Origin of the sequence: Pseudomonas sp. CFBP 8772, assembly GCF_014841665.1 — a bacterium.
Taxonomy (GTDB): domain Bacteria; phylum Pseudomonadota; class Gammaproteobacteria; order Pseudomonadales; family Pseudomonadaceae; genus Aquipseudomonas; species Aquipseudomonas graminis_B.
Genome location: NZ_JACYUI010000019.1, coordinates 1 through 57,549, shown reverse-complemented (window position 1 = coordinate 57,549; position 57,549 = coordinate 1). Strand labels below are relative to the sequence as shown.

At 60.1% G+C, this 57,549-nt stretch carries 45 protein-coding genes, 1 tRNA gene, 2 rRNA genes and 2 pseudogenes; 22 read left to right on the top strand and 28 right to left on the bottom strand.

Annotation, left to right across the window (positions count from 1 at the left end; genetic code table 11):
- Positions 1 to 1,032 precede the first annotated feature (1,032 nt).
- Together IFT99_RS25005 and IFT99_RS25000 are read left to right on the top strand one after the other, a co-directional pair.
- Positions 1,033 to 1,659 (top strand): class I SAM-dependent methyltransferase, encoded by a 627-nt coding sequence (locus IFT99_RS25005; protein ID WP_192135886.1) that lies wholly within the window; start codon positions 1,033 to 1,035, stop codon positions 1,657 to 1,659.
- A 166-nt stretch (positions 1,660 to 1,825) separates the two neighbouring features.
- Positions 1,826 to 2,272, top strand: coding sequence for a hypothetical protein (locus IFT99_RS25000; RefSeq protein WP_065991007.1), 447 nt, complete (start codon positions 1,826 to 1,828; stop codon positions 2,270 to 2,272).
- 143 nt (positions 2,273 to 2,415) lie between these two features.
- Here the strand turns inward: IFT99_RS25000 and IFT99_RS24995 are convergent, their stop codons facing one another.
- The 11 genes and pseudogenes from IFT99_RS24995 to IFT99_RS24945 all read right to left on the bottom strand — a co-directional run bounded on the left by IFT99_RS24995 (position 2,416) and on the right by IFT99_RS24945 (position 16,497).
- A complete protein-coding gene (locus tag IFT99_RS24995) occupies positions 2,416 to 5,556 on the bottom strand; it encodes an efflux RND transporter permease subunit (protein WP_065991004.1) in 3,141 nt (1,046 codons plus the stop codon).
- Positions 5,553 to 6,623, bottom strand: coding sequence for an efflux RND transporter periplasmic adaptor subunit (locus IFT99_RS24990; RefSeq protein ID WP_192135884.1), 1,071 nt, complete (start codon positions 6,621 to 6,623; stop codon positions 5,553 to 5,555). Before IFT99_RS24990 ends, IFT99_RS24995 begins: the two co-directional genes overlap by 4 nt.
- Positions 6,620 to 7,759: an efflux RND transporter periplasmic adaptor subunit gene (locus IFT99_RS24985; protein WP_192135882.1), complete on the bottom strand. Its 1,140-nt coding sequence runs from the start codon at positions 7,757 to 7,759 to the stop codon at positions 6,620 to 6,622. Before IFT99_RS24985 ends, IFT99_RS24990 begins: the two co-directional genes overlap by 4 nt.
- Positions 7,760 to 8,473: 714 nt before the next feature.
- On the bottom strand, positions 8,474 to 9,508 hold the full coding sequence (locus tag IFT99_RS24980) for an ABC transporter substrate-binding protein (RefSeq protein ID WP_192135880.1): 1,035 nt from the start codon (positions 9,506 to 9,508) through the stop codon (positions 8,474 to 8,476).
- 87 nt (positions 9,509 to 9,595) lie between these two features.
- Complete coding sequence (locus IFT99_RS24975) at positions 9,596 to 10,462, bottom strand: ABC transporter permease (RefSeq protein ID WP_192135878.1); 867 nt, start codon at positions 10,460 to 10,462, stop codon at positions 9,596 to 9,598.
- Positions 10,463 to 10,501: 39 nt separating this feature from the next.
- Positions 10,502 to 11,383 carry an ABC transporter ATP-binding protein gene (locus IFT99_RS24970; protein WP_446731155.1) on the bottom strand — a complete coding sequence of 294 codons (882 nt, stop codon included), beginning with the start codon at positions 11,381 to 11,383 and terminating at the stop codon, positions 10,502 to 10,504.
- A 14-nt stretch (positions 11,384 to 11,397) separates the two neighbouring features.
- Positions 11,398 to 12,291 (bottom strand): TauD/TfdA dioxygenase family protein, encoded by an 894-nt coding sequence (locus IFT99_RS24965; protein ID WP_192135876.1) that lies wholly within the window; start codon positions 12,289 to 12,291, stop codon positions 11,398 to 11,400.
- Between the two features lie 306 nt (positions 12,292 to 12,597).
- Positions 12,598 to 13,386, bottom strand: a complete 789-nt coding sequence (locus IFT99_RS24960) for a MetQ/NlpA family ABC transporter substrate-binding protein (RefSeq protein ID WP_192135874.1) — start codon at positions 13,384 to 13,386, stop codon at positions 12,598 to 12,600.
- Positions 13,387 to 13,603: 217 nt separating this feature from the next.
- Positions 13,604 to 14,419 (bottom strand): annotated as a pseudogene (locus tag IFT99_RS24955) (sigma 54-interacting transcriptional regulator); the annotation flags it as partial.
- Between the two features lie 132 nt (positions 14,420 to 14,551).
- Positions 14,552 to 15,133 carry an alpha/beta hydrolase gene (locus tag IFT99_RS24950; RefSeq protein WP_192135872.1) on the bottom strand — a complete coding sequence of 194 codons (582 nt, stop codon included), beginning with the start codon at positions 15,131 to 15,133 and terminating at the stop codon, positions 14,552 to 14,554.
- 293 nt (positions 15,134 to 15,426) lie between these two features.
- Positions 15,427 to 16,497 carry a fatty acid desaturase gene (locus IFT99_RS24945; protein ID WP_192135870.1) on the bottom strand — a complete coding sequence of 357 codons (1,071 nt, stop codon included), beginning with the start codon at positions 16,495 to 16,497 and terminating at the stop codon, positions 15,427 to 15,429.
- Positions 16,498 to 16,607: 110 nt separating this feature from the next.
- Between IFT99_RS24945 and IFT99_RS24940 the strand changes: the two genes are divergently transcribed.
- On the top strand, positions 16,608 to 17,615 hold the full coding sequence (locus IFT99_RS24940; RefSeq protein ID WP_192135868.1) for an AraC family transcriptional regulator: 1,008 nt from the start codon (positions 16,608 to 16,610) through the stop codon (positions 17,613 to 17,615).
- A 12-nt stretch (positions 17,616 to 17,627) separates the two neighbouring features.
- Here IFT99_RS24940 and IFT99_RS24935 read toward each other — a convergent pair whose 3' ends face one another.
- Positions 17,628 to 18,338: a Crp/Fnr family transcriptional regulator gene (locus IFT99_RS24935; RefSeq protein WP_192135866.1), complete on the bottom strand. Its 711-nt coding sequence runs from the start codon at positions 18,336 to 18,338 to the stop codon at positions 17,628 to 17,630.
- A 106-nt stretch (positions 18,339 to 18,444) separates the two neighbouring features.
- On the opposite strand from IFT99_RS24935, the gene IFT99_RS24930 reads away from it, so the two are divergent.
- Positions 18,445 to 18,981, top strand: a complete 537-nt coding sequence (locus tag IFT99_RS24930; protein ID WP_065990986.1) for an Mpo1 family 2-hydroxy fatty acid dioxygenase — start codon at positions 18,445 to 18,447, stop codon at positions 18,979 to 18,981.
- A gap of 236 nt (positions 18,982 to 19,217) precedes the next feature.
- On the opposite strand, the gene IFT99_RS24925 is transcribed toward IFT99_RS24930, so the two are convergent.
- The 6 genes from IFT99_RS24925 to dibA all read right to left on the bottom strand — a co-directional run bounded on the left by IFT99_RS24925 (position 19,218) and on the right by dibA (position 25,382).
- Positions 19,218 to 20,207, bottom strand: a complete 990-nt coding sequence (locus IFT99_RS24925; protein WP_065990983.1) for a sulfate/molybdate ABC transporter ATP-binding protein — start codon at positions 20,205 to 20,207, stop codon at positions 19,218 to 19,220.
- Between the two features lie 3 nt (positions 20,208 to 20,210).
- Positions 20,211 to 21,083, bottom strand: coding sequence for a sulfate ABC transporter permease subunit CysW (cysW, locus tag IFT99_RS24920; protein ID WP_065990981.1), 873 nt, complete (start codon positions 21,081 to 21,083; stop codon positions 20,211 to 20,213).
- Between the two features lie 12 nt (positions 21,084 to 21,095).
- Positions 21,096 to 21,917, bottom strand: coding sequence for a sulfate ABC transporter permease subunit CysT (gene cysT, locus IFT99_RS24915; RefSeq protein WP_192135864.1), 822 nt, complete (start codon positions 21,915 to 21,917; stop codon positions 21,096 to 21,098).
- Positions 21,918 to 21,985: 68 nt separating this feature from the next.
- Positions 21,986 to 22,996: a sulfate ABC transporter substrate-binding protein gene (locus tag IFT99_RS24910; RefSeq protein WP_065990978.1), complete on the bottom strand. Its 1,011-nt coding sequence runs from the start codon at positions 22,994 to 22,996 to the stop codon at positions 21,986 to 21,988.
- An 81-nt stretch (positions 22,997 to 23,077) separates the two neighbouring features.
- On the bottom strand, positions 23,078 to 23,260 hold the full coding sequence (gene oscA, locus IFT99_RS24905) for a sulfur starvation response protein OscA (RefSeq protein ID WP_065990977.1): 183 nt from the start codon (positions 23,258 to 23,260) through the stop codon (positions 23,078 to 23,080).
- Positions 23,261 to 23,459: 199 nt separating this feature from the next.
- On the bottom strand, positions 23,460 to 25,382 hold the full coding sequence (gene dibA, locus IFT99_RS24900; RefSeq protein ID WP_065990976.1) for a phosphodiesterase DibA: 1,923 nt from the start codon (positions 25,380 to 25,382) through the stop codon (positions 23,460 to 23,462).
- 177 nt (positions 25,383 to 25,559) lie between these two features.
- Between dibA and desA the strand changes: the two genes are divergently transcribed.
- Together desA and IFT99_RS24890 are read left to right on the top strand one after the other, a co-directional pair.
- Entirely contained in the window at positions 25,560 to 26,744 is a 1,185-nt protein-coding gene (gene desA / locus IFT99_RS24895) for a delta-9 fatty acid desaturase DesA (RefSeq protein ID WP_192135862.1), read from the top strand.
- A gap of 139 nt (positions 26,745 to 26,883) precedes the next feature.
- Entirely contained in the window at positions 26,884 to 27,861 is a 978-nt protein-coding gene (locus tag IFT99_RS24890) for a GGDEF domain-containing protein (RefSeq protein ID WP_065990974.1), read from the top strand.
- A 27-nt stretch (positions 27,862 to 27,888) separates the two neighbouring features.
- Here the strand turns inward: IFT99_RS24890 and IFT99_RS24885 are convergent, their stop codons facing one another.
- From IFT99_RS24885 to gabD, 3 genes are all read right to left on the bottom strand, one after another.
- Positions 27,889 to 29,112 (bottom strand): HDOD domain-containing protein, encoded by a 1,224-nt coding sequence (locus tag IFT99_RS24885; protein WP_083233181.1) that lies wholly within the window; start codon positions 29,110 to 29,112, stop codon positions 27,889 to 27,891.
- Positions 29,113 to 29,276: 164 nt separating this feature from the next.
- Positions 29,277 to 30,557 carry a 4-aminobutyrate--2-oxoglutarate transaminase gene (gene gabT / locus IFT99_RS24880; protein ID WP_192135860.1) on the bottom strand — a complete coding sequence of 427 codons (1,281 nt, stop codon included), beginning with the start codon at positions 30,555 to 30,557 and terminating at the stop codon, positions 29,277 to 29,279.
- Positions 30,558 to 30,751: 194 nt separating this feature from the next.
- Positions 30,752 to 32,194 (bottom strand): NADP-dependent succinate-semialdehyde dehydrogenase, encoded by a 1,443-nt coding sequence (gabD, locus tag IFT99_RS24875; protein WP_192135857.1) that lies wholly within the window; start codon positions 32,192 to 32,194, stop codon positions 30,752 to 30,754.
- Positions 32,195 to 32,559: 365 nt separating this feature from the next.
- On the opposite strand from gabD, the gene IFT99_RS24870 reads away from it, so the two are divergent.
- Positions 32,560 to 32,636, top strand: a tRNA-Arg gene (locus tag IFT99_RS24870).
- 373 nt (positions 32,637 to 33,009) lie between these two features.
- On the opposite strand, the gene IFT99_RS27000 is transcribed toward IFT99_RS24870, so the two are convergent.
- From IFT99_RS27000 to IFT99_RS24860, 3 genes and pseudogenes are all read right to left on the bottom strand, one after another.
- Complete coding sequence (locus tag IFT99_RS27000; protein WP_410930507.1) at positions 33,010 to 33,723, bottom strand: methyl-accepting chemotaxis protein; 714 nt, start codon at positions 33,721 to 33,723, stop codon at positions 33,010 to 33,012.
- 141 nt (positions 33,724 to 33,864) lie between these two features.
- Positions 33,865 to 34,890, bottom strand: a pseudogene (locus IFT99_RS26995) (methyl-accepting chemotaxis protein); the annotation flags it as partial.
- 565 nt (positions 34,891 to 35,455) lie between these two features.
- Positions 35,456 to 36,082 carry a TetR/AcrR family transcriptional regulator gene (locus tag IFT99_RS24860; protein ID WP_192135846.1) on the bottom strand — a complete coding sequence of 209 codons (627 nt, stop codon included), beginning with the start codon at positions 36,080 to 36,082 and terminating at the stop codon, positions 35,456 to 35,458.
- A 115-nt stretch (positions 36,083 to 36,197) separates the two neighbouring features.
- Between IFT99_RS24860 and IFT99_RS24855 the strand changes: the two genes are divergently transcribed.
- From IFT99_RS24855 to IFT99_RS24845, 3 genes are all read left to right on the top strand, one after another.
- The gene (locus IFT99_RS24855; RefSeq protein ID WP_192135844.1) at positions 36,198 to 37,118 is read left to right on the top strand and encodes an NmrA family NAD(P)-binding protein; all 921 of its coding nucleotides are present in this window, start codon (positions 36,198 to 36,200) and stop codon (positions 37,116 to 37,118) included.
- Positions 37,115 to 38,269, top strand: coding sequence for an epoxide hydrolase family protein (locus IFT99_RS24850; RefSeq protein ID WP_192135842.1), 1,155 nt, complete (start codon positions 37,115 to 37,117; stop codon positions 38,267 to 38,269). Before IFT99_RS24855 ends, IFT99_RS24850 begins: the two co-directional genes overlap by 4 nt.
- A gap of 315 nt (positions 38,270 to 38,584) precedes the next feature.
- Positions 38,585 to 39,715 (top strand): mechanosensitive ion channel family protein, encoded by a 1,131-nt coding sequence (locus IFT99_RS24845; protein ID WP_065990932.1) that lies wholly within the window; start codon positions 38,585 to 38,587, stop codon positions 39,713 to 39,715.
- 51 nt (positions 39,716 to 39,766) lie between these two features.
- On the opposite strand, the gene IFT99_RS24840 is transcribed toward IFT99_RS24845, so the two are convergent.
- Complete coding sequence (locus IFT99_RS24840) at positions 39,767 to 41,254, bottom strand: YdgA family protein (protein ID WP_065990930.1); 1,488 nt, start codon at positions 41,252 to 41,254, stop codon at positions 39,767 to 39,769.
- 215 nt (positions 41,255 to 41,469) lie between these two features.
- On the opposite strand from IFT99_RS24840, the gene IFT99_RS24835 reads away from it, so the two are divergent.
- The gene (locus tag IFT99_RS24835; RefSeq protein WP_192135840.1) at positions 41,470 to 42,162 is read left to right on the top strand and encodes an HAD-IA family hydrolase; all 693 of its coding nucleotides are present in this window, start codon (positions 41,470 to 41,472) and stop codon (positions 42,160 to 42,162) included.
- Between the two features lie 164 nt (positions 42,163 to 42,326).
- On the opposite strand, the gene IFT99_RS24830 is transcribed toward IFT99_RS24835, so the two are convergent.
- The gene (locus IFT99_RS24830) at positions 42,327 to 43,292 is read right to left on the bottom strand and encodes a LysR family transcriptional regulator (RefSeq protein WP_192135838.1); all 966 of its coding nucleotides are present in this window, start codon (positions 43,290 to 43,292) and stop codon (positions 42,327 to 42,329) included.
- Positions 43,293 to 43,596: 304 nt separating this feature from the next.
- On the opposite strand from IFT99_RS24830, the gene IFT99_RS24825 reads away from it, so the two are divergent.
- The 11 genes from IFT99_RS24825 (at position 43,597) to IFT99_RS24775 (ending at position 56,993) form a co-directional block, all read left to right on the top strand.
- The gene (locus IFT99_RS24825; protein WP_192135836.1) at positions 43,597 to 44,475 is read left to right on the top strand and encodes an amino acid ABC transporter permease; all 879 of its coding nucleotides are present in this window, start codon (positions 43,597 to 43,599) and stop codon (positions 44,473 to 44,475) included.
- Between the two features lie 21 nt (positions 44,476 to 44,496).
- Entirely contained in the window at positions 44,497 to 45,261 is a 765-nt protein-coding gene (locus IFT99_RS24820) for an amino acid ABC transporter ATP-binding protein (RefSeq protein WP_065990920.1), read from the top strand.
- A 22-nt stretch (positions 45,262 to 45,283) separates the two neighbouring features.
- Positions 45,284 to 46,105 (top strand): ABC transporter substrate-binding protein, encoded by an 822-nt coding sequence (locus tag IFT99_RS24815; protein WP_192135834.1) that lies wholly within the window; start codon positions 45,284 to 45,286, stop codon positions 46,103 to 46,105.
- Between the two features lie 139 nt (positions 46,106 to 46,244).
- Positions 46,245 to 47,429: an MFS transporter gene (locus IFT99_RS24810; protein ID WP_192135832.1), complete on the top strand. Its 1,185-nt coding sequence runs from the start codon at positions 46,245 to 46,247 to the stop codon at positions 47,427 to 47,429.
- 172 nt (positions 47,430 to 47,601) lie between these two features.
- Complete coding sequence (locus IFT99_RS24805; RefSeq protein ID WP_192135830.1) at positions 47,602 to 48,606, top strand: aldo/keto reductase; 1,005 nt, start codon at positions 47,602 to 47,604, stop codon at positions 48,604 to 48,606.
- Between the two features lie 226 nt (positions 48,607 to 48,832).
- Positions 48,833 to 49,576 carry a GntR family transcriptional regulator gene (locus IFT99_RS24800; protein ID WP_065990912.1) on the top strand — a complete coding sequence of 248 codons (744 nt, stop codon included), beginning with the start codon at positions 48,833 to 48,835 and terminating at the stop codon, positions 49,574 to 49,576.
- A gap of 178 nt (positions 49,577 to 49,754) precedes the next feature.
- Positions 49,755 to 50,483: a thioesterase II family protein gene (locus tag IFT99_RS24795; RefSeq protein ID WP_197986119.1), complete on the top strand. Its 729-nt coding sequence runs from the start codon at positions 49,755 to 49,757 to the stop codon at positions 50,481 to 50,483.
- Positions 50,484 to 51,225: 742 nt separating this feature from the next.
- Positions 51,226 to 52,005, top strand: coding sequence for a DUF3050 domain-containing protein (locus IFT99_RS24790; protein ID WP_065990908.1), 780 nt, complete (start codon positions 51,226 to 51,228; stop codon positions 52,003 to 52,005).
- Positions 52,006 to 52,054: 49 nt separating this feature from the next.
- On the top strand, positions 52,055 to 52,999 hold the full coding sequence (locus IFT99_RS24785; protein ID WP_065990907.1) for a diiron oxygenase: 945 nt from the start codon (positions 52,055 to 52,057) through the stop codon (positions 52,997 to 52,999).
- On the top strand, positions 52,996 to 56,448 hold the full coding sequence (locus IFT99_RS24780; protein WP_192135826.1) for a non-ribosomal peptide synthetase: 3,453 nt from the start codon (positions 52,996 to 52,998) through the stop codon (positions 56,446 to 56,448). Before IFT99_RS24785 ends, IFT99_RS24780 begins: the two co-directional genes overlap by 4 nt.
- Before the next feature lie 41 nt (positions 56,449 to 56,489).
- Positions 56,490 to 56,993, top strand: a complete 504-nt coding sequence (locus IFT99_RS24775) for an SRPBCC family protein (RefSeq protein ID WP_065990900.1) — start codon at positions 56,490 to 56,492, stop codon at positions 56,991 to 56,993.
- An 83-nt stretch (positions 56,994 to 57,076) separates the two neighbouring features.
- Here IFT99_RS24775 and rrf (IFT99_RS24770) read toward each other — a convergent pair.
- A 5S ribosomal RNA gene (rrf, locus tag IFT99_RS24770) occupies positions 57,077 to 57,192 on the bottom strand.
- A gap of 107 nt (positions 57,193 to 57,299) precedes the next feature.
- Positions 57,300 to 57,415 (bottom strand): 5S ribosomal RNA (rrf, locus tag IFT99_RS24765).
- Positions 57,416 to 57,549: the final 134 nt, after the last annotated feature.

Here is a 57,549-nt window from a genome sequence, read left to right as displayed (position 1 = left end):
TCTGCCACCGACCGTTTACGAACGGACGGTGGCCTTGAAACAACCTATCGAGGTGTCCGGAATTAGTTGACCACTACACAGGCGTCACACTGCAAAATGGATGGCGCTGCCATCGGCCTCTTCCCGGCTGAAGCCGGTCCCACTAACAGCATGCGTTCATTCAGTGGGACTGGATTTGGCCGATCCCACTATTGGCATGGGTTCATTCAGTAGGACCGGCTTTAGCCGGGAATGCGTCGGGCGTCACACTGCAAAATGGATGGTGCTGCCACGGGCCTTTTCCCGACTGAAGCCGGTCCCACTAACAGCATGCGCTCATTCAGTGGGACTGGATTTGGCCGATCCCACTATTGGCATGGGTTCATTCAGTAGGACCGGCTTTAGCCGGGAATGCGTCGGGTGCGACACTGCAAAATTGATGGCGCTGCCACGGGCCTCTTCCCGGCTGAAGCCGGTCCCACTAACAGCATGGGTTCATTCAGTAGGACCGGCTTTAGCCGGGAAAGCGTCAGGCGTCACACTGCAAAATGGATGGCGCTGCCACCGGCCTCTTCCCGGCTGAAGCCGGTCCTACTATTGGCACGGGTTCATTCAGTAGGACCGGCTTTAGCCGGGAATGCGTCGGGCGTCACACTGCAAAATGGATGGCGCTGCCACGGGCCTCTTCCCGGCTAAAGCCGGTCCTACTATTGGCATGGGTTCATTCAGTAGGACCGGCTTTAGCCGGGAAAGCGTCAGGCGTCACACTGCAAAATGGATGGCGCTGCCACCGGCCTCTTCCCGGCTGAAGCCGGTCCTACTATTGGGATGCAGTGGGACTGGATTTAGCCGTTCCCGCTATTGGCACGGGTTCATTCAGTAGGACCGGCTTTAGCCGGGAATGCGTCGGGCGTCACACTGCAAAATGGATGGCGCTGCCACCGGCCTCTTCCCGGCTGAAGCCGGTCCTACTAAAGGCATGCAGTCCCGCCAGGAGATTGCAATTCGCGAGCGGGGTATATTGGCGGCCTTATTTGCCCAGACACCCGCCCCATGAAACTCGACTCAGAAGACCTCGCTCAAATCACCGCCACTACCCTCGGCAATTACAACGAGGTCGCCGAGGGCTTTCGCGAAGGGACCCGCGACCATGATGTGAGCCAGAACATCGACGCGCTGCTGCGCAATATCACTGGCTCGGCGCCGTTTCAGATTCTCGATTTTGGCTGCGGGCCAGGCCGTGACCTGCAAACCTTCACCGCCATGGGCCACATCGCCACCGGCCTGGACGGCTCCGAACGTTTCGCCGACATGGCCCGCGCCGACAGCGGCTGCGACGTGCTCCATCAGAACTTCCTTGAGCTGAACCTCCCGAATGAACGCTTCGACGGCATCTTCGCCAACGCGTCGCTGTTCCACGTCCCTCGTCAGGAGTTGCCTCGGGTGCTGCGTGAGTTGCGCGCCGCACTCAAGCCCGGCGGCGTGCTGTTCAGCTCCAATCCCCGGGGCGACAATCAGGAAGGCTGGAAAGGCGAGCGCTATGGCGCGTTTCATGACCTGGCGTCATGGACCGGACTGCTGACCGAAGCCGGATTCACCGAGGTCGAGCACTACTATCGACCTGCTGGATTACCCAGGGATCAGCAACCCTGGCTGGCGAGTGTCTGGCGCAGAATCTGACGACTCGCCATCGTCCACGTTTTCGAAGGGGTGACTGGACTGTCACTTCTGACAGTAGCCCGCCCCGTTCCTCAAGCACACACTGAGCTCGCGCCACTGGCGTCCGCTGCGGTCAGGGTGCTGGATGAGCACAGGCTGCCAATCACAGATCAGCAAGGGAATGACGATGGACAATCTTTTGATAAATGGCGACTTCAGCACCGGTGAACTGGCGCCTTGGACCGGTACGTCCGGCGAGGGGACATGGACTATCAAAAAAGACCCCGCGGGTCACTACATCCAGTTAACAAAGGCAGCCGGCCTGTCCCAGTCCATTACGGGGGAAAGCTATAAACCCACAGCTCTGACATTCGAAGTGCGGGCCGGCGAAATCGTAAAACCTGGCGACTTGGTGGTGTTTAGTTATGGGGTGTTGGTGGATGTGGCTGGAGGTGCGGAATCGTTCGGAGATATTTCCGGAGCCACTGAAGAGTGGAAGCCCGTCGTGCTCAAGATTGACCGCAAAGCAACGCCCGGGACAAAGGTGACCGTACAGGTCCATACCGCCTCTGATCCGCAGACGTTGAAAGCGCAGGCCGGACAGGTGCACTTCAGAAACTTCCGACTGATCTGATAGCACGCGTCCTGGCATAGACCGTCAATAAAAGGCTGACGTCTTGCGGTGTGCCGCATGATGCCATCCCGGCTAAAGCCAGCCCCAGTGGGTGCGTGCATCGCTCCAGTGGGACTGGCTGGCTTGCGCCTTAACCAAACCTGTCAATGCGCGGGAGAGGAGGCGCCGTCGTCCGCACCGTCTTCACGGCGGTGTTGCTCTTCCTGCTGGCGTTCCTGATGCTTGCGCCGCTCCTCGTCACTCGGCTCCTTGATCTTGTACCAGGCCACGTACAGCGCTGGCAGGAACAGCAACGTCAACAGAGTCGCGATGATGATCCCGCCGATCATTGCGTAGGCCATCGGCCCCCAGAACACTTCGCGGGCGATGGGAATCATGCCCAGGCTTGCCGCCGCAGCGGTCAGGAGGATCGGACGACGACGGTGTTCAGTCGCCTCCGCCACCGCATCCCACGGCAGATAGCCGGCCACTTCATACTCATGAATCTGCGTCACCAGAATGACCGAGTTACGGATGATGATGCCGATCAGCGCCAGAATCCCGAGGATTGCCACAAACCCCATCGGCGTCCCGGTCGGCACCAGCGCGAGCACAACGCCGATCAATCCCAACGGCGCAACGCTGGCGACGATGAACATCTTCTGCACGCTGTGCAGCTGAATCATCAGGAACGTGGCCATCAGGAAGATCATCAACGGCACGACCTTGGCGATCGGCCCCTGCGCCTTGCCGCTCTCCTCCACCGTGCCCCCCGTGGCGACCTTGTAGCCCACCGGCAACCCGGCGGCGAATTTGTCGATCTCGGGCTTGAGTTCCTTGACCAGGTCAGTCGGCTGCATGTCGTCGCTCACGGCGGCCTTGAGCGTGATCGTCGGTTTGCGATCGCGACGCCACACCAGCGGCTGTTCCAGTTCGTAGCGCACATTGGCGAAGGCCAGCAGCGGAATCGACGTGCCTTGGGGCGTGACGATCTGCAGGTTTTGCAGGGTTTCCGGTGACCCGCGCTCGGCATCCACCGCACGACCAACGACGTTGATCAGGTAGATGTCATCGCGCACCTGGGTCACCGCCGAGCCGGTTACGACGCTGTTCATCAACTGCGCAACGTCCTCGGACGACAAGCCCAGCTGCCGCGCCTTGTCCTGGTTGATGTCGATGCGCAGGACTTTGCCGGGCTCGTTCCAGTCGTAGATCATCTCGCCGATGTGCTGGTTTTTGTCCAACAGCGTGGCGAGTTCGATGGCGTGCTGGCGCACTTCATCAATGTTCTCGCCGCTGACCCGGTACTGAATCGGACGACCCACCGGCGGCCCCATTTCCAGCGCCTGCACATAAGTGCCGATGCCGACGAAGTCATCACGCAAGCGTTTTTGCAAGCGCTCGGTCAACGCGCCGCGCTCTTCCAGCCCTTTGCTGACGATCACCAACTGCGCGTAGTACGGGTTCTCCAGCTGCTGATCCAGTGGCAGGTAGAAACGCACCGCGCCTTCGCCAATGTAAGTGCTCCAGCTGACGATGTCCGGATCGTCCTTGAGGGTCGCCTCAAGCTTGTCCACTGCGCGGCGGGTCTCGTTGATCGACGCGTTCTGCGGCAGGTTGAGGTCGACCAGAATCTCCGGCCGGTCCGATGACGGGAAGAACTGGTTTTGCACGAAGCGCATGCAGAACAGCGACGTGGCAAATAGCAAAATCGTGATGATGATGGTCAACCAGCGGTGACGCATGGCCCAGAACATCGAGCCGTTGAAGGCCCGTGCGATGCGTCCGGGCTTGGCGTTCTCGTCGTGCTTTTTCACGTTCTCGCTGAGGATGTGCACGCCGATCACCGGCGCGAACAGCACGGCAACGACCCACGACACCAGCATGGCGACGGCAATCACTGCGAACAGCGTAAAGGTGTATTCACCTGCCGAACTGGCGTTCAGGCCGATCGGCACGAAGCCCGCGACCGTCACCAGCGTACCGGTGAGCATCGGGAAGGCCGTCGAGGTGTAGGCATAGGTCGCGGCCTGGGCTTTGGTCTCACCTTTTTCAAGGCGTGACACCATCATCTCCACGGTAATCATCGCGTCATCGACCAACAGGCCGAGGGCAATGATCAGCGCGCCCAACGAAATACGCTGCATGGTGATGCCGCTGTATTCCATGAACACGAAGACCATCGCCAGCACCAGCGGGATCGAGCAGGCAACCACAAGCCCCGCACGCATGCCGAGGCTAATGAAGCTCACGATCAGTACGATCACCACCGCCTCGAACAGCGCGCTGGTGAAACCACCGACGGCTTTCTCTACCACTTGCGCCTGATCGGACACCACGTGCACGCCCACGCCAATCGGCAGGTCGGCGGTTGCGGCGCTCATGCGTTCGTGCAACTGCTTGCCGAACTCCTGAACGTTGCCGCCCTTCTTCATGGCGATAGCCAGGCCGATGGCGGTCTTGCCGTCGAAGCGGAACAGCGGCTTGGGTGGATCCACGTAGCCGCGGGTGATTTCGGCGATGTCGCTCAAGCGATAGAAGCGATCGTTGAGGCGCAGGTTGACGTTTTCCAGGTCTTTTTCCGACGCGAACTGGCCGGAGGTGCGCACTGATATGCGCTCAGGACCCGCCTCGATGACCCCGGCAGGCGTCACGGTGTTTTGCGATTGCAGGCTTTGCACGACCTGACGTTGATCCAGCCCCAGGGCGGCCAGCTTGCGGGTGGAGAAGTTCAGGTAGAGCACTTCGTCCTGCTCGCCGATCATCTCGACTTTGCCCAGACCCGGCACGTCGCGGATCTGGACGCGCACTTGCTCCACGTAGTCGCGCAGCTGGCGCAGGGTCAGGCCGTCGGAGGTAAAGGCGTAAATCGAACCGTAGACGTCGCCGAATTCATCGTTGAACGCCGGGCCTTGAATCCCCTGGGGAAATTGCCCGCGAATATCGTCGATCTTCTTGCGCACCTGGTACCAGATGTCAGGAATGGCCTCCGCGCTGGTGGTGTCGCGCAGGTAAACCATAACAGTGGACTCGCCCGGCCGGGTGTAGCTCTTCACGTAGTCGAGGGAGTCGAGTTCTTCGAGCTTTTTCTCGATGCGGTCGGTCACCTGCTCAAGGGTTTCATCCACGGTCGCGCCCGGCCAGCGGGTTTGTATGACCATGGTCTTGATGGTGAACGAAGGGTCTTCTTCGCGTCCCAGGTTCATGTAGGAAAACACGCCCATCAGCAGGCCGACGAACATCAGGTACCAGACAAAAGACTGATGCTTGATCGCCCAATCGGAGAGGTTGAACGTCCCTTTCATCGTGGGCTTTCCTTATCGACTTTGATTTTCTGCCCCGGCTTGAGGCTGTTGACGCCGGCGGTCACAATGCGATCGCCATCGTTGACGCCACCGGCCAGTACCACGGAATCATCACTGCGGCTGACGACCGTGACGACGCGTGGGGAAACCGTTTGATTCTGCGTGTCGATGACCCAGATCTGCGTTTTGCCATCCACTTCCTGCACGGAGGTGGCGGGCAGCTCGATGCGCGGTTTGATCGCCGAGCTCAGGGTCACGCTGATCGCTGTGCCCAAGCGGAAGGCCGACGGCGTTTCTGCCAGGGTCAAACGTGCGCGACGGGTGCGCGTGGTGCTTTCGGCCTGGGGTTCGAGTTCTCGCACGGTCGCGGTGGTGTTGATCTCTGGCTCCAACTGGCTGGCGACTGTGAAGACGACGTCGCTGGGCAGTTGATCACTCAATTGCGCCGGCAGGTCAATGACTGCCTCCTTGATGTCCGGGCGCGCCAGTGTCACCACCTGCTCACCTGCGCTGACCACCTGGCCGGCCTCGACTTTCCATTCGGTGACGACGGCATCGTGATCGGCGCGCAGCTCGCTGTAGCTCAACTGGTCCTTGGCCTGTTGCGTCGCGGCCTTGGCCTGGTCGTAGGAAGACTGGGTGGTTTTCAGGTCGGTGACGGCGACATCCAGCGCAGCCTGGGCGCCGACGCCGCGATCAAACAGCTCGTGCTGCCGACGGGCGTTGGCTTGGGCGTTGATTAACTGGGCTTCGACCCGGGCCAGATCGCCCTGGGTCGAGCGCACCTGGTTCTGTTGGTCCGTCGGGTCGAGCACCGCGAGCATGTCGCCCTTCTTGACCTGTGCGCCGACATCGACACTGCGCTGGGCGATGCGGCCCGAGACGCGAAAACCCAAGGTACTTTCATAGCGCGCGGCAATGTTGCCGGCGAAGCGACCGAGGCTTTCTTGCGCCTGGGGCTTCACTTCGATGAACAGCACCGGCCGAACCGGCTCCGGCGGCGGCTCTTCCTTGCTGCAGGCGCTTAACAGCAGACCGGTCAATATGATTCCCGACAGGCGCTTCATGGCTTGTCTCCTGTCGGTTGTTTGGAGGGATCGGGGTACACGTCGGCGAGTTCGACCTGCATGTCGGGGTGCAATAACTGGTTGCCGGCAACGACCACTTTTTCACCGTTCTTCAAACCGTCGACGATGATCACTTTGCCCGTCAGGTAGCGCCCGACCGTGACGCCGCGCAGGCTCACCTTGTTGTCACCATCGACCACCCAAACGGCAGGCTGGCCGAGCTGATCGCCCAGGCCCTTGGTGAGGGCCGACCACGGCAGTTCGACGCTGGTCCTGGCCGGCACGCTCAGGGCGGCACTGACCACCGAACCCAAGTCCATGCCCGGCGGCAGCGAGCTGAGTGCGATCTTCACTTGCAGCGTGCCCGTCTGCGCTGACACGGCTGGCGTGACTTCACGGACTTTACCGACGGCCTTGACCTTGGAGTTGTCCAGCAACGTGACTTCAACCGGCTGGTCGGTGGGCGGGTTAACGAACAGCGATTCGTAAACGTTGAACACGGCATCGCGCTCACCGTCACGGGCCAGACTGAAGATCGGTGCCGTCGGTTGCACGACCTGGCCGACTTCGGCCTGCCGCGCGGTGATGATCCCCGGCGCGTCGGCGATCAAGGCGGTGTAACTCAGTTGCTCGCGGGCGTTGGCCAGTTGCGCCTGGGCGGCTTTGAGCGCGCTCTGACTGCCGCGCAATTGCGCCTGGGCCGAATCGTATTCACTGCGACTGGTGTAGCCCTTGGGCAGCAGTTTTTCCTGACGCACGAAGGCGGCGGAGGTCTGTTTCACGCGCGCCTGCTCGGCGGCAACGGCAGCGATGGCGGAGTCGACGTTGGTTTGCAGGTCTTTAGGGTCGAGTTTGGCCAGCACTTGCTTGGCCGACACCCGATCGCCGACATCGACCGAACGCTGAATGATCTTGCCGCCCACCCGGAACGAAAGCTGCGTCTGCACCCGCGCCTGCACGTCCCCGGTCAGTGCCACGTCCGCAGCGAAATCGACCGTTTTGACCTCCTGCGCCTGCACGCGTGCGCGCACGGGCTCCTGGGGCTTTTCCTTGCCACAGCCGGCGAGAACGGCCAGGCACAGACCGATGGAAATAACGGTCAGACGACCACGAAAAAGAGGGAGTTGGGCGGGCATGCAAGCTCCTTGTGCCAAGCCATTACGACACCGCGCCGCCGAACGCCGTTGCGATGTGGTCATGCGACTGTGAGCGTAGATCAGGGTTCCTTGGGGTAAGGAACTCTGCCGGGCTCTAGGTCGCACGCCAATTTACGCTAGAGCGCGCCTGTTCGCGATGGGGGCGGATCTATGACATCGATGTTGGCAGACACACCGCCTTCGCGAGCAAGCTCGCTCTCATGAACATGACAACGCCGCAGCTCTGCCTGCGGACACTGCTTAAAGGGGACTGATTTATTTACAACTCCACCGTAAATTAATCTGTCCCCGCGCTAGCAGTCTGCCGCAGGCATTTTGAGTTACTGAGTCTTGCCAACGCTTCGCGTCACATCCCCCCAAGCCCAAGGCGCCCCGGCAAGAGCAGATGCCGGCTTTTGGATTACCGCACTCGGGGACAGATTAATTTACGGAGAAGCGCTGTAAATAAATCAGTCCCCGTTTAACCCACCGCCTTCGCGAGCAAGCCCACTCCCACAGGGGTTGTGTTTGACGCGAAACAGCGCCTCGTCTGGACGACGGGATATCTCACAAGTTCGCTGCGTCCCAAACATCTGGCTCGCACGCAAATCCCCTGTAGGAGCAATCGGAGGTTACGACGGTCGCGAAGGCGGTGTAACTGGCACACCGCCTTCCTATCTGACGTGCCTAAACAGCCCGATCAAACATCAAGGATCAACTCCCCGCGCCACCGTGGGCTTCTTCGAAGAAGTAATCCTTCCAGCTGTCGGCCTTGTTTTTCAGCACACCCAGCTCGTGCAGTTTTTCGGCGTAGATGAACGTGCGCTGGGGCACGACGGTGAAGTCGATTTCCGGGTCAGAGACGATCTTCTCCACCAGCGGCAACGGCAGTTTCGATTTCTCGACCTCGATGTAGGACTTCGCCGCCGCAGGCTTGTCCGCCTTGATGATTTTCTCGGCCTCGGCCAGCGCGTCGTAGAACGCTTTGTAGGTCTTCGGGTTTTCGTCGTGGAATTTCTGGGTGGTGTAGAGCACGTTGAACGTCGCCTGGCCGCCCAGCACGTCGTACGAACTCAGCACCTTATGCACCTTGGGGTTTTCCAGCTCCTGATACTGAAAGGGCGGGCTGGAAAAGTGCGCGCTGATCTCCGAACCGCCGGCGATCAGCGCCGAGGTCGCATCCGGGTGCGGCAGGCTGACCGAGATGTTGTCGAATTTCTTGAAATTGTCGTTCCCGAACAGCTTGGCGGTTTCGATCTGCAAGGTACGCGACTGGAACCCCACGCCGGCCGCTGGCACCGCGATGCGGTCCTTGTCGGTGAAGTCGTTGAGGGTCTTTACGTTCGGACTGTTACTGAGCAGGTAATTGGGCATCGAGCCCAACGAAGCAATCGCCTTGACGTTCTGCTTGCCCTTGGTCCGGTCCCAGATGGTCAGCATCGGCGGCACGCCCGCCGACACCACGTCCAGCGCGCCAGCCAAGAGGGCTTCATTCATCGCGGTGGCGCCGGAAATGCTGTTCCAGTCGACCTTGATGTCCAGGCCCTGCTCCTTGCCGTGCTTCTCGATCAGCTTCTGCTGCTGAACGACGTCCAGAATCAGGTAACCGATGCCGAACTGCTGGGCAATGCTAATTTTGCCTTCAGCATGAGCGCCGCTGCTCAACAACGCGCCAGCCAGACCCAAGGCGGCGGCGAGCGCGGTCAGTGTCGGGCGCTTGAACGGTGCAGCTGTCTTTGAAAAATCCATACATTTCTCACGATGAAGGCGAAAGGGGGTGACGGCCTCATTGCCCATCCAGCGGCCACGAGGTGAAGCGTTCGTTGATAAAGCAGATCAGCGCTGCATGCCCCACCGCTTCACGGTCAGGCGCTCGACGTTGCTGAACAGCAGGTTTTCCACCAGCAGACCGATGATGATTACCGCCGCCAGACCCGCGAATACCTTGTCGGTGTACAGCTCGTTGCGATTCTGGAAGATGTACCAGCCCAGACCGCCCTTGCCCGAGGACGCGCCGAACACCAGTTCAGCGGCGATGAGGGTTCGCCAGGCAAACGCCCAGCCGATCTTCAGACCGGCGAGAATCGACGGCAGCGCCGCGGGGATCAGGATGTGCCAGACAAACCGCAGCCCCTTGAGCCCGTAATTGCGCCCGGCCATGCGCTGGGTTTCAGAGACCCCGAGAAATCCCGCGTAGGTATTCAACGCCAGTGCCCAGAGCACGGAGTGCACCAGCACGAAGATCAGGCTGTTTTCACCCAGGCCGAACCACAGCAGCGACAACGGCAGCAGCGCGATGGCCGGCAACGGGTTGAACATCGCCGTCAGCGTGCCCAACAGGTCGCGACCCAGTTGAGTCAACACCGCCAGGGTGGTCAGGCCGAACGCCAGGACGATGCCAATCAGGTAGCCCTTGACCAGGACCGTCAGGGAAATCCAGACCTTGGTCAGCAATTCGCCACTGGCGATGCCGTCGATAAACACCGAAGCGGTTTGCAGAAAGCTCGGCAGCAGCAAGTCGTTGCCTTGAATGCGCGCGGCGACTTCCCAGATGATCGCGAGGGCGGCGAGGATGACGGCCTTGCGCACCCAGCTCACCTGCCAGATGCGTTGCGCGAGGGGAATGTCGCGGGCCAGGTCTTCCTGCGTGAAAGGCTCCAGCACGACTTCGTATTCTTCCCGCAGAGGGGGTGAAAGGCTCATGGGTGCAATCTCTTGATGGGGTAGCGCGACGAACCGCGATCAGTAGGCAATCCGAACATCCTGAAACCGCAGATCCGGCTCGACTGCAGGCGCTTCGCCCTCGTCGAACAACAGCCGGTGAATGCGCTGAGCAGACGCCTGGAACTCAACCCCGCCAAGGCTTTTCAAGTTGTACTGATGGCTGTTGATCTCGGCGCGCACGCGGCCCGGATGGGGCGACAGCAGCAGAATCCGGTTGCCCACCACCAGTGCTTCCTCGATGGAGTGGGTCACGAACAGCAGCGTGAAGCGCACCTCTTCCCACAACTCCAGCAGCTCCTCCTGCATCTTGCGACGGGTCAATGCGTCGAGCGCGGCGAAGGGCTCGTCCATCAGCAGGATCTTGGGCTGCATCGCCAGCGCCCGGGCAATCGACACGCGCGCCTTCATGCCGCCGGACAACGTGTGCGGATAGGCATCGGCGAAGGCGCTCAGGCCGACCTTCTCCAGGTAATACCGCGCACGCTCTTCGGCTTCACGACGCTTGAGGGTGCGCGAGGCCAGCAGCGGAAACATGACGTTCTGGATCACCGTCTTCCACGGCGGCAACTGGTCGAATTCCTGAAACACCACAATGCGGTCCGGCCCCGGCTCCCTGACCTGCTGGCCAGCCAGACGAATCTGTCCTTCGCTGGGCTGAATGAATCCGGCCACGGCTTTAAGGAGCGTGGACTTGCCGCAGCCCGACGGGCCGAGCAACACGAAGCGGTCGGCCGGATCGATTTCAAAACTGACCTGATGGGTGGCCCGCACTACGCGTTCCGGCGTGCGGTACTCAAGGCTGACGCCCTGTACTTGCAGCAGCGCTTCAGCGGTGGGCTGATTGGCCTGGTGCGCGTTCAAGCGATCGCTAGCCGTGTGGCTTTGCAGAACAGCGTTCATGGAGCTCTCCTGGATCAGAACGGCGCATCGCCCTGAATGGTGGTGCGGTGCAAGCGACGGCGCAGGTGATCGGGCGTGCCGCCGGCCAGATGAATCAGCGAACGGTTGTCCCAGAACACCATGTCGTTCTCCTGCCACTTGTGGCGGTAAACGCCTTCCGGGCGAACGCTGTGGGCGTACAGCTCTGTGAGAATCGCCTGACTCTCGTCTTCCGGCAGGCCGACGATGTGGGTGGTGAAGCCTTCGCTGACAAACAGCGCCTTGCGCCCGTTTTCCGGGTGGGTGCGCACAATCGGATGGCTGACCACCGCAACCTGGGCCAGCTGTTCAGCGCTGAGGGTCGGGCGCCAGTTATCGGCGTTATGCCCATGGCTGTAGCGCGAGGTGTAACTGTGCGCGGCGTTGCGCCCTTCGACGGCTTTGCGCAGGTGCTCGGGCAGCGTGTCCCACGCCAGGTGCATGTCGGCGAACAGGGTGTCGCCGCCTTCGCTCGGCAGCTCCTGGGCGTAGAGCATCGAGCCCAGGCTCGGCAGTTCTTTGTAGGACAGGTCCGAGTGCCAGTACTTGCCCGCATCGCCCAGCCCGACCGGCTGGCCGTTTTCGACGATATTGGAGACGATCAAAATTTCGGGATGATTGGCGAGCAGGAACTGCTTGAGCACATGAATCTGCAGGACGCCGAAACGGCGGCTGAAATCGATCTGCTGCTGCGGGGTGATGTGCTGATCGCGAAAGACGACAACGTGATAATCGAGATGCGCTTGATGCACGCGGGCAAAATCGGCGTCGTTAAGCGGACGGGACAGATCCAGACCGACGATTTCCGCGCCCACCTTTTCGGCGAATGGACGCACATCGAACGGCTGACCGGGCGCTTGCGCGGACGAAGCGTGGGAGGCTGCTGGCATGAGAACTCCGACTCCAAAAGGCGTGGCTGAGGAGGGAGGACTTTAAAGCTATAAGAACGGAAGTTTAAATATCGTTAGAGCATATGCATAGCGCCGAACAACCTATCGAAGGCCGTCGGTACTCATTGTCATCACCGCAGCCGCAGGCCCGGAAACGTTGACGAATTTCTACCTTAAAACGCAAAAACGCGCTTGTCCGTCGCCACTCCCTGCAGCCGATGACAGTGCGTCAGCGGAGCGGGAGCAGCGGCGGGCAAGCGCGTTTTTTATCGTTGAGCGCGCGGCAATCGCGCGTTCAGGCCTTCATCAGAACGCCGGCAGGACCGCGCCGTCGTACTTCTTGTTGATGAAGTCTTTGACTTGCTGACTGGTCAGCGCTTTGGACAGCTTCTCGATCGCGTCGGTGTGAGCGTTGTCGGTACGGGTCACCAGATAGTTCACGTACGGCGAGTCGGCACCTTCCAGAATCAGCGCATCCTTTTTAGGGCTGAGCTTGGCTTCCAGCGCGTAGTTGGTGTTGATCAGATCCAGGTCAACCTGATCCAGCGCGCGCGGCAGCAGCGCCGATTCCAGCTCGCGGAATTTCAGGTGCTTCGGGTTGGTGGCGATGTCTTTCGGCGTCGCCAGAGCGTCTTTCGGGTCTTTCAGGGTGATCAGGCCGTTCTTCTGCAACAGCAGCAGGGCGCGACCGGCGTTGCTGCCTTCGTTAGGGATGGCAACGGTTGCGCCATCAGGCAGCTCGGCGATGGACTTCCACTTCTTCGAGTAGCCGCCGAACGGTTCAACATGTACGCCGACGCCGGTCACCAGCGTGGCGCCCTTGCCTTTGTTGAAGCCATCCAGATAAGGCTTGGTCTGGAAGTAGTTGGCATCCAGACGCTTCTCGTTCAGTTGCACGTTCGGCTGCACGTAGTCAGTGAAGACTTTGATCTGCAGTTCCACGCCTTCTTTGGCCAGTTCAGGCTTGATCAGCTCGAGGATCTCGGCGTGCGGAACAGCGGTGGCGCCCACAACGAGCTTCTCGGCAGCTTGTGCAGCGCTGATGCCCAGGGAGAGAGCAGCCGCCAGTGCGGTGAACAAAAACGTCTTCTTCATGCGAGGTCCTTAATAGAAATCGCGTCGCCTCGTGGGCGACTGTGCCTTCGATCTGCCGCGGGATCGACCCTCGGCAGGGTGGCGGCTGATGCGGACAGTACCGAGATTTTTTATTCCGAGACAATACTTTTTAGTCGGATGGTTATGCTTTTTCGTTCTCAGGGGGCGTTTTGCCACCGGCCCATCAAATACATGAGCCCGAGTGCCCTCAGCGAACCGGCAGATTCAGGTGTTCCGGCAGGATTTCCGCACCGCTGCTGACCAGCAGCGCGAAGTGAATGACGTTCTCCAGCTCCCGCGTATTGCCCGGCCAGTAATGGGCTTCAAGCACGCGCTGCGCGTCCTCGCCGATCAACGGCATCTCGAAGCCGAAGCGCTGGCTGTAAATCCCCAGGAAGTACTCGGCCAGTGGCAGGATGTTGCCCGGCTGCTCGCGCAACGCCGGCAGATCGAGGCGCCCTTCATTCAAGTAGCGATAAAGCCGCTCATGGAATTTGCCGGCGGCGACTGACAGGCGCAGATCGATGCTGGTCGCTGCGACCAGCCTGACGTCGACCTGGCTGGGCTGCGTGGCGCCGACGCGGGTGACTTCGTGGTTTTCCAGCGCCGCCAGCAACTTGATCTGGATCGCCATTGGCAGGTCGGCGATCTCATCAAGATAAAGGGTGCCGCCGGTTGCCGAGCCGAACCAGCCGGCACGACTGCTGGCAGAACCGCTGTGGGCGCCAGCGGCGTAACCGAACAGCTCGGCGTCGGCGTAAGTCGAGCTGATGGCGCCGCAGTTGACCGAAACGAACAACCCGGCCCGGTCGCTGCCACGGTGAATATGACGCGCGAGCAATTCCTTGCCTGTGCCGGATTCGCCGCGGATCAGAACCGGCAGGTCCAGTGGCGCCAGCAGCTCCATCTCTTCGCGCAGCTGCCGTGATCGAGGATCGACGAACACCAAGGCCTTGGCGCGGATGCTCAGCGGGCTTTTTTCAGCATCAGGGAAGGTCAACAGCGGGTGGCTCGAAATGTCGGAAAGGCTCATGGCAGGCTCCCGCCCCGGCCATTCATGGACCCGGGCGTTGAAAAAAAAGCCGCAGCACCTGTCGGTTCACTGCGGCGAAAATGATGCTGAGAACAGTGGGCTCGTGCGCAACGACGGTGACGTGTGCTGATGTCATGCGCGGCGGCGGGTAAGTTGCTCGATACGCCCTTGCAGCCGGTACAGGTAAGCGAAACCCTGCTCCCAACGCTGATGGCCCGACTTCACGTTGATATGGCCAGCGCCGCTGAGGATGCCAATTTCGGCGCCCCAATTGCGGGCCATTTCCATTGCGCGCAACGCACTGACGGCTGAATCGTTGTCCGAGCTGACCACTTGGGTCGGGAACGGCAGCAGGTGCTCGGGAATCGGCGCGAAATTGCGGATCGCCGGCGGGCAATTGGGGCGTTCGACGTCAGCGGGGGCCACCAGCAAGGCCCCTCGCACCTGACACAAACTCGTCAAAGGCGCCAACTGCGCCCAATGGGCGACGGTGACGCAACCCAGGCTGTGGGCGATGAGAATCACCGGTGTGCTGTCAGAGGCGATAGCGCGCTGCAGTTCACCCACCCAATCTTCTCGACGCGGTTTAAGCCAGTCGGCCTGCTCCACGCGCACGCTGTTGGGCAGGCTGTTCTGCCAGTGAGTTTGCCAATGGTCGTCGGCAGATCCTTGCCAGCCTGGCACGATCAAGTAACGGATCGATTCGTTATGCATGGCCTTCGCCTCCTGCATGGTGCGTTCATGGGGGCGAGTATAGGGATCGGACATATATTCGAAAAAGAATAAGAAGCTATTTATTAATAGCTCGAAAATATATGCCGCTGCATCAGAAGAAGGCGCCAAAAAAGAGGGCCACCCCCTGCCTTAAAGGGGTGACCCTGAGAATCACGCTGTCTGCCCCCAGCTCGCCGGGGATGAGCAGAGATTAAGGGGCGGTTGTTACAGAAATTTTTATCCGGAGAAATTTCCTACAAGCCGGCGAGACTGGCGCAATGGTCCGTCAGGTATCAACCGCGCGCAGGCTTGAGCACCGAGTCATTTTCAGTCATCCGTTCAAACCGGTTGGCCCGCCCGAAGGTGCCGAAGTCATTGAAGCGCACGCCCATCTCAGCCATCACCTTGTGCGCAACGGGCGCCGTCATCTGGCGGATGTAGAAAGGCTCCTTCACCACAAAATGATGGATACCATGGGTGCTGCCGAAGTTGAAGCAGAACGCCTGCAGCGGCCACATCCACCACGGGTTGAGCACTTGGGTCTGCTGCATGACATTGCCCATCTCGACGTCGCCGTAGTAATGCATGTTCGAACTGACGAAATGCAGACAGAAGGTCCTCAGCACGTTCGGGCCCACCAACACCACAACAGCGATGTCGATGACGTGCATGACCGCCAGCGTATCCGCCGACCATTCAATCGGGCTGCCCATCAGACCGGCAATGCCATTGGCGGCATGGAAGCCCAGAAACACGTACCACGTGCCCCAATTCGCCAGCGCCAGAGGCGCATAGACACGCAGGGTGCGCTTGAGAATGCTGAACTTATGCGCCCAGGTTTTCGCGCGCAGCATGCGGATCAGCGACGACATGACGTTATCGCCCACCATCAGCAACCGCGCCAGGCCCCATGGCTCGCCGTTGGTGATGGCGCGCTCCTCCATATCGGCCTCGGTGCCGGAGACCTTGTGATGGTTGAGGTGCAGATGCCGACGAATCCATGGGTTGATTGTGCTCGGCCGCGCCAGCCAGACCAGTGCCAGCATCAGGTTATGGGGCACGCGCTGTTTGCGGAAATACATGCTGTGGATCAGGTCATGTTCAAGCTCGTGGGTCAGCGAGGCGAAGAACGCATTCAGCAGCAGACACGCCCACCAGGCCAGATAACCCCCGAGATAGAGCGCCGCGCTGCCGATCATGCTGGCCAGTGCAAAGCACAGGATGCCGGCGCCAATGGCGTCCTGACGCCGTAGCAGCGGATAGCGCTCACGCAGCGCGGCGCCGTGGGCGGAAACCACGGCACGAATATGCGCTGATCGTTGTTGTGCATTCAGTCCGGCAGCACTTGCAGAAGTGTCGTGCATGATTCCATTCTCCGGTTTCAGGATGAAAAAACGTGGCGCCACTGTGCCGCTTGGGGAGGGAAGCTGCCTGACCGTGAACGCCAATCTGTAGACCGGAGGCGCCAACCTGTATGTCTGAGCCGAGCATTCTCGCCAGCTGGACCCGCGCCCTGCGCAAGCAACTCGATGCTCTCGGCCTCGATAGCCTCGCGCTGAGTCAGGCTGCGGGCCTGGATCCGCAGCTGATGGATGATCCCAACGCGCGATACCCGGTGACAGTGACCACCCGTTTCTGGGAGCTGGCGGTGCAGGCCAGTGGCGATCCGGCGCTGGGCTTGCGGGTGTCTCGTTTCGTCAGCCCGACGACCTTTCACGCACTGGGTTACGCGCTGGTCGCCAGCGGCTCGTTGCGTGAGGTGTTCGAACGCATCGTGCGTTATCACCCGGTGGTGAGCGACGCGCTGGTGATGAGCTTTGAACGTGTGGATGAGCGTTACGAATTTCGTTTCCGCGTGCCCGACGGCAGCCCGGTGCCGGCCAATGAGGCCATGGACGCCTTCGCCGCAATCTATGTGCGCACCTGTCGCAACCGCCTGGGCCGTCATTACGCGCCGCTGGCCGTGCACCTGATGCGTCCGCAACCGGAAAACCCTCAGCCGTGGCATGACGTCTTCCGTGCGCCGCTGTTTTTCGGCGCGGCGGAGAATCTGCTGAGTTTTGCCAGCGAGGATTTCGACAGGCACCTGGACGATGGAAATCCGGAGCTGGCCGTGCACAACGAGGCAGTGCTCAACCGCACCCTCGAGCAACTCAGTGCACTGACGTGGGAGCGCAAGGTGCGTGGCGCCATCGAGACCCACTTGCCGGAGGGCGAGCCGTCCGCCGAGCACATCGCCCACACGCTGCACCTGAGCCTGCGCAGCCTTCAACGTCACTTGGCCGACGAGGGTTGCCGCTACGACTTGCTGCTCAATCAGTGCCGGCAGAATCTGGCCCTGCAGCACATGCGCGATCCCGGTTGCTCGCTCAGTGAAGTCGCCTATCTGCTCGGTTTCGCCGACACCAGCAGTTTCAGCCGCGCGTTCAAGCGCTGGACCGGCATCACGCCAAGCCAATATCGAGAAGGAATGCTGCACTGACGGGAGACGCCCTCAGCCGCATGCGCCGGTCAGGCGATGAAGGGCCGCCTCACGCAGCCATTCAATGTCCAGCACGCCGATAAGAGCGTGATCGCGCCGGACGATCTGCCGTTCGGCGAGCTGCCCCAACACCCGCTCGACCACCTCACCGCTCAACCCGAGGCAGCGATTCGAGGCCATGTCGGCAAGGGGCACGCTGCGCACGGAGCGGTCCATCTCGCCATAGGCTTCGGCCAGCATCAGCAGCCGAAAAGCCACGCGCTCTTCAGTCGGCATCAGGGTGATGTCTGCGATGGCGGGCACGGCGAGGCCGAGCTTGCGTCCCAGCAAATCGCGGAAATGCCGCCAAAAGGCCGGGTGCTCGGCCAGCAGTTGCTTGAGTGGCGCGTGGGGCATGTGCAGGAGGATGACTGCATCCTGAGCGAACACATCGTGGGTTGCGGGGAGGTCGTCGAACAACGAGGCCTCGCCGAACCAAAAGGGCCGATAGCCTTCTGCCGGGGGCATGTCCCCCTGCTGCGGCTTGAGGGGATTGATGCGCAACGAGCCCGTGAGCAACGCGTACAGACCGGGCGCCGGGTCGCCGCGCTGGAAGATCGATTTGCCGGGCGTCACCCGGCGCTGCCGCATGTTGCTCAGCAAGCTATCCTGCAACAGCGAAGGCAGATCGCGGAACCATCGGTCGTTGATAAACCATGAGCGCCATTGGGTTCCATTCGTCATGTGAATCTCCTTTTGATAGCCGGCGTTTTGTTGCAGGCTGAGCCGTGCAGCGGGCTCAGCCTTAAAAAATCAGCGGCATGATCCACGTATCCACAGAGGAATAACAATGAAAAACCTCGTCGATCACCTCAGCCAGTACGCGGCCTACCACCGCGACACCCGCAATATCCTCACCCACTTCGTGGGCATTCCCCTGATCGTGATTGCGGTGGCCGTGCTGCTGTCACGCCCCGGCTGGACCAGTTGGTCCCTCGGCGGGATTTGGGTGTCGCCCGCTTTGCTGGTGAGTCTGGCGGCCACATTTTTCTACCTGCGGCTGGATGCCTTCTTCGGCGTGCTGATGGGTGTTCTGCTTGCGCTGTGCCTGTGGCTCGGCGCCCATCTGGCGCAACAGACCACCATGGTCTGGCTCGGCGCAGGCGTCGGCTTGTTCGTGCTCGGTTGGGTGATTCAGTTTGTGGGCCATTATTACGAAGGCCGCAAGCCGGCGTTTGTCGACGACCTCACAGGCTTGATCATCGGCCCGCTGTTTGTCGTCGCCGAAGCGGCTTTTTTGCTGGGAATGAGAAAGAAGTTGCTGCACGCCATCGAAGCGCGAGTGGGCAAGACCCATCGGCGGGACTTGAAAAAGGCTGCGGTTTAAAGCTCAGACCCACCGCCTTCGCGACCGTAGTAACCTCCGATTGCTCCTACAAGGGATTTGCGTCCGGCCCGGATTGTGAGTACCCACACGAACCTGTAGGAGCGTGGCTTGTCCCGCGATCGGCGACGCAGTCGTCGCAAACTGGATAATGCGGTGCATCAGGCAGAACGCATTATCAGGATTGCTGCCGGTCCCCGGCAGATCGCGGGACAAGCCACGCTCCTACAGGGGTACGCTTAGAGGTTGTCGACTTTCTGCCAGACCTTCGGTTTGAAGAACAACGTCTCGCCCCTCGCCAGTCCGGTCAGGCTGTCATGGTCCTTCACCACTTCGGCTTCGATCAGCTCGGGTTGCCCTTCGACCTTCAGCGTCACCCGCGTCGTGGCGCCCAACGGACGGATGTCCCGTACCTCCGCTGCGTGGTGCCCTTCCACTTCATGCCGTGACAACGACACCTCGTGCGGGCGGAACAGCACGTGGTTGTCATCGCCCAGGTGAAGGCGGTTCGAGTCACCCAGAAAGTGATAGACGAAATCGCTGGCCGGGTTCTCGTAGACGTCGCCAGGGGAGCCGATCTGTTCGATCACTCCCTTGTTCATCACCACAATGCGGTCCGCGACTTCCATCGCCTCTTCCTGGTCGTGGGTCACGAATACCGATGTCAGGTTGATGTCTTCGTGCAGCCGCGCCAGCCAGCGACGCAGTTCCTTGCGCACCTTGGCATCCAGCGCGCCGAACGGCTCGTCCAGCAGCAAAACCTTGGGCTCCACCGCCAGGGCACGGGCCAGGGCAATCCGCTGACGCTGACCGCCCGACAGTTGCTCCGGATAGCGATCCGACAGCCAGTCCAGCTGCACCATGTTTAGCAACTCATGCACTTTGACCGCGATCTGGCTTTCGTTCGGGCGCTGGTTCTTCGGCTTCATGCGCAGGCCGAAGGCGACATTGTCGAACACGGTCATGTGGCGAAACAGCGCGTAATGCTGGAACACAAAACCCACGTTGCGATCACGCACGTCGTGGCCGGAGACATCTTCGCCATGGAACACGATGCTGCCTTTATCCGGCGTTTCCAGCCCTGCAATGATGCGCAGCAGCGTGGTCTTGCCACAGCCGGACGGGCCCAACAGCGCCACGAGCTCGCCACTCTGGATATCCAGACTGATGCCGTCGAGGGCCTTGAAGGCGTTGAAATTCTTGCTGACGTTACGGACTTCGATCGACATGAATTATTCCTCCGCCGCGTTTTTGCGCAGACGGCTAATGCGCGCTTCGCTCCACTGCTTGAGCAGCAGGATGAACAGCGCAAGGATCAATAACAGGCTCGCCACGGCAAATGCAGCCACGTGGTTGTACTCGTTGTAGAGAATCTCGACATGCAGCGGCAGGGTGTTGGTCACGCCGCGAATGTGGCCCGAGACCACAGACACCGCACCGAACTCGCCCATGGCCCGCGCGGTACACAGCACCACGCCGTAGATCAGGCCCCATTTGATGTTGGGGACGGTCACGTGCCAGAACATCTGCCAGCCATTGGCACCGAGCAGGCGCGCAGCTTCCTCTTCCTGCGTGCCCTGCTCCTGCATCAGCGGGATCAGTTCGCGGGCCACGAACGGCACGGTCACGAAGATGGTCGCCAGTACGATGCCCGGCAGGGCGAAGACGATCTGGATGTCGTGCTCCTGCAGCCAGGGACCGAACACGCCACGGGCGCCGAACATCAGCACGTAGATCAGACCGGCGATGACCGGCGAGACCGAGAACGGCAGGTCGATCAGGGTGACCAGAATCGCCTTGCCACGGAACGAGTATTTACTCACGCACCAGGCCGCGGCGACGCCGAAGACCACGTTGAGCGGCACCGAAATCAGCACCGCGAACACGGTGAGCTTGAGGGCCGACAGCGCATCGGGCTCCAGGATGGCCGCGAAGAATCCGCCGAGGCCGTTGCTCAAACCCTGGCCGATCACCACCACCAATGGCAGCAACAGGAAGAACGCGAAGACCAGCCAGCCAAGGCCGATCAGAATGCGCCGCGACACCGCGCTGCCACGACGGGCAGCGTTGGCGGAGGACGCAGCAATGAGCGATGAATCAGACATAGGTGCGCCTCCTCAGTTAGGGGTTTCGATGCGTCGCTGCAACAGATTGATCAGCAGCAACAGCACGAACGACACCAGCAGCATCATCACGCCAATTGCCGTGGCGCCGGTGTAGTCGTACTGGTCGAGCTTGACCATGATCAGCAACGGCAGGATTTCGGTCTTCATCGGCATGTTGCCGGCGATGAAAATCACCGAGCCGTACTCACCCACGCCCCGGGCGAAGGCCAGCGCAAAGCCGGTCAGCCAGGCAGGCAACAAGGCCGGCACGAGGATGTGACGGAAGACTTGCAGGGGTTTGGCGCCAAGGCACGCCGCCGCTTCTTCGACTTCCCGGGGGATGTCCGCCAGCACCGGCTGAACCGTGCGCACCACGAAGGGCAAGGTGACAAAGGTCAATGCCAGGGTGATGCCGAAGGGGCTGTAGGCGATCTTGATGCCCATGTCGGCGGCGAACTGGCCGATGAAACCGGTGGGTGTGTACAGCGCGGTCAGCGCGATACCGGCGACGGCGGTGGGCAATGCGAACGGCAGATCGATCATCGCATCGATGACCCTGCGACCGGGGAAGGTGTAACGCACCAGCACCCAGGCCAGCAGCGTGCCGATGACGCCGTTGATGATCGCCGCGAAAAACGCGGTGCCGAAACTCAGCCTGAGCGCTGCGAGCACGCGAGGCGCGGTGACGATGTTCCAGAACTGAGCGGCGCTCAGCTGGGACGCGTGGATGAACATGACCGCAAGCGGTATCAGCACAATCAGGCTGAGGTACACCAATGTGTAACCCAGCGTCAGCCCGAAGCCGGGTATGACGGGGGATATGCGTCGCGACATAAAAGTCCTTGGTTTACACACGTTACCCGGAACAAGTCCGGGTCCTTTTATTCCGTGGAGCGCTGCGGTTACTGCGGAATGTAGATCTGATCGAACACACCGCCGTCATCGAAGAACTTGGGCTGAGCCGATTTCCAGCCGCCGAAATCTTTGTCGATGGTCAGCAGATTCAGTTTAGGAAACTGCTTCTCGTACTTGGCGGCCACTTCAGCGTCACGGGGACGATAGAAGTTTTTCGCCGCGATTTCCTGGCCTTCCTTGCTGTACAGGTGCTTGAGGTATTCGGTGGCGATTTCGGTGGTGCCGTGCTTCTCGGCGTTCTTCTCGACAACGGCCACGGGAGGCTCGGCCAGAATCGACAGCGAAGGTACGACAATGTCGAACTTGTCGGCGCCGCCGCCTTCTTTCAGCGCCAGGAACGCTTCGTTTTCCCACGCCAGCAACACATCACCCTGACCGTTGTTGACGAAAGTGATGGTCGAACCGCGCGCACCGGTGTCCAGCACAGGCACATGCTTGAACAGCTTGCCGATGTATTCCTTGGCCTTGGCTTCATCGCCGCCATTGGATTTGAGACCGTAGCCGTAAGCCGCCAGGAAATTCCAGCGAGCGCCGCCCGAGGTTTTCGGGTTTGGCGTGATGACCGACACGCCGTCCTTGATCAGGTCGGCCCAGTCATGGATGCCTTTCGGGTTGCCCTTGCGCACCAGGAACACAATGGTCGAGGTGTACGGGGTGCTGGCATCCGGCAGTTTGGTCTGCCAATCCGCAGGGAGGGTCTTGCCCAGCTTGGCGATTTCGTCGATGTCGCCGGCGAGCGCCAGGGTCACCACGTCGGCAGGCGAGCCGTCGATCACCGAGCGGCCCTGCTTGCCCGAGCCACCATGGGACTGGTTGATCTTCACGGTGTCGCCCGGGTGGGATTTTTTCCAGTAGCTGATGAATTCGGCGTTGTAGTCCTGATACAGCTCGCGCGTAGGGTCATACGACACGTTCAGCAGGGTGAAATCCTTGGCGACAGCAGAACCGGCAAACACCGCACTGGCGAGCGCGGCCAGCGCATAACGACGAATGGACATGAATCAAGCTCCTGGACGAATTTTCTTTTGTTGGCTTTTCGAGTTGCAGGTCGTGCAGTGTTCGTTATGCGGGAGCGTGGCTCAGCCCTGCTTGTTGCTCGGGTTCTGCAGACGGAATTTCTCTTTGCGCTCGATCTGCACCACCTGCGCGTTGTGCACCGTGATTTCAACCGCGCCAAAACGCAGGTCGCGCAGCGCGCTTTGAATTTCACGCAAAATGCTTGCTTCGTCCTGGCCGTCAACGCTACGTAGAGATGCGCTCATGTTCGTGCTCCTTGAAAGATTTGCCGCAGCGTGGGGCGACCGCTGCTTGTGGCGTGAGCGCGATATTAGAGACGCAGAGATATTCTTAAAAAGACTATTTAAGAATGCAGATATAACCAAAAGGCATTTACGGGGGTGTGGTCAGCCAGCCGCTTCAAAAGCGGCGATGGGACCTGTAAGCGGTGGCCATGCTGCCGTCTTAAGCAGAGACAAAAACCGGCGCATGGTGCCAGTCGATCTGTTCCGCCGGCATGGGCCGCGCGAACCAGTAGCCCTGGCCCAGTTCGCAGTTGTGCTTCAGCAGGAAACCGGCCTGACTGGCCTGCTCGATGCCTTCTGCCAACACGCGCATACCCATCGCCCGTGCCAGGGCGATGATGGCGTTGACGATCGCGATGTCGTCATCGTCATCCGGCAAACCGGCGACAAAGCCCTGATCGATTTTCAGTTTCTGCACCGGCATGCGCTTGAGCCGCAGCAGTGACGAATAGCCCGTGCCGAAATCGTCGATGGACAGTTTCAGGCCCAGATCCCGTAGCCGGTGCATCTGCTCGATGGCTTGATCGGGGTCGTCCATGATCGCGCTTTCGGTGACCTCCAGCTCGAGAAACTGCGGCGCCAGTCCGGTTTCGTTCAGCACTTTGGCCACCCGCCGATCAAGATCACCACGGCCGAACAAACGGCTGGACACGTTCACCGCGACGAACGAGACATTCACGCCCTCCGCCAGCCACTGGTTCATCTGCCGACAGGCTTCGGTCAGCACCCAGTTATCGATGTCGGCAATCAGCCCGCTTTGCTCGGCGATGGGGATGAATTCACCCGGCGAGACCATGCCCCGTGCCGGGTGCTCCCAGCGCACCAGCGCTTCGACACCTTCGATGGCGCGGCTGTGAAGGTTGTGAATCGGCTGGTAAAACACCCGCAGCTCGTTTTCCTCGACAGCCTGTCGCAGCTCCGCCGCCAACTCGACACGACGCTGGGCGTGGGCGGTCAGTTCGGCGGTGTACATCGCGTAGCTTTCACGGCCCTGATGCTTGGCCTGTGACAGCGCGGCATCGGCGTTACGCAGCAACTGCTCGGCGGTCAGCGCATCGTGGGGGAAGATGCTGATGCCGACGCTGGCGGTCAGAAACAGCGATTGCCCGCTGACCAGAAAAGGCTCCCGCAGCCCTTCCAGAATGCTCTGCGCCAGTTCGGCGGACTGAACGACCTGCTGGGCGTTTTCGAGCAGAATCGCGAATTCGTCGCCGCCCAGCCGCGCCAGCGTGACGCCCTTCTCCAGATGGGTTTCGAGGCGCTCGGCGGCAGCTTTCAGCACCTCGTCCCCGGCGTTGTGGCCGAGGCTTTCATTGATGTGCTTGAAGTGATCGAGATCGACGAGCAGAAGTGCCAAGGTGCGCTTATTGCGGCGGGCGTGGGTATGCGCCTGCTCGGCACGGTCGGTGAACAGCAGGCGATTGGGCAGACCGGTCAGCGGATCGTAATGGGCCAGATGCGCCAGCTCGCGCTCGGAATGCTTGATCGAGGAAATGTCGGAAAACACCGCGACGAACTGAGTAATTGCACCATGCTCGTCCCGGATCGGACGGATGCTTTGCCACTGCGGGTAGATTTCGCCGCTTTTGCGCCGGTTCCAGATTTCGCCACTCCACTGCCCTGCGCTGTGAATGGTCTTGAACATGCGTTCGTAGAACTCAGGGCCATGGCGCCCTGATTTAAATTTGCTCGGCCGCAGACCCAGCACTTCATCCTGCTGATACCCGGTGATCTCGCTGAAGGCGCGGTTCACGTGCACGATCACACCCGTGGCATCGGTGACCAACACGCCTTCCAGCGTGGTGTCGAACACCGCCGCTGCCAGTCGCAGACGCTGCATGTCCTCATCCCGGCGCGCTAGTTCGGTGACGCCCATGAATCGGAGCAACCGCGAGCGGGCGAGATAGATCAGCACCGCACTGAGGGCCAGCCAGATATAACCGCCGGCCTGCTGCGCCCGGCCCAGTTGGGTCGGGTCGTCGATCAGCCGCGGCAGCACATGGTCCATGACCGCCGACCACCCAATCGATACAACCCCGTACAACGTTGCGGTGCGTAGCGCATCCCGGGTAGTGCTCGACATAGATAGAAACAACCTTGCGAAAGACCGAAATTATAGAACAAGAAACATCTTGCGACGCTTATCTCAAAGAGCGGGTGGTTTTATCTGTGAGCTAAGTGATAATGCGCGCTTCTGTCTCAGGGTCTGCTCAGGCGGATCCGTATATTGCACGCGTTACAACCGAGGGCAACTCAGCCTATGTGGAACAACGGTCTGCTCGACCTTTCCGTCTGGCAATTGGTCGCAGTCACCCTGGCGATGACACACGTCACCATCGTCGGCGTCACGGTCTATCTCCATCGCTATTCAGCGCATCGCTCCCTGGAACTCAACGCAGGGCTCAAGCACTTTTTCCGTTTCTGGCTGTGGCTCACCACGGCGCAGAACACCCGCGAGTGGACGGCTATCCACCGCAAGCACCATGCCAAATGCGAAACCGTCGATGACCCGCACAGCCCGGTCATCAAGGGTCTGTCGACCGTATTGCGCAAAGGGGCCGAGCTGTACCGCGCCGAAGCGGAGAACCCGGAAACGCTGCGCATCTACGGCAAAAACTGCCCCGAGGACTGGATCGAGCGCAACCTGTATTCGCGCTATCCCCTGCTGGGCATCGCCATCATGGGCGTGATCGATCTGGCGCTGTTCGGCGTCATCGGCATCACGGTCTGGGCGATTCAGATGATGTGGATTCCGGTGTGGGCGGCGGGCGTGGTCAATGGCCTCGGCCATGCGGTCGGCTATCGCAACTTCGAATGCCGCGACGCCGCCACCAACCTGGTGCCCTGGGGCATTTTGATCGGCGGCGAAGAGCTGCATAACAACCACCACACCTACCCCAATTCGGCCAAGCTGTCGGTCAAGCGCTGGGAGTTCGACATGGGCTGGGCGTGGATCAAGGTGTTCAGCTGGTTGCGCCTGGCGAAGGTGCAGCGGGTCGCGCCGATCGCGCACCGCGTTGAAGGCAAGGGCCATCTGGACATGGACACGGCAATGGCCATCCTCAACAACCGTTTCCAGATCATGGCTCAGTACCGCAAGCTGGTGATCAAGCCTTTGGTGGCGCAGGAACTGGCGAAAGCCGACGCCTCCGTACGTCACCAGTTCCGCCGCGCCAAACGCCTGCTTTCCCGGGAGCCGAGCCTGCTTGAAGACAAGCATCAAGCGCGCATCCAGACCATGCTGGAGCACAGCCACGCTCTGAAAGTGATTTACGAAAAACGCCTGGCGCTGCAGCAGATCTGGGCGAAGACCAGCAGCAATGGTCACGACATGCTGGCGGCCATCAAGGACTGGGTGCACGAGGCGGAAGCCAGCGGTATTCAGTCGTTGCGTGAGTTCGCCGATCAGCTGAAAACCTACTCGCTGCGGCCTCAACACGCTTGATGCCGTTGATCGGTGACCATTCGTCCGAGTGGCACCGATCGGAACTTAGTGCCATTAGTCCTATCTCATTAACACCTTCGCACTATGCTGTGTGACATGTTGTGGCATGCGCCGCACCTTATTCTGAGATGCAGTGCTCATGGACAACCAGACTCCCCACGTTGAGACCCCCGCCGCAGCAGAAACCCTTCTGGCGCTGATGCATGCCCAGGCGGAAGTGGCGCGCCTCAGCGAGCGCGAGCAGCTGTTCAGCTCTCTGCTGGTCAGCGTCAACGCCGTGTTGTGGGCGTTCGACTGGCAGACGCAACGCATGATCTATGTCAGCCCTGCCTACGAGCGCATTTTCGGCCGATCCGCCGGTTTGTTGCTGGCGGACTACAGCGAGTGGCGCGACAGCATTTACCCCGACGATCTCGACTACGCCGAGCGCAGCCTGAGCGAAGTGCTCGAAAAAGGCTCCATCGAAGACCGCGAGTACCGCATCATCCGCGCCGACGGCCAGGTCCGCTGGCTCAGTGACAAATGCTTTGTCAGTCATCAGGCCGAGCACAGCCAGCGGCTGATCGTGGTCGGCATCGCCGAAGACATCACCGAGAAGAAGCACCTCGAAGACGAGCTGCAGCGTCTGGCCACCACTGACGTGCTTACCCAGAGCAGCAACCGCCGGCACTTCTTCGAGTGCGCTCAACGGGAATTCGAGCAGGCGCGTCTGCAGGGCACGCCAATGGCGTTCCTGTTGCTGGACGTGGATGATTTCAAGCTGGTCAACGACACCTACGGCCACCAGGAAGGCGATCTGGTGCTGCAACGCATCGCCGAATGCGGGCGCAAGACGCTGCGTCGGGGTGATCTGTTCGGTCGAATTGGCGGGGAAGAGTTCGCCGCCGTGTTCCCGGGCTGTGCGCCGGAAATGGCCCAGCAGATTGCCGAGCGGCTGCAGCGTGAGATCCAGCGCCTGAGCTTTCAGTGCAATGACAAAACCTTCGGCATCACCGCCAGCCAGGGGCTGACCAACCTCGGCGATCAAGACCAGAGCCTCGAAGCGCTCTATGCACGCTCGGACGCTGCGATGTACCAGGCCAAGCGCCAGGGCAAAAATCAGATCGTGCTGGTGTAACCCTGCTTTTCTGAATCAACCTCCCGGTCAAGCCACCGTCTTGCTGCGCACCCCTTCCAGATCTGACCTGCTGACCTTCAACAGCCTCGCCGATTTGCTTTTCGCCAGCGCCTCGAGCGGGTCTTCGAGCCCAAGCAGGCCCATTTGCCCCGCCACATTCATCGCCAGGATTTCGCGGGTAAAAACCCCGGTGTTGTACTGATACACCGCCGCAATCAACTCACGCAGCTCCAGCGGGAGCCGCCAGCGCGTCCGTAATGCGGAGCCAAACGAGGCCGAATACTGCGCCAACGCGCGGCGAATCGTGGCCTCATCCAGCGAGCCGCCGGCGATCAGCCAATCCTGCAAACAGCGCAACACCGTCAGTTCGCCCAGGCCCCTGAGCAAACCGGCGCAGTAACAGCGCTCGTGATCGAGATCCAGCTTGCGCGCCAGCGTCCGCGCACAGTCGGCGGTGCGTTGCGAGACCTCCCAGATTTCGGTGGCGTGCAGCAACAACGTTGCATCCGTCAGCACCGCGCCGCGCTTGAGGGCCAGACCTTGCACCAGATTGACGCTCTGGGTGGCGCCCAGCACGGCGAGCGCCTGCCCCAGGGTCTGCACCGGTTTGCCCTGATGGTGGGAAGCGCTGTTAGCGGCGGCAATCAACATCGCGGTGACATGGGGGTCGAGGGTCAGCGCCTGTTCCAGCAACGTCAGATCCACACCCGACGCCCCGCGACTGCTCGCCACCGCCGCCCTCACCTCAACGAACAGCGGCCCGCCGTCGGCCACTTCACGGCGCTTCTCCAGAAACGCATCCAGCCCGACACCCGGCGCCAACGCGGGCACCGCACAGGCAACCTGCGCGCCGTCCTGCAACAGCAGCGTTTCCAGCCGTTGGCGCAGGCCTTCCATGTTCAGGGGTTTGGTGAGGTAGGCGGTGGGCGCCAGTTGCACGGCCTCGCGGACACTGACGCTGTCGCTGCGACTGCTCAGCAGAATGAAACGAACCGGCGGCTGACGACGCAACTGCCGCAGCCCGCGCAGCAGGCTCAGGCCATCGACGCCCGGCAACTCGCGGGAAGCGATCACCAGGTCGGGGATATACCCGCTCATCCGCTCAATGGCTTCCCGGCCGTTCGAACAGATGTCCAACTGCGCGTCGCAACGCACGTCGAGGACCAATTCGTTGAGCATCTCCCGGGCCCAGGGGTCCGATTCAGCGATCAACACGCGGGGAACGGCTAGCGCCTCTACTACGGTCATCATGACTCTCCGGCATCAGTCTCTTCACCATAGTCAAAGACTGCGCAGGGAGACAGACTGAGACGGAATTTCCAGCGTCCAAAAACGAAAAAACCTGCCGAAGCAGGTTTTTTCTGGTGAAGCGGTCAGGTTTTTATCAAACGTGGCTGCGGCTCACCGACGTGGATTCAGGCAATTTCAGCGAAGCATTCTTCGATGATCTTCAGGCCTTTGTCCAACTGCTCGTCCGGCGAGGTCAGCGGGACCAGCACGCGCAGGACGTTGCCATAGGTGCCGCAGGACAGCAGGATCAGGCCCTTGTCACGGGCTTTGGCGATCACTTGTGCGACGGCAGCAGCGTTCGGCTTGTGGGTGTCGCCGTTCTCGAAGCACTCGACGGCGATCATGGCGCCCAGCGCGCGGACTTCACCGATGACCGGATACTTGGCCTGGATGGCACGCAGGCCAGTGACCAGACGCTCGCCAACGGCCTTGCAACGATCAAGCAAATGCTCTTCTTCGAACACTTCCATGACCGCCAACGCCGCAGCGCACGCGATCGGGCTACCGGCGTACGTGCCGCCCAGACCGCCTGGCGCGATGGCGTCCATGTATTCGGCCTTGCCGCACACGCCGGCCAGCGGGAAACCACCGGCGATGGATTTGGCGAAGGTGGTCAGGTCGGCGCTTACGCCCATCTGCTCCATGGCGAAGAAAGTGCCGGTACGGCCAGCGCCGGTCTGCACTTCGTCAGCGATCAGCAGAATGCCGTGCTTGTCGCACAGTTCACGCAGACGCGCCATGAACGCCTTCGGCGCCACGTAGAACCCCCCCTCGCCCTGCACCGGCTCGATGATGATCGCGGCGATGTCTTTCGGCTCGGCGTCATTCTTGAAGATGCGCTCGATGCTGGCGATGGAATCGTCAACGCTGACACCGTGCAGCTCGTTCGGGTAGATGGCGCGGAAGATACCGCCCGGCATCAGGCCCATGCCGGCCGAGTACGGCACGACTTTACCGGTCAGACCCAGGGTCATCATGGTGCGGCCGTGGTACGCGCCGGTGAAGGCGATGACGCCCGCACGGCCTGTCGCGGCGCGGGCGATCTTGACGGCGTTTTCAACCGCTTCGGAACCTGTGGTCACCAACAAGGTTTTCTTGGCGAAGTCGCCCGGCACCTTGGCGTTGACCTTCTCGCACAGCTCGACGTAAGGCTCGTAAGCCAGCACCTGGAAGCAGGTGTGGGTCAGCTTGGTCAGTTGCTCTTGCACGGCGGCAACGATCTTCGGGTGCAGGTGACCGGTGTTCAGTACTGCGATGCCGCCGGCGAAGTCGATGAACTCATTGCCTTCAACGTCGGTGACGGTGGCGTTCTTCGCGGATTCAGCGAAGATCGGGTGAATTTGACCAACGCCGCGGGGGACAGCTGCTTCGCGGCGTTTCATCAGGGATGCGTTAGTTTTGCTCATCATTTCCTCATTCGCCGCTCATCGGGCGGCGCGGTTCAAGGATCAAGCAGCGGGGGTCAACAGCGACAGCATACGATGATCGACTGTCGCGGCCTCCCGGCCACCCATAGGTTGGTGCCACTGAAACCTGCGAAACGGCGCTCTCGCGTCCCGCAGGTTGTCGAACAGTTACTTCACGCTGCCACTCAGCGGGTTCAGATGCTGAGGCAGAGGTATTTGATTTCCAGATAATCTTCGATGCCGTACTTGGAGCCTTCGCGACCAAGACCGGACGCCTTGATGCCGCCGAATGGCGCAACTTCGTTGGAGATCAGGCCGGTGTTGATGCCCACCATGCCGTACTCCAGGGCTTCAGCCACACGGAACACGCGGCTCAGGTTCTGCGCATAGAAATACGACGCCAGCCCGAACTCGGTGTCGTTGGCCATGGCGATCACTTCGGCTTCGTCTTTGAAGCGGAACAGCGGGGCCAGCGGACCGAAGGTTTCTTCCTTGGCCACGGCTGCGTTTTTCGGCACGTTGACCAGGATAGTCGGCTCGAAGAAGTTGCCTTCCAGGCTGTTGCCGCCGCTCAGCACTTTCGCGCCTTTGCTCAAGGCATCAGCGATGTGCTCCTTGACCTTGGCCACGGCTTTTTCATCGATCAGAGGACCGGTGGTGGTACCGTCGGCCAGGCCATCACCCACTTTCAGCTTGGCAACGGCAACCTGCAGCTTCTCGGCGAAAGCGTCGTAGACCGCGTCCTGCACGTAGATACGGTTGGCGCACACGCAGGTCTGACCGTTGTTGCGGTACTTGGAAATGATCGCGCCTTCAACGGCCTTATCCAGGTCAGCGTCGTCGAACACGATGAACGGCGCGTTGCCGCCCAGTTCCAGCGACACCTTCTTGATGTCGTGGGCGCATTCAGCCATCAGCTGGCGACCGATCTCGGTCGAGCCGGTGAACGACAGCTTGCGCACGATCGGGTTGCTGGTCAGCTCGCTGCCAATATCGCCGGCGCTGCCAGTCACCACACTGAACACGCCCGCCGGGATGCCCGCGCGCTCGGCCAGTTCAGCCAGTGCCAGTGCGGAGTAAGGGGTTTGCGAAGCGGGCTTGAGCACCATGGTGCAGCCTGCCGCCAGCGCCGGGCCGGCCTTGCGGGTGATCATCGCGGCCGGGAAGTTCCACGGCGTGATCGCTGCAGTAACGCCGATCGGCTGCTTGAGGACGATCAGGCGCTTGTCCGGCTGATGGCCCGGAATCACGTCGCCGTAGACGCGCTTGGCTTCTTCGGAAAACCACTCGATAAAGGAAGCAGCGTAAGTGATTTCGCCTTTGGCCTCAGCCAGCGGCTTGCCCTGCTCCAGGGTCATCAGGCGACCGAGGTCGTCCTGGTTTTCAATCATCAGCTCGAACCAGCGACGCAGCTTGGCGCCACGCTCTTTGGCGGTCATGGCACGCCAGGCCGGCAGCGCCTTGTCAGCGGCCTCGATGGCGCGGCGGGTTTCGGCAGCGCCCATCTTCGGCACGGTGCCGAGAATCTCGTTGGTCGACGGGTTGTTGACCTTGATGGTCTGGCCACTGTCGGCATCAGCCCAGGCGCCATTGATGTACGCCTGCTGGCGGAACAACTTCGAGTCTTTGAGCTGCATTGCGGCCTCCTGAACAGCACCGCGCGCGGCGGAGCGAATGGTTGTGTGCGGGCGCCTCGACCGAGGCCGCCGCCGGATAACACTGTCGCCGACCCTGATTGGAGAATAGAAGAAAGGCCGGGCGGGGCGTTTGAAATCTCAAACGAATCCTAGGGACAACAGGGGTAAAGGACAATAGTGCGTTCGAAAAAAAGAACGGGTGGGGCTGGGGTGGGGATGGATTTGGATCAGCGTAGCTGGGAGGGTGCGTATGTGGTTGTCATGCGGGGGTGGCTTTTCGGGTTGGCCTGGTCTCACTAAATTGTTAACGGCGGGTCATCGGCATGGACGCGTGCAAGCCAGATGAGTATTATGGCGCCCGCGTTGCACCTGTAGCTCAGCTGGATAGAGTACTGCCCTCCGAAGGCAGGGGTCATGGGTTCGAATCCCGTCAGGTGCACCATCTTCTTTCCCTTGCGTCGCAGGGGGTCAGCGTTACTGCCAGATACCTGCTCAGGGCCTGAGAGTCGTTTTTGCGGCGATGGCGCAAACGACGGTGCGCAAAGCGCACCCTTCAAAAGCTAACCAGCCCAGCAGAAACCCCTCAAAATCAAGTCTGACGCCCAAGCCCTGTCACCCGCGATCAAAATCAATTGAGGCATCTTTGTCTGTTGGTCGGGCCTGGCCGCACTCCCTTTCATCAACTCATTGACCGACGACTGCAAGGCACGTCCTCGAAGTAGAACATCGAGCTGTCTGCGCAATGACACCCCGATGCTCCAAGACGTGAGTAAGCGTTTGAAGGGCAAATAATTGGCTAGCTATGTTCCCCGAGCTTAGACGACAAACTTACTCACCAACCCCTGCAGATGCACACCCAAACGCGCCAGCTCAACGCTCGAAGCTGCTGTCTGTTCACTCGCGGAGGCAGTCTGTTCGGAGATGTCCCTCACACTGAGAACACTGCGATTAATCTCTTCAGCCACGGCACTTTGCTCTTCGGCAGAGGCGGCGATTTGCTGGTTCATCGACTCGATGGTTGAAATGGAGCGACTGATGTTTCCAATCGAAGCGCCCGCATCCCGCGCCAATTCCACGCTGTTGTCAGTCAGAAGGCGGCTGTTTTCCAGCGTGGTCGCAACCTGTGCGGTTCGGCTGTGCAGACCACCAATCAATGTCGCAATTTCTTCGGTCGACGCTTGTGTGCGCTGCGCCAGGCTTCTCACCTCATCCGCAACCACCGCAAAACCTCGGCCGGCTTCGCCAGCACGCGCGGCTTCGATGGCGGCATTGAGTGCCAGCAAGTTGGTTTGCTCGGCAACAGCCTTGATCACGTCGAGCACGCCGCCGATTTTGTTGCTCTCTTGCTTGAGCTCATCCATCGCGGTTTTCGAATAGCCGACTTCTGTGGCGAGTTTTTCGATCTGGAGCACTGCCTTGGCGACAACTGCATCACCATCGCGGGCTTCTTTGGAGGCGCTGACCGCCGCATCCGACGCCTGCTCTGCGTTCCTTGCCACTTCCTGAACCGTGGCGGCCATTTGATTCATGGCTGTTGCGACTTGGTCGGTTTCGGTTCGCTGACTATTGACCCCTGCGCTGGTCTGCTCGGTGACTGCGGACAACTGTTCGGCAGCGCTCGCAATCTGAGTGACGCTATCACGCAGGCCACCAATCAACTGTCGCAGGTTGGTGGTCATTCTGTGCATGCTGGCTTGCAGCAGGCCCAGCTCGTCTCGCCTTTGCGTTACTTCGCTGTAGGTCAGATCGCCGTTGGCGACTCGATCAGCCAACTGCAGTGCTTCGCGAAGCGGACCCACGATGAGGCGGGTGATGACCCATGCAGCCAGTGCGCTGATGATGAGCGCAATGCTGAGCCATATGATCAACATCTTATTGGCTTGGCCCACATCCTCAATACGCAGCGAAACCTGGTTCTGCGCCAACTGATCGGCGGAAGCCAGCAGGACTTCGATGTTTTTGGTAATACCTGCCTGGCCCTGGTTAATGGCGGCCTGTGCTTCCGAAAACTGGGCAATGGCAGCCTGGTATTTATTCAGTGAAGCCTGAAAGCCTTTGATGGCATCGGGTTGAAATCCAGCGGCTTGCAGGGATTGGGCGTTGCTTACGGCCGCAGCGATTGAAGCGTTCGCCAGCTGCTGCGCGTCAGGCTTTAGCGTGAAGGTGTACCCACGCACATCAAAGCGCATTTTCTGAAAAAGCGTCAGCGCTTGTCCGATGGCATCTCGCTGTGCGGCCGTGCCCTCGGGCGAATTGGAGAGCGTGTCCAAGCGTAGCAGCACCTCCAATGCCTCATCGGCGGCGCTGCCAGACACGGCTCGGCTCGCTTCGCGCGTATGGGTCGCATTGATGATGTCGTTGTAAAAGCCCTTGTAGACCGTCATCGCGGCGGTCGCGGTTTTTACATGGGGAATATTGAGCTCGGAGTCGAGTATTTCGCGCAAATACGCCAAATGACTGTCGAGGTTGTCATAGGCTTTTAGCCAGGTGGCAGCGTTGGCGTCGTCAGAATTCTGGCCGTAGACCAGCCGGGCGATGCGCATGTCCCGCGTCAGCGTTGTGAGTTTCGCGATGTCAGACACGCGCTCACTTCGCTCGCTGAGTGAGGAGATGCCTGTCCACCCCGTGAGGGCGATAAGGACAGTGAATATGATCACCAGGGTGAAGCCGAGTACGAGCTTCGACCTGACGGTCATGTTGATTAATATGTTCTTTAGCATGGCGCCCTCTGAAGTTTTAGGTATTCACATAGGAGAGGGCCACTCCATGCCATTCCTACAGCCTTAAACTTCGGCCTGCCGCAAAAAAACTTTAGGAAAAAATCGTCCTTTCATACACTATCGGCGCAATAGGTTACTTGCTTCGCGGTATCTATTCCGGACGAAAAGTTCAAATTATTTTGCTTGTTTTTTCGTTGTCCGATGGAAGGTCGCCTGAGTCAGAGGCTGGAGATCAATTGCGGTTTAGAGGTCACGGCTGCTGCTTACTACGACCCCGCCCCCCAAGGATTAGGCCATTCAAGGCTGAATAGTTGGCCATAGCGCTATCGATGGATGGGAACAGTTTCAGCCCACTACTAAAGACAGTTGTTCTTTTTATTCAGCGCGGATAATGCCACCCCGCTGGCAACTTTGCACTTCGATATTGGGTGCCGTCATAGTGAAAGATTCAGTGCTTGCGCTGATTACCGCTAATTGACCGTCACTTAAAATTCTTTACCGTTCAGAACCATTGTTTGGTGAACCGATAGAAACCAAACACTCATTCCAGCAGACCGACGGCTTGAACCAACTTCAGCCCCCACTCCACTCGTTCGGGAATGGCTTGAACCAGCTGCTCCCGGTCTCCACCCAGCAGCGCTCTGAGCTGATGGGGCGCGAACACCAAGTCGATGAATTGAAGGGCCAGCGCATCAGGATCCGAGGGTTGGTCCGGGCCCGCCATGATGGCGGAACGCACTCTGGTGAATCCACCTTCCCACCCGATTCGATTCACTTCGGCCGCCAGCAGCGGGGCCCGACTGGAAGTGGCTATCACCAGGCGCATCATGGCCAGGGTATCGGGTTGCAGCGCATGCTCGAGGATGCCATGACCCACATGCCTCAGGCGGCCTTGGAGCGGGAGCGCGGGAATCGCCTCGGCAGGCACCAGCAAAGTCGCTACGTGGCGCCGCACCACGGCTTCGAACAACGCCTCTTTATTGGCATAGCGCGCATAGAGAGTGGCTTTGCTGGCGCCTGCCGCCCGGGCGATGTCTTCGCATGAAGTGCCCTCGACGCCTTTGGCCAGAAAGCGCTGCAGCGCAGCATCCAGCAATCGACGCTCGGCCTCGCCCGCCTGGCTTTGCCTGGGCCTGCCGCCTTTGGATTTGGTCGTGATCAACGTCATGGCCGGCAACTTACCGACCTCTTGTTTGCGCGTCAACTAAACGGTAACGTTCAGTTAAATCGGCGCAGGCAGCCGGCGCTCTTCACCCCCTTCACACCGACCAGGAAGGCTCTTTGTGGATCACACTACTGCTTTACCGATTGTGGTTGCTGGCGCATCAGGAGACTTGGGCCAACGCCTGGTCCGGGCGCTGGTTGAGCGCGGCGCCCATGTCATCGCACTGGTTCGGCCAGGCACTGAACAAGCCCGGTTGACTGGTCTACCCAGCAGCGGCGTCACCGTCACGCCCGTTTCTCTGGACGACGCTCAGGGCCTGCGCGGTGCCATTGCCGGCGCGGGTTGCGTCGTGTCCACGCTCAACGGCCTGGAGGAGGTGATCATCAAGCAGCAAGGCAGGCTGGTGGAGGCCGCTGTCGCTGCTGGGGTACCCAGGTTCATTCCCTCGGATTATTCGCTCGACTACACCCATACCCGCCCTGGCGACAACCGCAACCTGGACCTTCGCCGACGCTTCGCCACCCAGCTCGATACAGCCAACATCGCCGTTACCTCAATCCTCAACGGTGGGTTTCTGGAGCTGCTCGAAGGCGACGCGCCTATCGTGCTTCCCGGCCGCCGAGTGCTGCATTTCGGCGATGCGCAACAGCTACTGGACTTCACTGCCAAGGACGACGTAGCCGCCTTTACCGCCGATGCCGCGCTTGATCACAACACGCCGCGTTTCCTGCGCATTGCCGGCAACAGTGTGTCGCCTGCGCAGATTGCCAACATCCTGACCGAGCTGACCGGGCAGCACTACCGCACCCTGCGCCCCGGGAATATCGGCACGCTGTCCGCCCTTATCTCCGTGGTGCGCGCGCTTACGCCTGCCAGTGAAAAGCCATTCCCCGCCTGGCAAGGCATGCAATACCTGCGAGACATGATGAGTGGGCGCGGCAAGCTGCTCAATCTGGACAACGATCGCTATGGCCAACGTGAATGGGCATCCGTCCGTGACACGTTGGCCCGTACCCATGTGCAAGGGACCAACCCATGACCCACCCTGTCGAGTCCTTTCCCCTTCATATCCCCCAGACACAACTCGACGATCTGGCCCAGCGCCTGGCGCAAACCCGCTGGCCTGACCCAGAAACCGTCTCCGACAACAGCCAGGGGCCCAGGCTTGAGCGTATTCGCGCGCTGGTCGAGCGCTGGCGCAACGGCTATGACTGGCGCGCCACCGAAACCCAACTCAACCAGTGGAACAGCAGCCGGACCGAGATCGACGGCCTTGGCATTCACTTTCTGCACATACGCTCGCCTCACCCTGACGCCCTGCCCTTGCTGATGACCCACGGCTGGCCAGGCTCCATTCTGGAGTTCAGGGCGATGATTGGGCCTCTCACCGACCCGACCGCCCATGGCGGCGAGGCCAGCGACGCGTTTCATCTGGTGATCCCGGCGCTTCCGGGTTTTGGTTTCAGTGATAAGCCACGTTCGCCGGGTTGGGGCGTGGGTAAAACCGCTGCGGCCTGGGCGCAATTGATGGACCGCTTGGGATATGGCCAGCGCTGGGCGGCCCAGGGTGGGGATTGGGGGGCGGCCGTGACCAGCGCACTTGGGCACATGCGTCCGCCTGGTCTGATTGGCATTCACCTGAACATGGTCATGTACCAACCCACTGAAGAGGAGATCGCGCAGGCCACTCCTGAAGAGCAGCGCATGTTGGCCGATGCGCAACGCTATGAGCGGGAGCTGTCCGGTTACATGAAGGTGCAAAGCACCCGGCCGCAGTCGATAGGCTTCGCCCTGTCGGATTCGCCCGTTGGCTTGGCGGCGTGGGTTTACGCGCTGTTTCAGGACGCTTCCGACAGCGGCGGAGAGCCCGAGCGGGTCATCGAGCTCGACGCGCTGATCGACGACATCATGCTGTACTGGCTGCCTGATGCGGGACCCAGCTCGGTCCGTTTCTACTGGGAAGGGATGCGCGAAATGCAACAGCAAGGCCCTCCACGCGCCCTACCCATCCCGGCGGGCGTGAGCATGTTCCCGGGCGAGTTGCTTCGCCTGTCACGGCGCTGGGCCCAGGCGCGATTCGACGACTTGCGGTTCTTCGCTGAGGCCGAGCACGGCGGCCACTTTGCTGCGATGGAAAACCCGGCGACGCTCACCGCGCATGTGCGTGAGACCTTCCGTCTGCTGCGTTGAGAGCTTCGCTTTTGGGATTGAGCGGCGGTCGCGGACTGCCGGCATCTGGATGCAACGTGTGTAATAGACGAGCCTTCGCCATGGCGTTGCGCGCAAGCAATGCCGGCCGCTGCAGCATGAGTCAGAGATTCAGGCTTCGCCCGACATTGGCCTGATCTGGTCAGCGCATTCGACATGTAGTAAACGTGTCGGATGCTCTGGCTCGCTGATTGCAGCCCGTCACGATTTCTACGGCGGCGGGTGGATCGGGGAACATTGAGCGTTGAGGGAGCTCACACCTCTTGCCTTTGAACCGTCCTGTTGGTGACCCCCTCTATGGAACACGTACTCCCGGAAGCCTGGCTGAACGCACTGCCGTTGCCCTGGCTCAACACCTTGGTGGCCGCCGCCTTCGCGATTTGCATCGCACTGTTGGGACGCTGGATCGCATTGGTGTTGCTCCGTCGCGTCGCCAAGTCGTTCGTCTTCGCCCAGCAACTCATTCACCGCGCCGAACCGCCGACCTTGTGGCTGATCCCGCTGCTGGCCCTGCAAACCGTCTGGACGTCTGCGCCTGATGATCTGATGTTGATCAAGGGTGTTCGGCATCTCAACGGCATGCTGGTGGTGGCCGGGTTCACCTGGCTGGCGTTGAGTTGCGTGAAAGCCATTGGCGAAGCGGTCGCGATCCGAAACCCGCTGGACATTGAGGACAACCTGCAAGCCCGCCGGATTCAGACGCAAGTGCGGGTGCTGGTGCGCTGCCTGAATGTGCTGGTGTTGTTGTTCGGTACCGGGCTGATTCTGATGAGCTTCCCGCCGGTGCGTCAGATCGGCACCAGTCTGCTGGCGTCGGCAGGGCTTGCGGGATTGGCCGCCGGTTTCGCCGCCAAGCCGGTGCTGGGTAACTTGATCGCGGGTTTGCAAATCGCGATATCCCAGCCGATTCGCCTGGATGACGTGGTGATCGTTGAGGGCGAGTGGGGTCGCATTGAAGAGATTAGCGGCACGTACGTGGTGCTGAAGATCTGGGATGAGCGGCGAATGGTGATTCCGTTGCAGTACTTCATCGAGAAGCCCTTCCAGAACTGGACGCGCAGCACGTCGAGCCTGATTGGCTCGGTGTTTCTGTGGGTGGATTACGCGTTGCCACTGGAGGAGCTGCGCGAAGAAGCGGAGCGCATCTGCAAGGAAATTCCGCACCTCTGGGATGGCCGCGTCTGCGTATTGCAGGTCACGGACACCACCGACAAAGCGATGCAGTTGCGGGTGTTGTTGAGTTCGGCGGATTCATCGCGCAGTTGGGATGCGAGATGCCACATGCGCGAGCGGCTGATCAGTTTCGTCGCACGGCAATACCCGCAGTGCCTGCCTCAGCTGCGTGCGGAGATGTCGTCGCGCACTGTTCAGCCGGAGCGCGAAGGCCACGAAGCGCCCACGGAAATCGCGCGTCAGCCGCCAGTCTGAAGACAGGTCAAAGCAAGCTGACCGGCCACCTCAGCGGTGGCCAGGCAAGACTTATTGACCGCCGCTGAACATCACAAACTTGCCCATCATCATTGCGGCAAACTGTTGCGCCGGCATCTTCACGCCGTTGAAGTCCACCACGTCGTTGGCGTAGTGCAGGCTGGACACGATGTTGTCGCCATCGACCTTGCCCATTTGCAACATGACCGCCATGCCGCCCACCGAATCCGCTGCGCCCTGCGCCTGCTGCGCGATGGCGGCGGGGTCGGTCAGACCGGCAGACTTGGCGCGCAGTGCGGCCAGATCCTTGATCATCGGCTTGGAGAGCACCAGCTTGGCGTCCAGCTGGGTCAGCAGCTGCTTGAGCAATTCCGCGCCTGGCTGATCGAGTGCCGAAGGATTGGCCAAGTCCATCGACAGGCTGAACTGGCTCTCGCCGCTGGCTGTTTTCAGTGAAAGCTTTTCCAGCTCGATATGCGGCTTGGCACTCAGCAACTTGCTGACTTCAGCCTGCACCAAGGCCTGATCAGCCGGGCTCAAATGTGGCGTGTAGGTTTCACCCACCGCCGCGGCGGCCTGGGCTTGAGGCTGCACTTTCTCCTGATAGATCTTCATCAGTGCCTGGGTTGAGGCGATGTCGAAATTGCCGAACTTCCAGAGCATCTGCATGGCGCCAACGTCATTGCCATTGAAGCTGACGTTGCCGATGTCGTAGGTCACCTGCGCATTCAGGTTGCCTTCCACTTCCTGCAACAGGCTGGTGTTGACGAAGTCCTTGAAATGAATGGCCGGCTGGCCTGCCGCCTGGAACGTGGCCGAGGCGATTTTCGCGTCGGTGTGGCCCAGGTAGAAACCCGATTTGCCTTTTGTGCCACCGGTGTTGAAGGTGAAATCCTTGAGCGTCAGATGCACCGGGCCTTCTTCGGAGGTGGCGGTGACGTCGACGCTGCCCAGCACACCGTTGGCCTCAAGCTTCTGGCCATCGCCCGAGCCGGAGGCATTCACGGTGAAACCGGAAAACTTGAACGCGCCGGTCTGATCGGTGAATTCAAACGGCAGCAAGTCCACCCGGCCCAATGCGGCGCGGTCGTAGCCCATGCTGAAGTGGCCGGTCAGCGGCGGCTGGCCGTTGGTCATGGCAAACCATTTCTCGGAGAAAGCGTTCTTCTCAATCTGCACGTTGCTGGCGGCCATTACCGGCAGCAGTTGCAGCGATTTCACGCGGCTCCACGGCAATGGCCCGTGCTCGATGTTGTCGACAAACAGCAGCTCGACCGGCTTGCCCTCATTGAATTGGGGGTCCTGGATATTCAGCTTGTAGTGCGCGGTGCTGGTGAAGAAGTGACGGTCAAGGGAAAGGAGCTCAACACTCGCCTTGCCTTCATGCCCGACGAACGCGGCTTGAAGCTGCTGATTGCCTTGCTGGATGGCGTCGTTGAGCGCGCCCTCCAGCCGTTTTCCGGTGTACCAGGCGCCAGCGGTAACGAGGACGCCCGCAACCACAATGACGCCTACGGCGATGTTGACTGATTTTTTCATGTGTCGACTCGAAGATGTCCGTTCTTGAAGAGAGGTCTTGCCTTCCTTGACCCCGGAGGGTTTCGGCGCCACACAGAGCGGCCGTGCAGCACCTTGCGCTGCCGAGAGCCCGGCGAGATTAGCACTTGGCGAGGACGTTTTGCAGCCGTTGCGCCTAGCCACGACGTTCGCCGAGGCGTTAGGCTGGACGCCAATTTGCTAAGGGAATCGATGAGATGAGCGACGTGCAAAAGCCCAAGGGTCCGGTCAAGGCGGTGATTTTCGACATGGACGGCCTGCTGCTGGACACCGAAGGCATCTACACCGAAGTGACCGACACCATCGCCAAGTGGCACGGCAGGACGTTCGACTGGGCGGTGAAACAGCACTCCATTGGCCGCGGCTCCCAGGATTTCGCCGAGTACGTGATCAGCGCGCTTGAGCTGCCGATGTCTCCCGAGGAGTTCCTGACCGTTCGCCAGCCGATGCTGGACGAGCGCTTCCCGCACGCCGTGCCGATGCGTGGCGCCGAGGCACTGGTGCGTCACCTTGCCGAGCACAACATCCCCATCGCGGTGGGCACCAGTTCTTCCCTTCACTACTTCCACGTGAAAACGAACAATCACCGCGCCTGGTTTGAGCTGTTTAAAGACGTGGTGACGGCAGATCACGCCGAGGTCACCGCGGCCAAGCCTGCGCCGGATATCTTCCTGGCTGCGGCGCGCCACCTGGGCGTGGACCCGAAGGATTGTCTGGTGTTTGAAGACTCGCCTTTCGGCGTCACCGCTGCCAAGACCGCAGGGATGTATGCCGTGGCGGTGCCTGACTCGCACATGCCGGTCGAGCAATATGCGCACGCCGACCTGATACTGGGCTCGCTGACCGAGTTTCCGCTGGAAGATTGGGGTTTGCCGGGCTTTGCCCGCTGATCACGCTGTAGGCGCAGGACCGCGCTTGCTCGCGATGAGGCCGGCACATCCGCTAGGTCGCAGGCGTTCGAAAGGGCGCCTTCGCGAGCAAGCTCACTCCCACAGGGACGGTGTTTGCTGCGCGCCACCGGGCTTACGTTCGCGGCAATTGCGTGACATTTACGCTACACCCCAACCCTTAAATCCACCCCCAACGCCCGAGCGAACGCCTTGACCAGCGGGCTCCGGGGGGCGTTGTGCCTCAGGATGAGGTTGACGGGCGTTTGTAGAAAGATCAGGTCGCGGCGCAGGGCGCGCAGCTGACCGTCGCGGATCATATTGCGCGCATAGTGTTCGGGAAGAAAGCCGATGAAGCGCCCGGTCAGGATCATCATGGCGACGGCTTCGACTTGGGAGGCGGAGGCGCACTGGCTGTCGGAATTGACGAAGCTCGCCTTGTCGCGATGGATCGCATAGCGGTGATTCACGATGTCGAATGCGCGCAGGCTGTCGATGCTCAGGGCACCGTCGTCCGCCTCGAACAGCGGATGCCCCACTGCGCAATACGCGTGGGAGGTCTCTTCGTACAACTGGAAATAATCAAACTCTTCGCGCCGCTGATACACCGGCACGATGCCAAGACTCACCCGTCCTTCGACCATGGCACGCTCGACTTCATCCAGTTGAGACGCTTGCAGGCGCAGTCTGACTTTGGGCGCTTCATCGCGCATTAGTCTAAGTGCGGCAATGAGCGGCGAACTTTTATCGGTCAGGGTGTTATCAATTACGCCGATACTCAAATCGCCAATCAACTCATTCTGCGCAGAACTAATCCGGTCGCGAAAACTGTCCACAGACGCGAACAATTCGATCGCCGCCTGATAGACCAGCTTGCCCTCTTCAGTGAGATGAAACCCTTCCCGGCCTCGTGTACAGAGGCGCATGCCGATGCGGATTTCAAGGTCCGAAATCTGCTTGCTGATGGCTGCAAGGCCCACATTCAGCTCATTCTGGGCGGCGCTGAAGCCACCCGCCTCGACCACGGCCTGAAACACCCGCAACAGCTTGAAGTCCATTCCGCTGAGAGTAAGAGGCGGGCGTATTCCCGGTTTAGGCGGCACGTTTCCAGAATTGGAAAGTGGAGTTTCCATAATGCTTATTGACCTCGCCTATTGGATTCAACAGGCTCTGACTCACAACAAAAACGTGCCCGGTTGATAATAATGAACACAGAAAAACCCGATTGGCAACCGCGCACGCGGTACTCTGCAACATAGGCAGAAAGCGGATCCAACATTAAATAACCTGACACTTTGATCAGGACTTTCAATTAGTAACTGCCCTCTATCCAGGACGATTCCATGCTGCAGCGGCGGGCCTACGTCGGGGCGGGGAGGCTGGGTAGGGTTGCCCAGATCAGGCAGGCGCGGTCTGCACACAGCTTCGGAGAGACACATGAATCAGAATCAGGCGGAGCAGCTGCAAGCCGAGCGCAGGAAGACCGAAAACGCGTTCGACATCACCCAGTACGAACACGTCCCACGCCGCTATTACGGGCGCATTTTCTTCGCGACCCTCATCATCGTTGCCCTCGCCGGCCTGGCCCGTGCGTTTGCCAACGGGCAGATCGAGTGGGGTTATATCGGCCAGTTCCTCACGTCCGAGGCCATTCTTTGGGGTCTGCTGAACACGATCATCATGTCGATTCTGGCGATGGCCCTCGGGGTGGTGATCGGCGTGATCACGGCCATCATGCGCATGTCGGCGAACCCGATTTTGCGTTACGTCGCGATCACCTACACCTGGCTGTTTCGTGGCACGCCGCTGATCTTGCAGTTGCTGCTGTGGTTTAACCTGGCGCTCATCTTCCCGGTCATCGGCATTCCCGGTGTGTTCGAGATCGATACGGTCAGCCTGATGACACCTTTCGTTGCCGCGCTACTGGGCCTGAGCATCAATCAGGGCGCGTACACCGCCGAGGTCGTGCGCGCAGGCTTGCTGTCCGTAGACACCGGTCAGTACGAAGCCGCCAAATCCATCGGCATGCCGCGCCTGCAGGCATTGCGTCGGGTGATCCTGCCCCAGGCGATGCGCGTGATCATCCCGCCGGTTGGCAACGAATTCATCAGCATGGTGAAGATGACCAGCCTTGCCAGCGTCATCCAGTATTCCGAATTGCTGCACAACGCGCAGAACATCTACTACGCCAACGCCCGGGTCATGGAGCTGCTGATTGTCGCGGGGATCTGGTACCTGGCGGTGGTGACTGTCCTGTCGTTCGGTCAAAGCCGGCTGGAGCTGCGCTTCGCCCGCGGCGCCGGCAAGCGTTCGTAAGTCAGGCCCAGGAGAATCAGCATGAGAAACATCGTCAAAGCCGTCGGCCTGAACAAATACTACGACCAGTTCCACGCCCTCAAAGACGTCAGCATTGAAGTCGAACAAGGCGAAGTCCTGTGCATCATCGGGCCCTCGGGCTCGGGCAAGAGCACCCTGCTGCGGTGCGTCAATCAGCTCGAAAAAATCGACAAGGGCGGTTTGTGGGTCGATGGCGAACTGGTGGGCTACCGCATCGTCGGCAATAAACTGCACGAACTGACGGACGCTCAGATCGCCCGTCAGCGTTTGAGCACCGGCATGGTGTTTCAGCGCTTCAACCTCTTCCCGCACATGACCGCGTTGCAGAACGTGATCGAAGGCCCGATCCAGGTGCTCAAGCGCTCGCCCAAAGAGGCCAATGAAGAAGCCACCGAGCTACTGGCCCGCGTCGGGCTGGCGGACAAGCGCCATTCCTATCCCGTGGAGCTCTCCGGCGGCCAGCAACAGCGTGTCGCGATCGCGCGCGCATTGGCGATGCGGCCCAAGCTGATGCTGTTCGACGAACCCACTTCCGCCCTCGATCCGGAGTTGGTGGGCGAAGTGTTGTCGGTCATGCGTGACCTGGCGCACAGCGGCATGACCATGATCGTCGTGACACACGAACTCGGCTTTGCCCGCGAAGTTTCCAACCGGATGGTGTTCATGGACGGCGGCCAGATTGTGGAGGCCGGCACCCCGGAAGACATTCTAATAAGCCCACAAAATCCAAGAACCCAAAGCTTCATTTCTGCCGTTCGCACTTAAACCAGAACAAACGAGAACGACCATGAAAAAGATCCTCATCCCCAGTTTGCTCGCCGGCCTGATGGCGTCCGCGTCAGTGTTCGCCGCGCTGCCCGCCAGCCTCAAGGAAAAGGGCGAAATCACCGCCGCCATCGTGCCGAATTACCCGCCGATGGATTTCAAAGACACCAGCACCAACACGCTGACCGGCTTGGACGTGGATCTCGGCAACGCCCTGGCCGAGCGCCTTGGCGTCAAGATCAAATGGCAGGAGACCGCTTTCGAGCAGATGGTCAGCGGCTTGGTCACCAGGCGCTTCGATATCATTCTGTCGGGCATGACCGACACAGCCGAGCGGCAGAAGTCGGTGACATTCATCGACTATTTCGCCAGCGGGCCGCAGCTGTACACGCTGACCAAAAACGCTGATCTGAATGAGCCCGCCGATCTGTGCGGCAAGAAAGTCGGCACCAGCCGCCGCACCACCTGGCCTGCGGAAATCGCGGGGTGGAGCAAGGAAAACTGCGAAGCGAAAGGCAAGCCGGCGATCATCGTCAGTGGCTCGGAAGGCTCGGCCGATGCTCGCGCGCAACTGCGTCAGGGCCGGCTCGACGCGGCGATGCAAGGCAGCGAAACCATTCCATACCTGATGTCCCAGGAGAAGGACACGTACAAGCCGCTCGGTCTGGCGATCTCGAAACAGTTCACCGGCCTGGGCGTCAGCAAGTCCAACCCTGAACTGGCGGCGGCCATCGCTGAAGCGATGCAGGCCATGGTCGACGACGGCACCTATGGCAAGATTTTGAAAAAATGGGAGCTGGAACAGGGCGCGGTGACCAAGGTCGGGATGAATCAGGGTAAGTAACAGGCGATCAAGCCAGCCCCGTCAGGGATGACTCGTCGTCTAGAATGCGGCGCTGTCGGGCAGCGTTTGTGGGAGCACCACCCCGGTCGCTCCCACAATGGGTCTGCTCCGAGGCTTGAACAAGGACGGAAAAACAACAGTGACCACCTACTCCCTCGTCATCCGCCGCTTGATGGTCTGCTCGTTGACCATCGTCATGAGCCGGGCGATGACCAGCCCGCTGCTGACGCTGTTCCTGAGCACAAGGCTGGGGCTCAATCAGCAAGACGTCGGGTTGCTGATGGGCATCGCGGTGTTCATCGCCACGCTGCTGGGCCTGTACGGTGGCTACATCATCGATCGGCTGGAAAAGCGCAAGTTGCTGATCCTGGCGATGCTGTCCAGTGCCGTCGGCTTCGCCCTGCTGACCTTCGCCCACAACGTCTACCTGACGACCCTCACGCTGGTGATCACTGAGACGGCCTCGGCGCTGTTCCTGATCGGCTCCAAAGCAATCATCAGCGAAAACCTGCCCATCGGGCAGCGTGCGAGGGTTTTCTCGCTGCGCTATACCCTCACCAACATTGGCTACGCCACCGGCCCGATGCTCGGCGTGGTCATTGCCGGGCACCTGCCACTGGCGCCGTTTTTCATCGCCAGTGCGATCGCGTTCTGCAGTCTTTTCCTGATGCTGGGCATACCGCGCACAGTCCCGGATACCGAGCACCCACCGCGCAGCTTTCTCGACACCCTGGTCACGCTGAAAAACGACCGCACGCTGATTCTGTTCACGGGCGGCAGCTTGCTCAGCACCATCGTGCATGGCCGGTATACGTTGTACCTGTCGCAGTTTCTGCTGGTCACGCACACGGCGGAACAGGCGCTGAAAATCCTGTCGGCCGTATTGGCGTGCAACGCGTTAACGGTCATTTTGATGCAGTACCAGATCGGCCGCTTTCTCAAACGCGAGCAGTTGCCGTACTGGATTTGCCTTGGCACCGCATTGTTTGCGATCGGCCTTGTCGGCTTCAGCTTTGCCGAAACAACCCTGGCCTGGTGCGCCGCAATGTTCGTTTTTACGTTGGGCGAGATGATCATCTATCCCGCCGAATACCTGTTCGTCGACACCATCGCACCGGATCACCTTCGCGGCAGTTACTTGGGGGCGCAGAATCTGGCGGCCTTCGGCGGAGCGTTGAGCCCGGTGATCTGCGGCTACTTATTGATCAACAGCCCCGCGCCGACCATGTTTTATGTCCTGGCGTGCCTGACCGCCATGGGCGGCACACTGTGCTTCCTGGCCGGGCGCCACGGGAAGCTCACTCACGCTGACCTCTCCCTCTGACGCCGTGCTCGGCCACCTGCGGCTCGTCAATTTGTCACTTTTCAAAACCCGCCCAAACAGGTGAGTATGTCCGGCCTAGAGCTTTCGGTCTGATCGGTCTTTACGAGACCCCTTGCAAGCCTGTTCCAGACTGTCCTGATTTCCACTTCCCTGACGAAAAGGATATCGAGCAATGAAATACCGCACCCTTGGCCAATCCGGCCTCCAGGTTTCAACGCTGACACTGGGCTCCATGATGTTCGGCGTGCAGACCGGCACCGAAGAATCCCTGCGCATCATCGACAAGGCCTGGGATGAAGGCGTCAACTTCATCGACACGGCCAACGTCTACAACGCCGGCCGGTCTGAGGAGATCGTCGGCGAAGCCATTGCCAAGCGGCGCAGCGAGTGGGTCCTCGCCACCAAGGTCGGCAGCAGCTCGGGCAATACTGCACCGAACGCCAGCGGCCTGAATCGCAAGCACATCTTCAATGAAATCGAATCCAGCCTGCGTCGTCTCGACACCGATTACATCGATATCCATTACCTGCACAAGGAAGACCACAACACGCCACTCGAAGTGACCGTGTCGGCCATTGGCGATCTGATTCGCCAGGGCAAGATCCGGTACTGGGGCGTGTCGAACTTCCGCGGCTGGCGTATCGCGGAGGTGGTGAATGTGGCTCAGCGTCTGGGCGTCGACACACCGGTAATCAGCCAGCCGCTGTATAACATCGTCAACCGTCAGGCCGAGCTGGAGCAGATCACTGCGGCGAAGTTCTATGGTTTGGGCGTCGTGCCCTACAGCCCGCTGGCACGCGGCGTGTTGAGTGGCAAGTACGCCCCTGATGTAACGCCAGACAGCAGCACCCGCGCCGGCCGTCAGGACAAGCGCATCCTGGAAACCGAATGGCGCACCGAGTCCTTGCACATCGCCCAGAAACTGCAGGTGTACACCCAGGCCAAAGGCGTAGGGCTGGTGGAATTCGCCATTGCCTGGGTGCTGAACAATCAGGCTGTGACCTCTGCCATTGTCGGGCCACGTACCGAGGACCAATGGGACAGCTACACCAAGGCGCTCAGCGTGAACATCACGGCCGAAGACGAAGCGTTTATCGACTCCCTCGTCACACCCGGGCATGCGTCCACGCCGGGTTTCAATGACGTGCAGCATTTCGTGACGGGCCGCTATATCTGACGCCGTTCGGCCGTGAAGCCAGCCTCGCGTGCCGCAAAGACTTGCGTCACCGAGGTCGGGCAGCCCGTTCCCAATCCCCGATTGATGGCAATACCTCTACGCTTAATCCCTTGTAGAATGCCGCGCCGAGACAGCCCGCTAAACTTGTAGCAAAGTTTGACAAGGCCGGCAGCGGTCTCTAGTGTTTCATTGGATCCAATAACTGTTCAGCTGAAGAAGATCAAGCATGCGCAGGACTGAGAAAGAGCAATTTCTGCGGGAAACCCTGGGTGATGAGCAGCCGCCTGCACATCTGGCGCGTGCCGTCATCGAAGAAAAACTGCGCAGCGCCATTCTTGAAGGACGCCTCCCGGCAGGCATCGCCCTGCGCCAGCAAGAGCTGGCGACACTTTTCGGTGTCAGCCGCATGCCCGTGCGCGAGGCGCTGCGTCAGCTGGAAGCTCAATCGTTGCTGCGTGTCGAAACCCACAAAGGTGCGGTCGTTGCCCCGTTGATCAACGAGGATGCTACCGATGCCTATGCGTTGCGCATCCTGCTGGAGTCCGAGGCCCTGCGCCAGTCGATCCCGCTGCTGACCGATGAAGACATCAGCATGGCGCGTGGGTACATCGAACAGTTGGAGGTCGAAACCGATTACAGCATCATGGGCACGCTCAACCGCCAGTTCCACATGGCGCTGTATTCCAAGGCGCACAACACACGCCTGCTCAAACTGGTCGAGGACGGCTTGAACGAGGAAGAGCGCTTCTTGCGTTTCAATCTTAAGCAAATGAACCTGGGCAAGGTGTCCCAGCGCGACCACTACGAATTGCTGGAAAAGGCCGGCGCCGGTGATGTGGACGCCACCGTCGAGGCGCTGACTCACCACTTGAATCGTGGTGTTGAAGCCATCAATGCCTACTTGAGCGCCCGTAAGGCGGAAGAGGCAAAACCTGCGGCGGCCTCACGAAAACGTGCCGTCACCCAGTGACATTCGCTGTTTTTTCAACCTTGACCTTGCTCGCCACTGGCTAATCGGCCGATAAGCACAAGGGATCAACGAACGCCGTTCATGACGGCGTATGCGCCGAAGGACCCGGCTCCACGGTTATGACGCCTCTATCAAGGCTCGGGGAAGCTGAGTGCAAGCCGAAAAGAACAAATGGCTGATGGTTGTCAATTCTGGACAACCCGTCAGAACACGCCTGATTTGCTTTCCTCACGTAGGTGGCGATCCGGAGCATTTTCGTGACTGGTCCGAAGGCCTTGGGGATCACATCGAACTGGTAACGCTGCGCCTGCCCGGCCACGGCAGCCGGCTCAAGGAAACGCCCTACGATCAGTGGGCGCCCTTGCTGCAAGACACCTTCCTCGCGTTGCAGCCCTATCTGAGCGAACCTCACGCATTTTATGGCCACAGCTTTGGCGGTCGTGTCGCTTATGAAATGGCCAGGCTGGCGCAGCATCATTACCCGAATCTGACGCGTCACCTGTTCATTTCCGGCTGCCGCAGCCCTGACAGCCGACAACCCTGGCCGTTTTTGCACACGCTGCCGCAGGACGATTTCATTCAAGCGCTGATCAGGCTGGGCGTGCTCCCGAACACGTTCGACCAGGATAAGAAACGCCTGAAGCTGCTGGAGGCTGTCGTGCGCAGCGACGTGAAGCTGTCTGAAATCTGGTCGCACCGCGCAGACGAGGGCCTGGACATTCCGTTGACCGGTCTGTACGGCAGCGATGATCCGGTCGCCACAGCCGCCAGCATGATGAAGTGGCGGGAGTTCACACGTCGCGAGTTCGAACTGATCGAAGTGCGCGGCACTCATGACTTCCTCAGCTCGCAACGCGACCGCCTGCTGCACATCATCAACACGCACCTCGGCTTGCTGGGCGGCTGAACGGAAACCGCCGCCCACTCCTTCTGCATCGACTCCTTACCCCCTCCCCCCTGAAGCCTCCTACGACTAAAAGCCGGCCCTCCCACGCTCGGGCCGCGGCTTATGCACCTATCGTGAAACTTGGTCGTCGTTGACGCGGTGTACCGGTGTGTTCAGGCAAACTCGAACGACGAATCGGTCTGCAGCCGATTCAGGGAAAGCAGTTCTCATGGAGCGGCAAAAGGAGCATTGCCCCGGGCGGAGACATTGAAGTGAAACCCTGAATGTCGCCCAAACCGAAAATTCTCAAAAACTGTATTAACCCGATTAAGCGCAACGCTGAACGAGGTATTCGTTCATTCATTTCAATTCTGGCCTTAATGGGCCGGAAGGGTTGCGCTCGCCCCAATAAAATTTCACTCAGAAGTTTTATTGCCATCTCTCACGCCCGATTTATATAGGCTGTTAATTATATTAAAAAGTATTTGCGGAACCCTTTGAAACTGTTCTAACGTTTTCTGGCCGCCAACGTTTAAGGGCTATTCCCCCACACACGTTGGGCAGCGAGGGCATAGGCCAAGTGCGCATGCCCGATTCCAGCCTGCACGATTGTTGATCACACACGAAATAAGGTTTGCGGCCTTTTATTGCCCGAGATTAACGGGAGTCATGTTATCCGTTGTTTGCACGGCAACTTAAGACGACCACCCGTTGTGGCAATTAGAAGAAATGCTGACACACTTAATCTACCAAGGACGTAAAAATGGACAGTCTCAAACAGCAACTTATTGCAAAAAAATCAGCACTTAGCGCGCACCCTGTTTTTTCCGAAATTAATTCACTGCACGTCCTGCAGCGCTTCATGGAGGTGCATGTGTTCGCGGTCTGGGACTTCATGTCACTCACCAAACGGCTGCAACAGGAGCTGACGTGCACCCGGCTGCCCTGGCTGCCACCGCGAGACCCGAAGGCAGCGCGGCTCATCAATGAAATCGTGTTGGGTGAGGAGTCCGACGACCGGCCGGGACGCCACGATCATTACAGCCACTTCGAACTGTATCTGGATGCCATGCGAGAAGTCGGCGCCAGTACGGCCCGCATCGAGCATTTCGTCGAACTGTTGCACGAAGGCATTCACTACAACACCGCGCTCGACAGCGTCGGCGCAGGCCGAGCGGCCACGCACTTCGTCCGCGACACGCTCGACATTGCTTTGAATGCACCGGCGCATTGCGTAGCGGCCGCGTTTCTGCATGGGCGCGAGAGTGTTATCCCGCAGATGTTTCAGCGAATTCTCGACGACTGGGGCATCACGGCCGACAAGGCACCGACCTTTAGCTACTACCTGGAACGCCACATCGAGGTGGACTCCGAAGACCACGGCCCGGCGGCGGAATCATTGCTGGCCAGGCTAGTCGCCGGCAATGAACAGCACCAGCGCGAGGTGTACGCCGCTGCCATTGCCGCCGTTGATAGCCGCATGGCGCTTTGGGACGCCCTGCAACACACCCTGCGTGAGACGGCGCGGGAAGTCAGCGCGTGAGCCCCTCCCGCCTCCGCAACCCAGAAGCCCTCCACACAAGGACGCCATCATGAAAGCCGAAGACTACATGTCATTCGTCGATGCCTGGGAAGGCCGCGCGACGATTCGGACACGCCCGCGCCGCATCGTCGAAAACGACGAAAAACTGATCTACCCGCTCAGCCGCCAGCCATTGGTGCTCAGCGAGACGTTCACCCGTGAATGCGCCCATCTGCGCGATCTGGCGCTGGTGCAGAGCCTGTACAAGTTCATCAACGACGTGGTGATTTTCGAGACTGAAATCGTCGACAAGACCGCGCGAAGCATCGCCAAAGACAACTTCGCAATCCGCTTTCCCTTCGCTTGCCGCTACGACGCCATGACCGTGGTTGTCGATGAGGATTACCACGCACTGGTGGCGATGGACTTCATGCAGCAAACCATCGCACTCACTGGCATCCAGCCAATCCCGTTGCCACAGGAAATCGAACTCAGCAGGGCCATCCCCGCTGCTCTGGCATTGGCGCCAGGCCACTTGCGCAGCGCAGTCGAGCTCATCTGCGTGGCGATTGCCGAGAACACCGTGACCAACGACGTGGCCGCGTTCGCCAAAGACGACACGGTGAAGCAATCCGTCAAAGGCCTCATGGCGGACCACCTGCTCGATGAAGGACGGCACTCCGGTTTCTGGTCGCGCCTCGTCAGGATCTACTGGCACACAGCGCCCGAGCAGGACAAGCAGCTTATCGCGCAGATCCTGCCTGTGTTCATTGCTCAGTATTTGACCAATGACATCCAGAAGTCTTTCGACTTCGTGCTGATCGACAGCTTGCCGGTCGCAGAGCCGATCAAACAGGCGCTGAGGGAAGAAACGCAGGCGATGTGCTTTCCGATCAATCGCCACCATCCGTTGGTGGGCAACATCATGCGTTTCTTTACCTCCAGCTCGATGCTCGACTCCCCCTGCGTCCAGCATGCCCTTGCCGACTATCTACCGGTCGGAGGCTCGCAATGAAGCGCCTGGAGATTGTGCTCATCGGTCATAGCCAGACAATGAGTGAGCTGAGTGCAGAACTGAATGCCCACGGGCATCTGATTCACCACCTGCGCGACGAGGCAACGCTGAAGCTGAGCGCACCGCAGAACGCGTCGATCCTCATCGAGGACGGCACGCTGGACCTGCCCGGCGCAGAATTGGGCGTGTTCGAGACAGCCATTCATCTCGGCCTCCGGGTAGGACTGACACCGGTGAGCGAGCGGGCGCTGCCGGAGCTGGAAATAGTGTGCTGGCTCGGGACGGCTACGGCTCAGCGCTTGATCGCGTGCCATACCGTGGCTGCCACGCTTTCCGGCAACGGACGCGTCTTGCGGGACGCGGCGGTCGCGACGCTGGTGGACAACGTTGCGATGCTGATCAGCCGGTTCTCGCGCGATACCGAGTACTTTGCACGCGCCGAGCGCGTCGACCCGCCGCACAGTGGACGCCAGGAAAGCCTGCTGCAACTGGACCGGTTGGCCTTCGAGCACTGTTTCAACTTTACCGCGGCGCCGGAATTGCTGCGCGTTGCCGAGCAGACGCTGATCGCACGACTGGACCGGAGCTTCAGCCAATTCGCCGGACGCATTGCGCTGAGTATCGACGGCGAGCGCATCAGCTATGACCAACTGCGGGCACACAGCGTCGCGATCCAGTCGCAGATACAGGCCATGCGGCCGCACGCATCAGCTGAACCGGTGGTGATTGGCATTTGTATGCCGAAGTCTGCGGCGCTGTTCGCCGGGATCCTCGCCATTCTGGGCAACGCGGCGGTGTATCTACCATTGGACCCCAGCCAGCCTCTGCAGCGTCAGCAGTACATCCTCGAAAACGCACATGCCGTATTGCTGCTGCACAATGGCAGCCACCCGCTGGCGGGCGTTGTTGTGCCGGGGCTGGATATCAGCTGCATCGAGATCGTGCCGACGGCGCAGTCGCTGATGCGCTATCGCCCAGAGACCGACGCGCCATGCATGGCGCTGTACACCTCGGGTACGACCGGACACCCGAAAGGCGTAATGCTCAGCCAGCGCAACCTGAGCCACTTCACGGCCTGGTACGCACACTATGTCGAGCTCTCCGAGCACAGCCGGGTACTGCAGTTCTCGACACTGAGTTTCGATTCCTCGGTCATCGACATCTTCCCGACGCTGCTCGGCGGCGCTGAACTGATCGTGGCGAGCGATGACCAGCGTCGTGATCCGCTGCAACTGTTCGAGCTGCTGGATCAGAATCTCAGCCACGCGTTTCTGCCGCCTGCCTTGTTGAGCATCCTGCCGATTGACCGACCGCTGAAGCTCAAGCACTTGTGCACCGGCGGTGATGTCTGCGAGCCCTACGTGATTGAACGCCTGGCAGCGCAATGTCACTTCCATAACCTGTACGGCCCCACTGAGGCCACCGTGCTGATCACTGCCGGCCAGTTTCAACTCGGCGGCAGCAACCGCAACCTGGGTCGCCCGATTGCTAACAGCCAGGTCCTGATTCTCGACGAGGACATGCAGCCTGTCGCGGACCAGACGCCCGGCGAGCTCTACATCGTCGGTCCGGGCGTGTGCCTGGGTTACATCAACAACCCTGAGCTCACCGATGACCGCTATGTGCATGTCACTCTGGGTGATGGCCAAAGTATTCGGGCTTACCGAACCGGGGACATCGGCAAATGGACGAGCGAAGGCATCGAGCTGTCCGGGCGACGTGACAACCAAGTGAAGATCCGTGGATTCAGGGTCGAGCCTGAGGAGATCGAGCACTGCCTGCGCGACAGCCAGCTGTACCGCCAAGTCGCGGTAGTGATTGACGACCAGCGACGCATCCTGGCTTTTCTCGCGCAACCGCACGGCGCAGAACCGGACGCCGCTCGGCGTTTGCTCAAGGACCATGTCGCCGCTACGTTGCCCGACTATATGCGGCCGACCGCCTACACGGAGTTGGCGAGCATGCCGTTTGCCAGCAACGGGAAGGTTGATCGCAAGGCACTGTTGCAGTTGCCCGTGAACATGCTTGAGCAAGCGCCGCGTCGTTTACCCGATAGCGAAAGCGAGAGGCTGCTCCTGACATTGTGGGCGGACCTGCTGGAACTTCCGCCCGGCGAAATCTCGACCGACGAGAGCTTCTTCAATTTGGGTGGCCACTCGATTCTGTTGTCGCAGATGCTGCTGGGTATCCGCGAACGGTTCGGCCGCAGCATCCCTATCAATCGCTTCATCGAGGCGCCAACGCTGACCAATCTGGCGTCACTGCTCGACAGCGACGGCACCACATCATGGACCGTCAGCCCGCAAGCGTTCCTGGATGGTTCGGCGCCCTTCGAGCTGCCCGTACTGCCCGTGGAGCGCATGGGCGACGTGCACAAAGTCATCGTCACCGGCGCCAACGGATTTCTCGGTGTTCACATCGTCGAAGCGCTGTTGGCGTGGGGCGCAACCGAGGTTGCCTGTCTGGTGCGTGAAAACGCAGGGATGACCGCGCAGGATCGCTTTATTCAGGCACTGCGCGAAAACCGTCTTGAGCATCTGGATCTGGCGCGAGTACGGGTCTATGCCGCCGACGTCACACGGCCACAGCTTGGATTGAGCAACGAGGTGTACGAGCGGCTTGATCGCGAGTTTGGCGCGCTGGTGCATAACGCCGCTAACGTCAACCACGTCCAGGATTACGAGACCCTGGCCAAAGATAACGTCGAGCCCATCTTCGAATGCCTGAAGCTGTGCGAAGGGCGCAGCAAGAAGGTGTTCAACTTCGTATCGACGCTGTCTGCCTCAAGCGCCGTCGGGGCTGACGGTCGCGTCCTCGAAGCGCCTGCTGCCGAGACACCGCCCATCTACATCAAGAACGGCTACAACCTTTCCAAGTGGGTCGCCGAGCGCATCCTGCAGCAAGCCAGGGAGCGAGGCGCGTGGGTAAACATCTACCGGCCCGGCAATATCGCGTTCAACAGCACGACGGGGGTCTGCCAGCCGCACAAAAACCGCTTGATGCTGATGCTCAAGGGTTCGATGCAACTGGGCCAGGTCCCGGACTTCTCCATGACCTTCGATTTGATGCCTGTCGACTTCCTCGCCCGATTCATCGCCTTCCACGCCAGTCGTTACCAGCCATCCCATGCAGTCTTTAACCTCCATAACCCGGAGCCATTGAGCTGGAGCAATTACGTCAGCGCGTTCCGTGAAGCGGGCAGTGATTTCGAAATGGTCAGCGTCAGTGAATGGCAAACCCAGTTGAAACGGGTGAACAGCGAGAACGCTTTATTCGGCGTGCTCGGTTTTTATCTCGACGGGTTGGAGGAAGACATCGGAGACATATCAATGATCGCGTATCAGAACGCCCATGCGGGTGTTCAGCGGATGGGCGAATGCTACCCCTCAAAAACCCCAGCGCTGCTTCGCAAGGGCTGCGATTACCTGAAAGAGATTGCTTTCATCTGATACACCCCAACGCAACATCCCCTTTAGTTATGGAGAACAACATGAACGCTATTCAGCCGCTCAACACCCTTGGCTCCCTGTCGCCCGATACGCTGATTACCAATCCTGGCGGGGAACCGGTGGTGTCTGCTATCTCGATAAATGCACCGGCGCGTGAGGTCTGGAAGGTCGTGGGCGATTTCGGTGGTTTCACTCAATTCATTCCGGAGCTTGCGAGCATCGAAGTGATTGGTAACGGTCCTGGCTCAGTCCGTTACAAGAAATTCAAGGAAGGTGGTCTGGTGGTTATCGAACAACTCAATTCGTACGACGATAACGCGATGGCTATGACATGGACAACCATCTACAACAACCTAGGCGTCAGCAAGCTCTGGGCCTCAATGACGGTTGTCCCCAAGGACAGCGTCAGCTGCGTTGCTACTTGGGCGATCATTGCCGAGCCTGTGGACAACGGCTCGACGAGCGTTGAGGGCTTCAGAGAGTTTTTGCAGGGCTTTGCTGATGGTGCGATGAAGAACGTGCCGAGAGCCGTGATGCCCTCATAGCAAAAGCCTGCGGAGCTTCAGTGCCGGTGGCCTAAACGACAAAACCCCAGTCTCCGTAAGCAGACTGGGGTTTCGGAATTCAATCTTGACGATGACCTACTCTCACATGGGGAAACCCCACACTACCATCGGCGATGCACCGTTTCACTGCTGAGTTCGGGATGGGATCAGGTGGTTCCAGCACTCTATGGTCGTCAAGAAATTCTGTAGCCGACCCGTTACTGACGTAACGTTCCAGCGGAAATGTATGACCTTCACTTAAAACAAAACCCCATCTGCTTTCGCAAATGGGGTTCTGGAATTTAATCTTGACGATGACCTACTCTCACATGGGGAAACCCCACACTACCATCGGCGATGCATCGTTTCACTGCTGAGTTCGGGATGGGATCAGGTGGTTCCAACGCTCTATGGTCGTCAAGAAATTCGGGTACTGACTCGTTCCTGAGAACGCTTCAGCAAATCGGGTATGTGATCGAGGTACCGCTTGTGTGTTCGCAAACTTTCGTCTTCATGCGTCTTCACACACCGCAATCTGCTGTCTCTGTGCAGATTG

Coding starts and splice junctions, on each gene's coding strand:
- IFT99_RS25005 (WP_192135886.1), top strand. CDS start 1,033: ATGAAACTCGACTCAGAAGACCTCGCTCAAATCACCGCCACTACCCTC.
- IFT99_RS25000 (WP_065991007.1), top strand. CDS start 1,826: ATGGACAATCTTTTGATAAATGGCGACTTCAGCACCGGTGAACTGGCG.
- IFT99_RS24995 (WP_065991004.1), bottom strand. CDS start 5,556: ATGAAAGGGACGTTCAACCTCTCCGATTGGGCGATCAAGCATCAGTCT.
- IFT99_RS24990 (WP_192135884.1), bottom strand. CDS start 6,623: ATGAAGCGCCTGTCGGGAATCATATTGACCGGTCTGCTGTTAAGCGCC.
- IFT99_RS24985 (WP_192135882.1), bottom strand. CDS start 7,759: ATGCCCGCCCAACTCCCTCTTTTTCGTGGTCGTCTGACCGTTATTTCC.
- IFT99_RS24980 (WP_192135880.1), bottom strand. CDS start 9,508: ATGGATTTTTCAAAGACAGCTGCACCGTTCAAGCGCCCGACACTGACC.
- IFT99_RS24975 (WP_192135878.1), bottom strand. CDS start 10,462: ATGAGCCTTTCACCCCCTCTGCGGGAAGAATACGAAGTCGTGCTGGAG.
- IFT99_RS24970 (WP_446731155.1), bottom strand. CDS start 11,383: ATGAACGCTGTTCTGCAAAGCCACACGGCTAGCGATCGCTTGAACGCG.
- IFT99_RS24965 (WP_192135876.1), bottom strand. CDS start 12,291: ATGCCAGCAGCCTCCCACGCTTCGTCCGCGCAAGCGCCCGGTCAGCCG.
- IFT99_RS24960 (WP_192135874.1), bottom strand. CDS start 13,386: ATGAAGAAGACGTTTTTGTTCACCGCACTGGCGGCTGCTCTCTCCCTG.
- IFT99_RS24950 (WP_192135872.1), bottom strand. CDS start 15,133: ATGCATAACGAATCGATCCGTTACTTGATCGTGCCAGGCTGGCAAGGA.
- IFT99_RS24945 (WP_192135870.1), bottom strand. CDS start 16,497: ATGCACGACACTTCTGCAAGTGCTGCCGGACTGAATGCACAACAACGA.
- IFT99_RS24940 (WP_192135868.1), top strand. CDS start 16,608: ATGTCTGAGCCGAGCATTCTCGCCAGCTGGACCCGCGCCCTGCGCAAG.
- IFT99_RS24935 (WP_192135866.1), bottom strand. CDS start 18,338: ATGACGAATGGAACCCAATGGCGCTCATGGTTTATCAACGACCGATGG.
- IFT99_RS24930 (WP_065990986.1), top strand. CDS start 18,445: ATGAAAAACCTCGTCGATCACCTCAGCCAGTACGCGGCCTACCACCGC.
- IFT99_RS24925 (WP_065990983.1), bottom strand. CDS start 20,207: ATGTCGATCGAAGTCCGTAACGTCAGCAAGAATTTCAACGCCTTCAAG.
- cysW (WP_065990981.1), bottom strand. CDS start 21,083: ATGTCTGATTCATCGCTCATTGCTGCGTCCTCCGCCAACGCTGCCCGT.
- cysT (WP_192135864.1), bottom strand. CDS start 21,917: ATGTCGCGACGCATATCCCCCGTCATACCCGGCTTCGGGCTGACGCTG.
- IFT99_RS24910 (WP_065990978.1), bottom strand. CDS start 22,996: ATGTCCATTCGTCGTTATGCGCTGGCCGCGCTCGCCAGTGCGGTGTTT.
- oscA (WP_065990977.1), bottom strand. CDS start 23,260: ATGAGCGCATCTCTACGTAGCGTTGACGGCCAGGACGAAGCAAGCATT.
- dibA (WP_065990976.1), bottom strand. CDS start 25,382: ATGTCGAGCACTACCCGGGATGCGCTACGCACCGCAACGTTGTACGGG.
- desA (WP_192135862.1), top strand. CDS start 25,560: ATGTGGAACAACGGTCTGCTCGACCTTTCCGTCTGGCAATTGGTCGCA.
- IFT99_RS24890 (WP_065990974.1), top strand. CDS start 26,884: ATGGACAACCAGACTCCCCACGTTGAGACCCCCGCCGCAGCAGAAACC.
- IFT99_RS24885 (WP_083233181.1), bottom strand. CDS start 29,112: ATGATGACCGTAGTAGAGGCGCTAGCCGTTCCCCGCGTGTTGATCGCT.
- gabT (WP_192135860.1), bottom strand. CDS start 30,557: ATGAGCAAAACTAACGCATCCCTGATGAAACGCCGCGAAGCAGCTGTC.
- gabD (WP_192135857.1), bottom strand. CDS start 32,194: ATGCAGCTCAAAGACTCGAAGTTGTTCCGCCAGCAGGCGTACATCAAT.
- IFT99_RS27000 (WP_410930507.1), bottom strand. CDS start 33,723: ATGAATCAAATGGCCGCCACGGTTCAGGAAGTGGCAAGGAACGCAGAG.
- IFT99_RS24860 (WP_192135846.1), bottom strand. CDS start 36,082: ATGACGTTGATCACGACCAAATCCAAAGGCGGCAGGCCCAGGCAAAGC.
- IFT99_RS24850 (WP_192135842.1), top strand. CDS start 37,115: ATGACCCACCCTGTCGAGTCCTTTCCCCTTCATATCCCCCAGACACAA.
- IFT99_RS24845 (WP_065990932.1), top strand. CDS start 38,585: ATGGAACACGTACTCCCGGAAGCCTGGCTGAACGCACTGCCGTTGCCC.
- IFT99_RS24840 (WP_065990930.1), bottom strand. CDS start 41,254: ATGAAAAAATCAGTCAACATCGCCGTAGGCGTCATTGTGGTTGCGGGC.
- IFT99_RS24835 (WP_192135840.1), top strand. CDS start 41,470: ATGAGCGACGTGCAAAAGCCCAAGGGTCCGGTCAAGGCGGTGATTTTC.
- IFT99_RS24830 (WP_192135838.1), bottom strand. CDS start 43,292: ATGGAAACTCCACTTTCCAATTCTGGAAACGTGCCGCCTAAACCGGGA.
- IFT99_RS24825 (WP_192135836.1), top strand. CDS start 43,597: ATGAATCAGAATCAGGCGGAGCAGCTGCAAGCCGAGCGCAGGAAGACC.
- IFT99_RS24820 (WP_065990920.1), top strand. CDS start 44,497: ATGAGAAACATCGTCAAAGCCGTCGGCCTGAACAAATACTACGACCAG.
- IFT99_RS24815 (WP_192135834.1), top strand. CDS start 45,284: ATGAAAAAGATCCTCATCCCCAGTTTGCTCGCCGGCCTGATGGCGTCC.
- IFT99_RS24805 (WP_192135830.1), top strand. CDS start 47,602: ATGAAATACCGCACCCTTGGCCAATCCGGCCTCCAGGTTTCAACGCTG.
- IFT99_RS24800 (WP_065990912.1), top strand. CDS start 48,833: ATGCGCAGGACTGAGAAAGAGCAATTTCTGCGGGAAACCCTGGGTGAT.
- IFT99_RS24795 (WP_197986119.1), top strand. CDS start 49,755: ATGGTTGTCAATTCTGGACAACCCGTCAGAACACGCCTGATTTGCTTT.
- IFT99_RS24790 (WP_065990908.1), top strand. CDS start 51,226: ATGGACAGTCTCAAACAGCAACTTATTGCAAAAAAATCAGCACTTAGC.
- IFT99_RS24785 (WP_065990907.1), top strand. CDS start 52,055: ATGAAAGCCGAAGACTACATGTCATTCGTCGATGCCTGGGAAGGCCGC.
- IFT99_RS24780 (WP_192135826.1), top strand. CDS start 52,996: ATGAAGCGCCTGGAGATTGTGCTCATCGGTCATAGCCAGACAATGAGT.
- IFT99_RS24775 (WP_065990900.1), top strand. CDS start 56,490: ATGAACGCTATTCAGCCGCTCAACACCCTTGGCTCCCTGTCGCCCGAT.